The 55,274-nt window shown below is 63.0% G+C and carries 53 protein-coding genes and 4 tRNA genes; 15 read left to right on the plus strand and 42 right to left on the minus strand.

Annotated features, from left to right (window positions below; all coding sequences use genetic code 11):
* Together QMX85_RS13435 and QMX85_RS13440 are read left to right on the plus strand one after the other, a co-directional pair.
* The coding region (locus QMX85_RS13435) for an aldehyde dehydrogenase family protein (protein WP_282341636.1) at nt 1–308 on the plus strand (308 nt) is incomplete at its 5' end.
* An 88-nt stretch (nt 309–396) separates the two neighbouring features.
* Nucleotides 397–2,223: an NAD(P)/FAD-dependent oxidoreductase gene (locus QMX85_RS13440; protein ID WP_282341638.1), complete on the plus strand. Its 1,827-nt coding sequence runs from the start codon at nt 397–399 to the stop codon at nt 2,221–2,223.
* 106 nt (nt 2,224–2,329) lie between these two features.
* On the opposite strand, the gene nuoN is transcribed toward QMX85_RS13440, so the two are convergent.
* The 23 genes from nuoN to QMX85_RS13555 all read right to left on the minus strand — a co-directional run bounded on the left by nuoN (nt 2,330) and on the right by QMX85_RS13555 (nt 28,788).
* On the minus strand, nt 2,330–3,790 hold the full coding sequence (gene nuoN / locus QMX85_RS13445) for an NADH-quinone oxidoreductase subunit NuoN (RefSeq protein ID WP_282341640.1): 1,461 nt from the start codon (nt 3,788–3,790) through the stop codon (nt 2,330–2,332).
* A 20-nt stretch (nt 3,791–3,810) separates the two neighbouring features.
* Nucleotides 3,811–5,343, minus strand: coding sequence for an NADH-quinone oxidoreductase subunit M (nuoM, locus tag QMX85_RS13450; protein ID WP_282341641.1), 1,533 nt, complete (start codon nt 5,341–5,343; stop codon nt 3,811–3,813).
* Nucleotides 5,344–5,368: 25 nt separating this feature from the next.
* On the minus strand, nt 5,369–7,213 hold the full coding sequence (gene nuoL / locus QMX85_RS13455) for an NADH-quinone oxidoreductase subunit L (RefSeq protein WP_282341643.1): 1,845 nt from the start codon (nt 7,211–7,213) through the stop codon (nt 5,369–5,371).
* Nucleotides 7,210–7,518, minus strand: a complete 309-nt coding sequence (gene nuoK, locus QMX85_RS13460; RefSeq protein WP_273230589.1) for an NADH-quinone oxidoreductase subunit NuoK — start codon at nt 7,516–7,518, stop codon at nt 7,210–7,212. The genes nuoL and nuoK overlap by 4 nt, the downstream gene beginning before the upstream one ends.
* Nucleotides 7,519–7,522: 4 nt before the next feature.
* The gene (gene nuoJ / locus QMX85_RS13465) at nt 7,523–8,023 is read right to left on the minus strand and encodes an NADH-quinone oxidoreductase subunit J (protein ID WP_282341645.1); all 501 of its coding nucleotides are present in this window, start codon (nt 8,021–8,023) and stop codon (nt 7,523–7,525) included.
* Nucleotides 8,024–8,117: 94 nt separating this feature from the next.
* Nucleotides 8,118–8,663 (minus strand): NADH-quinone oxidoreductase subunit NuoI, encoded by a 546-nt coding sequence (gene nuoI / locus QMX85_RS13470; protein ID WP_282341646.1) that lies wholly within the window; start codon nt 8,661–8,663, stop codon nt 8,118–8,120.
* A gap of 10 nt (nt 8,664–8,673) precedes the next feature.
* The gene (gene nuoH, locus QMX85_RS13475; protein ID WP_282341648.1) at nt 8,674–9,669 is read right to left on the minus strand and encodes an NADH-quinone oxidoreductase subunit NuoH; all 996 of its coding nucleotides are present in this window, start codon (nt 9,667–9,669) and stop codon (nt 8,674–8,676) included.
* Nucleotides 9,666–12,377, minus strand: a complete 2,712-nt coding sequence (gene nuoG / locus QMX85_RS13480; protein WP_282341650.1) for an NADH-quinone oxidoreductase subunit NuoG — start codon at nt 12,375–12,377, stop codon at nt 9,666–9,668. Before nuoG ends, nuoH begins: the two co-directional genes overlap by 4 nt.
* Before the next feature lie 132 nt (nt 12,378–12,509).
* The gene (nuoF, locus tag QMX85_RS13485) at nt 12,510–13,862 is read right to left on the minus strand and encodes an NADH-quinone oxidoreductase subunit NuoF (RefSeq protein ID WP_273230594.1); all 1,353 of its coding nucleotides are present in this window, start codon (nt 13,860–13,862) and stop codon (nt 12,510–12,512) included.
* A complete protein-coding gene (gene nuoE, locus QMX85_RS13490; protein ID WP_282341652.1) occupies nt 13,859–14,359 on the minus strand; it encodes an NADH-quinone oxidoreductase subunit NuoE in 501 nt (166 codons plus the stop codon). Before nuoE ends, nuoF begins: the two co-directional genes overlap by 4 nt.
* A 1-nt stretch (nt 14,360) precedes the next feature.
* The gene (nuoC, locus tag QMX85_RS13495) at nt 14,361–16,142 is read right to left on the minus strand and encodes an NADH-quinone oxidoreductase subunit C/D (RefSeq protein WP_282341653.1); all 1,782 of its coding nucleotides are present in this window, start codon (nt 16,140–16,142) and stop codon (nt 14,361–14,363) included.
* Between the two features lie 62 nt (nt 16,143–16,204).
* Entirely contained in the window at nt 16,205–16,879 is a 675-nt protein-coding gene (locus tag QMX85_RS13500; RefSeq protein WP_090230946.1) for an NADH-quinone oxidoreductase subunit B, read from the minus strand.
* A 10-nt stretch (nt 16,880–16,889) separates the two neighbouring features.
* Nucleotides 16,890–17,303: an NADH-quinone oxidoreductase subunit A gene (locus QMX85_RS13505; RefSeq protein ID WP_090230945.1), complete on the minus strand. Its 414-nt coding sequence runs from the start codon at nt 17,301–17,303 to the stop codon at nt 16,890–16,892.
* Between the two features lie 299 nt (nt 17,304–17,602).
* Nucleotides 17,603–19,198 carry an isocitrate lyase gene (locus QMX85_RS13510; RefSeq protein ID WP_282341657.1) on the minus strand — a complete coding sequence of 532 codons (1,596 nt, stop codon included), beginning with the start codon at nt 19,196–19,198 and terminating at the stop codon, nt 17,603–17,605.
* A 473-nt stretch (nt 19,199–19,671) separates the two neighbouring features.
* Nucleotides 19,672–20,481, minus strand: a complete 810-nt coding sequence (locus QMX85_RS13515) for a secretin N-terminal domain-containing protein (RefSeq protein WP_282341658.1) — start codon at nt 20,479–20,481, stop codon at nt 19,672–19,674.
* Complete coding sequence (locus QMX85_RS13520; RefSeq protein ID WP_282341660.1) at nt 20,478–21,104, minus strand: histone acetyltransferase HPA2; 627 nt, start codon at nt 21,102–21,104, stop codon at nt 20,478–20,480. Before QMX85_RS13520 ends, QMX85_RS13515 begins: the two co-directional genes overlap by 4 nt.
* A gap of 8 nt (nt 21,105–21,112) precedes the next feature.
* Complete coding sequence (locus QMX85_RS13525; protein ID WP_282341662.1) at nt 21,113–21,538, minus strand: GNAT family N-acetyltransferase; 426 nt, start codon at nt 21,536–21,538, stop codon at nt 21,113–21,115.
* Nucleotides 21,531–22,697: a cupin domain-containing protein gene (locus QMX85_RS13530; protein ID WP_282341665.1), complete on the minus strand. Its 1,167-nt coding sequence runs from the start codon at nt 22,695–22,697 to the stop codon at nt 21,531–21,533. The genes QMX85_RS13525 and QMX85_RS13530 overlap by 8 nt, the downstream gene beginning before the upstream one ends.
* A 60-nt stretch (nt 22,698–22,757) precedes the next feature.
* Nucleotides 22,758–24,128, minus strand: coding sequence for an adenylosuccinate lyase (gene purB, locus QMX85_RS13535; protein WP_282341667.1), 1,371 nt, complete (start codon nt 24,126–24,128; stop codon nt 22,758–22,760).
* 84 nt (nt 24,129–24,212) lie between these two features.
* Nucleotides 24,213–24,833, minus strand: coding sequence for a high frequency lysogenization protein HflD (gene hflD, locus QMX85_RS13540; protein WP_090230938.1), 621 nt, complete (start codon nt 24,831–24,833; stop codon nt 24,213–24,215).
* Nucleotides 24,830–25,948: a tRNA 2-thiouridine(34) synthase MnmA gene (mnmA, locus tag QMX85_RS13545; protein WP_282341668.1), complete on the minus strand. Its 1,119-nt coding sequence runs from the start codon at nt 25,946–25,948 to the stop codon at nt 24,830–24,832. The genes hflD and mnmA overlap by 4 nt, the downstream gene beginning before the upstream one ends.
* A 61-nt stretch (nt 25,949–26,009) precedes the next feature.
* The gene (locus QMX85_RS13550; protein WP_273230615.1) at nt 26,010–26,456 is read right to left on the minus strand and encodes an NUDIX hydrolase; all 447 of its coding nucleotides are present in this window, start codon (nt 26,454–26,456) and stop codon (nt 26,010–26,012) included.
* A gap of 100 nt (nt 26,457–26,556) precedes the next feature.
* On the minus strand, nt 26,557–28,788 hold the full coding sequence (locus QMX85_RS13555) for an NADP-dependent isocitrate dehydrogenase (RefSeq protein ID WP_282341673.1): 2,232 nt from the start codon (nt 28,786–28,788) through the stop codon (nt 26,557–26,559).
* Between the two features lie 353 nt (nt 28,789–29,141).
* On the opposite strand from QMX85_RS13555, the gene icd reads away from it, so the two are divergent.
* On the plus strand, nt 29,142–30,398 hold the full coding sequence (gene icd / locus QMX85_RS13560) for an NADP-dependent isocitrate dehydrogenase (RefSeq protein WP_282341675.1): 1,257 nt from the start codon (nt 29,142–29,144) through the stop codon (nt 30,396–30,398).
* Between the two features lie 61 nt (nt 30,399–30,459).
* Here the strand turns inward: icd and cspD are convergent, their stop codons facing one another.
* The gene (gene cspD, locus QMX85_RS13565; protein WP_282341676.1) at nt 30,460–30,723 is read right to left on the minus strand and encodes a cold shock domain-containing protein CspD; all 264 of its coding nucleotides are present in this window, start codon (nt 30,721–30,723) and stop codon (nt 30,460–30,462) included.
* Nucleotides 30,724–30,938: 215 nt separating this feature from the next.
* Here cspD and clpS point away from each other — a divergent pair, with 215 nt between their 5' ends.
* Together clpS and clpA are read left to right on the plus strand one after the other, a co-directional pair.
* Nucleotides 30,939–31,301, plus strand: coding sequence for an ATP-dependent Clp protease adapter ClpS (gene clpS, locus QMX85_RS13570; RefSeq protein ID WP_090231082.1), 363 nt, complete (start codon nt 30,939–30,941; stop codon nt 31,299–31,301).
* Between the two features lie 30 nt (nt 31,302–31,331).
* Nucleotides 31,332–33,602, plus strand: coding sequence for an ATP-dependent Clp protease ATP-binding subunit ClpA (clpA, locus tag QMX85_RS13575; RefSeq protein ID WP_282341679.1), 2,271 nt, complete (start codon nt 31,332–31,334; stop codon nt 33,600–33,602).
* A 71-nt stretch (nt 33,603–33,673) separates the two neighbouring features.
* Here clpA and infA read toward each other — a convergent pair whose 3' ends face one another.
* From infA to trxB, 4 genes are all read right to left on the minus strand, one after another.
* Entirely contained in the window at nt 33,674–33,892 is a 219-nt protein-coding gene (gene infA, locus QMX85_RS13580) for a translation initiation factor IF-1 (RefSeq protein WP_002553999.1), read from the minus strand.
* 100 nt (nt 33,893–33,992) lie between these two features.
* Nucleotides 33,993–34,700 (minus strand): arginyltransferase, encoded by a 708-nt coding sequence (locus QMX85_RS13585; RefSeq protein WP_090230932.1) that lies wholly within the window; start codon nt 34,698–34,700, stop codon nt 33,993–33,995.
* A gap of 53 nt (nt 34,701–34,753) precedes the next feature.
* Nucleotides 34,754–35,434 (minus strand): leucyl/phenylalanyl-tRNA--protein transferase, encoded by a 681-nt coding sequence (gene aat, locus QMX85_RS13590; protein ID WP_282341681.1) that lies wholly within the window; start codon nt 35,432–35,434, stop codon nt 34,754–34,756.
* A gap of 43 nt (nt 35,435–35,477) precedes the next feature.
* Nucleotides 35,478–36,428, minus strand: a complete 951-nt coding sequence (gene trxB, locus QMX85_RS13595) for a thioredoxin-disulfide reductase (RefSeq protein WP_282341685.1) — start codon at nt 36,426–36,428, stop codon at nt 35,478–35,480.
* A 230-nt stretch (nt 36,429–36,658) separates the two neighbouring features.
* Here trxB and ftsK point away from each other — a divergent pair, with 230 nt between their 5' ends.
* The 6 genes from ftsK (at nt 36,659) to cysG (ending at nt 44,208) form a co-directional block, all read left to right on the plus strand.
* Nucleotides 36,659–39,061: a DNA translocase FtsK gene (ftsK, locus tag QMX85_RS13600; RefSeq protein ID WP_282341686.1), complete on the plus strand. Its 2,403-nt coding sequence runs from the start codon at nt 36,659–36,661 to the stop codon at nt 39,059–39,061.
* 15 nt (nt 39,062–39,076) lie between these two features.
* Entirely contained in the window at nt 39,077–39,703 is a 627-nt protein-coding gene (lolA, locus tag QMX85_RS13605; RefSeq protein ID WP_282341689.1) for an outer membrane lipoprotein chaperone LolA, read from the plus strand.
* 18 nt (nt 39,704–39,721) lie between these two features.
* Entirely contained in the window at nt 39,722–41,047 is a 1,326-nt protein-coding gene (locus QMX85_RS13610) for a replication-associated recombination protein A (protein WP_282341691.1), read from the plus strand.
* Nucleotides 41,044–41,418 carry a fluoride efflux transporter CrcB gene (crcB, locus tag QMX85_RS13615; protein ID WP_282341693.1) on the plus strand — a complete coding sequence of 125 codons (375 nt, stop codon included), beginning with the start codon at nt 41,044–41,046 and terminating at the stop codon, nt 41,416–41,418. The genes QMX85_RS13610 and crcB overlap by 4 nt, the downstream gene beginning before the upstream one ends.
* Nucleotides 41,419–41,475: 57 nt before the next feature.
* On the plus strand, nt 41,476–42,756 hold the full coding sequence (gene serS, locus QMX85_RS13620) for a serine--tRNA ligase (protein ID WP_282341695.1): 1,281 nt from the start codon (nt 41,476–41,478) through the stop codon (nt 42,754–42,756).
* A gap of 69 nt (nt 42,757–42,825) precedes the next feature.
* Nucleotides 42,826–44,208 carry a siroheme synthase CysG gene (gene cysG, locus QMX85_RS13625; RefSeq protein ID WP_282341697.1) on the plus strand — a complete coding sequence of 461 codons (1,383 nt, stop codon included), beginning with the start codon at nt 42,826–42,828 and terminating at the stop codon, nt 44,206–44,208.
* A 13-nt stretch (nt 44,209–44,221) separates the two neighbouring features.
* Here the strand turns inward: cysG and QMX85_RS13630 are convergent, their stop codons facing one another.
* The 6 genes from QMX85_RS13630 to tusD all read right to left on the minus strand — a co-directional run bounded on the left by QMX85_RS13630 (nt 44,222) and on the right by tusD (nt 47,680).
* Nucleotides 44,222–45,220, minus strand: coding sequence for a glutathione S-transferase family protein (locus QMX85_RS13630; RefSeq protein WP_282341699.1), 999 nt, complete (start codon nt 45,218–45,220; stop codon nt 44,222–44,224).
* An 88-nt stretch (nt 45,221–45,308) separates the two neighbouring features.
* Nucleotides 45,309–46,292, minus strand: a complete 984-nt coding sequence (locus tag QMX85_RS13635) for a glycosyl transferase family protein (protein WP_282341721.1) — start codon at nt 46,290–46,292, stop codon at nt 45,309–45,311.
* Between the two features lie 8 nt (nt 46,293–46,300).
* On the minus strand, nt 46,301–46,636 hold the full coding sequence (locus QMX85_RS13640) for a TusE/DsrC/DsvC family sulfur relay protein (RefSeq protein WP_282341701.1): 336 nt from the start codon (nt 46,634–46,636) through the stop codon (nt 46,301–46,303).
* Nucleotides 46,633–46,932, minus strand: coding sequence for a sulfurtransferase complex subunit TusB (tusB, locus tag QMX85_RS13645; RefSeq protein WP_282341703.1), 300 nt, complete (start codon nt 46,930–46,932; stop codon nt 46,633–46,635). The genes QMX85_RS13640 and tusB overlap by 4 nt, the downstream gene beginning before the upstream one ends.
* Entirely contained in the window at nt 46,932–47,291 is a 360-nt protein-coding gene (gene tusC, locus QMX85_RS13650; protein ID WP_282341704.1) for a sulfurtransferase complex subunit TusC, read from the minus strand. Before tusC ends, tusB begins: the two co-directional genes overlap by 1 nt.
* Nucleotides 47,291–47,680: a sulfurtransferase complex subunit TusD gene (gene tusD / locus QMX85_RS13655; RefSeq protein WP_282341706.1), complete on the minus strand. Its 390-nt coding sequence runs from the start codon at nt 47,678–47,680 to the stop codon at nt 47,291–47,293. The genes tusC and tusD overlap by 1 nt, the downstream gene beginning before the upstream one ends.
* A 246-nt stretch (nt 47,681–47,926) precedes the next feature.
* Here tusD and QMX85_RS13660 point away from each other — a divergent pair, with 246 nt between their 5' ends.
* Both QMX85_RS13660 and QMX85_RS13665 read left to right on the plus strand, forming a co-directional pair.
* Nucleotides 47,927–48,301: a response regulator gene (locus QMX85_RS13660; RefSeq protein WP_282341708.1), complete on the plus strand. Its 375-nt coding sequence runs from the start codon at nt 47,927–47,929 to the stop codon at nt 48,299–48,301.
* 28 nt (nt 48,302–48,329) lie between these two features.
* Nucleotides 48,330–48,521, plus strand: a complete 192-nt coding sequence (locus QMX85_RS13665; protein ID WP_282341710.1) for a hypothetical protein — start codon at nt 48,330–48,332, stop codon at nt 48,519–48,521.
* 35 nt (nt 48,522–48,556) lie between these two features.
* Here QMX85_RS13665 and QMX85_RS13670 read toward each other — a convergent pair whose 3' ends face one another.
* The 8 genes from QMX85_RS13670 to QMX85_RS13705 all read right to left on the minus strand — a co-directional run bounded on the left by QMX85_RS13670 (nt 48,557) and on the right by QMX85_RS13705 (nt 53,827).
* Nucleotides 48,557–49,741: a GAF domain-containing sensor histidine kinase gene (locus tag QMX85_RS13670; protein ID WP_282341712.1), complete on the minus strand. Its 1,185-nt coding sequence runs from the start codon at nt 49,739–49,741 to the stop codon at nt 48,557–48,559.
* 296 nt (nt 49,742–50,037) lie between these two features.
* Nucleotides 50,038–50,124 (minus strand) — tRNA-Leu (locus QMX85_RS13675).
* A 157-nt stretch (nt 50,125–50,281) separates the two neighbouring features.
* A tRNA-Cys gene (locus tag QMX85_RS13680) sits at nt 50,282–50,355 on the minus strand.
* A 45-nt stretch (nt 50,356–50,400) separates the two neighbouring features.
* A tRNA-Gly gene (locus tag QMX85_RS13685) sits at nt 50,401–50,476 on the minus strand.
* A 65-nt stretch (nt 50,477–50,541) separates the two neighbouring features.
* Nucleotides 50,542–51,102: a CDP-diacylglycerol--glycerol-3-phosphate 3-phosphatidyltransferase gene (gene pgsA, locus QMX85_RS13690; RefSeq protein WP_282341713.1), complete on the minus strand. Its 561-nt coding sequence runs from the start codon at nt 51,100–51,102 to the stop codon at nt 50,542–50,544.
* A gap of 33 nt (nt 51,103–51,135) precedes the next feature.
* A complete protein-coding gene (gene uvrC, locus QMX85_RS13695) occupies nt 51,136–52,962 on the minus strand; it encodes an excinuclease ABC subunit UvrC (RefSeq protein ID WP_282341722.1) in 1,827 nt (608 codons plus the stop codon).
* A 2-nt stretch (nt 52,963–52,964) separates the two neighbouring features.
* A complete protein-coding gene (gene uvrY, locus QMX85_RS13700; RefSeq protein WP_090230834.1) occupies nt 52,965–53,609 on the minus strand; it encodes a UvrY/SirA/GacA family response regulator transcription factor in 645 nt (214 codons plus the stop codon).
* A gap of 130 nt (nt 53,610–53,739) precedes the next feature.
* Nucleotides 53,740–53,827 (minus strand) — tRNA-Ser (locus QMX85_RS13705).
* 129 nt (nt 53,828–53,956) lie between these two features.
* On the opposite strand from QMX85_RS13705, the gene QMX85_RS13710 reads away from it, so the two are divergent.
* Both QMX85_RS13710 and QMX85_RS13715 read left to right on the plus strand, forming a co-directional pair.
* A complete protein-coding gene (locus tag QMX85_RS13710) occupies nt 53,957–54,628 on the plus strand; it encodes a Bax inhibitor-1/YccA family protein (RefSeq protein WP_282341717.1) in 672 nt (223 codons plus the stop codon).
* 235 nt (nt 54,629–54,863) lie between these two features.
* The gene (locus QMX85_RS13715) at nt 54,864–55,130 is read left to right on the plus strand and encodes a DUF3509 domain-containing protein (protein WP_282341719.1); all 267 of its coding nucleotides are present in this window, start codon (nt 54,864–54,866) and stop codon (nt 55,128–55,130) included.
* Nucleotides 55,131–55,274 lie beyond the last annotated feature (144 nt).

Below are 55,274 nucleotides of genomic sequence, written 5' to 3' on the forward strand. Positions count from 1 at the left end.
GTCCGGTGGTGAGCATCACCACCTTCAAGGACGAAGCCGAAGCCCTGGCGATCGCCAACGACACCGAGTTCGGCCTGGGCGCCGGGCTGTGGACGCGCGACATCAACCGCGCCTACCGCATGGGCCGTGCGATCAAGGCCGGTCGCGTGTGGACCAACTGCTACCACCTGTACCCGGCGCACGCCGCGTTCGGCGGCTACAAGAAGTCCGGCGTCGGCCGCGAGACGCACAAGATGATGCTCGATCACTACCAGCAGACCAAGAACCTGCTGGTCAGCTACGACACCAACCCGCTGGGCTTCTTCTGAGCCGCACCGCGCTTTCCCTCAACGTGGCCCCGCCTATTCCGGGGACGGAGCTGCGCATGACAAGAATGCCCCGGAGGAGAGACCTCGCATGAATGTACCTGTCGATCCCATCACCCTGCAGACACCCACCAGCGAGTTGGCCGCCTGGATCGAAACACTGGCGGCGCGCCTGGCCGCACGCGACATCGACGGTGCGCTGGAGCTTTTCGCCGACGATTGTCACTGGCGCGACCTCGTGCTGTTCTCCTGGAACCTGGTGACCCTGGAGGGCAAGGCCGCGATTCGCGAAATGCTCGAGGAATGCCTGACGCGCACCGCTCCGGACCACTGGCGCCTCGAAGGCGAAGCGAGCCAGGCCGATGGTGTGCTGGAAGGCTGGATATCGCTGGAAACCGAGGTGGCGCGCGGCAAGGGCTATGTGCGTCTGAAGGACGGTCGCTGCTGGACGCTGCTCACCGCAATGCGCGAACTGAAGGGTTTCGAGGAGCCGAGCGGGCGCCGCCGGCCGCTCGGCGCGCAGCACGGTCATGGCCATGCCGATGGCCGCAACTGGGCGGAACGGCGACGCGACGAGGAGGCCAGTCTGGGTATCACCGAGCAGCCGTATTGCCTGATCATCGGCGGCGGCCAGGGCGGGCTCGGCCTGGCCGCGCGACTCAAGCGTCTGGGTGTGCCAACGCTTATCGTCGACAAGGCCGAGCGCCCCGGCGATCAGTGGCGCGGGCGTTACAAGTCGCTATGCCTGCACGACCCGGTCTGGTACGACCATCTGCCGTATCTGCCGTTTCCCGAGCATTGGCCCGTGTTCACGCCAAAGGACCAGATCGGCGACTGGCTGGAGATGTACAGCAAGGTCATGGAACTCAACTACTGGACGAAAACCGAGTGCGTGAAGGCGAATTACGACGAGGACGTAGGCCGCTGGACGGTGGAGGTGCGCCGTGACGGGGCGCCCATCACCCTGCAGCCGACCCAGCTGATCCTGGCCACCGGGATGTCCGGCGTGCCGAACATCCCGCGGTATCCAGGCGCCGAGCGTTTCGCGGGGCAGCAGCACCATTCCAGTCGGCACCCGGGGGGTGATGCCTGGCGTGGCAAGAAGGCCGTGGTGATCGGCGCCAACAACTCGGCACACGACATTTGCGCCGACCTGGTAGAGAACGGCGCCGAGGTGACCATGGTGCAGCGCTCCTCGACGCACATCGTGCGTTCGGAATCGCTGATGGAGTTGGTGTTCGGGCCGCTGTATTCGGAGGATGCGCTGGAGCAGGGCCTGACCACCGACAAGGCCGACATGCTGTTCGCTTCCATCCCGTACAAGGTGATGCCGGAATTTCACCGCAAGGTCTTCGAGCAGGTACGCGAGCGCGACAAGGCGTTTTACGAGCGCCTGGCCGCTGCCGGCTTCATGCTCGACTTCGGCGACGACGACTCCGGACTATTCATGAAGTACGTCCGCCGTGGCTCGGGCTACTACATCGACGTGGGCGCCTGCGAACTGATCGCCAATGGAACCATCAAGCTGAAGAGCGCGCCGGGCCTGGGTGTCGAACGTATCGAGGAGGATGCCGTGCTGCTCAACGACGGCACGCGCCTGCCGGCGGACCTAATCGTCTACGCCACCGGCTACGGCTCGATGAACGGCTGGGCCGCGCAGCTGATTTCTCAGGAAGTTGCCGACCGGGTCGGGCGCTGCTGGGGCCTGGGCTCGGGCACTGGCAAGGACCCCGGCCCTTACGAGGGTGAACTACGCAACATGTGGAAGCCAACCCAGCAGGAAAATCTCTGGTTTCACGGTGGCAACCTGCACCAATCACGCCACTATTCCCTGTACCTCGCCCTGCAACTCAAGGCGCGTTACGAGGGGCTGGATACCGAGGTGTTCAAGCGCGCGGAGGTCCATCACCTAGGATGAGTCGGGTTGCCGATAAGCAGAGGGCCGCATTTGCGGCCCTTTTTATCGATTGCAGATTGCAGAAACGAAAAGAGCCGCTGATGCGGCTCTTTCTTTGGCTTTCAGGTCAGAGCCCGGCGCCCTGGACCAGCTCCAGCAGCGGCTGCGGATAAACGCCGAGGACGAATGCCAATGCCGCGATCAACACCAGCATGATGCCGCCGGCGCGCTGGCCCCAGTTGAACGGGGCATCGTGGCGACGCAGGTTCGGCTGGATCATGAACAGCGTGACCATCACCCGCAGGTAGTAGTAGACGCCGATGCCGCTGCCGACAACCAGCGCCGCCAGTTGCCACCAGAGCTTGGCTTCGACACCCACGGCGATGACGTAGAACTTGCCGATGAAACCGGCAGTGAGCGGGATACCCGCCAGCGACAGCATCATCACGGTCATCACGGCGGTCAGGTACGGACGACGCCAGAACAGGCCGCGGTATTCGTACAGGGCGTCGGCATCGCGACCCTGGAACGGGCTCGACATCAGCGTGATCACCCCGAAAGCGCCGATACTGGTGACGGTGTAGGTCGCCAGGTACACGCCGATGGCTTCGACGGCGACGCCCTTGCTGGCGATCAGCGCCACCAGCAGATAGCCGAAGTGAGCGATGGACGAGTAGCCGAGCAGACGCTTGAGGTTCGATTGCAGCAGGGCCAGGAGGTTGCCGATGAGGATCGAGGCGATGGCGATCATCGTCAGTCCGTCGTTCAGCCAGCCGCCCGCGGTTGCCGGAGATATCTGGTAGAGGCGCAGCAGCACGGCGAACACCGCGACCTTGCTGGCAGTCGCCAGATAGGCCGCGACCGGGGCAGGGGCGCCTTCATAGACGTCCGGCGTCCACAGGTGGAACGGGACCAGCGACAGCTTGAAGGCCAGCCCGATTAGCATCATGCCGACGCCGATCTGCACCAACGGAAGCTGTGCAGCGCCTGCTGCCAGCGACTGGCCGATGCCCTGGAAGCTCAGGCTGCCGGATTGCGCGTACAGCAGCGCCATGCCGAACAGCAGGAACGCCGACCCAGCGGCGGACAGCACCATGTACTTGATGCCGGCTTCCAGCGAACGCTTGTTGAAAAAGGCGTAGGCGACCATGCCGTAGACCGGCACCGAGAGCAGCTCCAGACCGATGAACAGTCCGGCGAGGTGCTGCGTACTGACCAGTACCAGACCGCCAGCGGCGGACAGCAGCATCAGCAGGTACAGCTCTTCGCGGTTGCCCGGATAGCCGGGGCCGGTCTTCTCGCCGAGATAGGCATGCGCGAGCGTCGTGCAGGCCAGCGCGGAGATCAGGATCAGGGCCATGTAGAAGCAGGCGAACGCGTCGACCTGAATCAGCCCGGTGACCTGCAGCGGCGCTACGCGCAGCGCCGGGATAATCGACAGCAGCGCGAGGTTGAGGCCGACCACCGACAGGACGAAGGTGAGGCTGTGATTGCGCTTCCAGGCAATGGCGAGCATCACCACGACGATGGTGGCGCAAGTAACCAGCAGCGGTAGCAGGGCGATGAAGTGTTGCGAAGTGAGTTCCAAGGCGTGACTTTCCATAACGGCTACCGGGCCAAAACGAGTTGGGAAAGGGCGGCACCCAGCCATTGCTGGACGCCCTGCATGCTGGCGGACGAGACATCCAGCACCGGTTGCGGGTAAACGCCGAGCAGGACCAGCAGTACGGCCAGGCCGAGCACCATGCCCAGCTCACGGCCGTTCATGCCGGCCAGCACGCTGTCCGCCCTGGAGGGGCCGAAGTAGGCGCGGTGGATCATGATCAGCGAGTAGACCGAGGCGAACACCAGGCCGAACGTGGCGATGACCACGATGATCGGCTGGCTGGCGAAGGCGCCGACCAGGATCAGGAACTCGCCGACGAAGTTGCCCGTTCCCGGAAGACCCAGCGACGCCGAGGCGAAGAACAGGCTGAGCGCCGGCAGGTAGGGAACCCTGGCCCAGAGCCCACCCATCTGACGCATGTCACGGGTATGCAGGCGCTCGTAGAGCTGGCCGCAGAGGATGAACAGCGCCGCCGCGGACAGTCCGTGGGCAAGCATCTGCACGACGACGCCCTGCAGGGCTTGCTGGCTGCCGGAGTAGATGCCGATCAGCACGAAGCCCATGTGCGACACGCTGGAATAGGCGACCAGGCGTTTGATGTCGGTCTGCGCGAACGACAGGATGGCGCCGTAGAAGATGCCGATGAGACCCAGGGTCATCGCGATCGGCGCGAATTCGGCCGAGGCGTTGGGGAACAGCGGCAGGGCGAAGCGCAGCAGACCGTAGGCCGCCGTCTTCAGCAGGATACCAGCGAGGTCGACGGAGCCGGCCGTGGGGGCCTGGGCGTGGGCATCCGGCAGCCAGGAGTGCAGCGGCACGACGGGCAACTTAACCGCGAAGGCGATGAAGAAGCCGAGCATCAGGATGTACTCGGTACCCGGTGCCAGGTCGGCCTTGAGCAGTTGGCTGTAGTCGAAGGTGATCACGCCGGTGTTGTCATAGTTGACCAGCACCAGGCCGAGAATTGCCACCAGCATGATCAGGCCGCTGGCCTGGGTGAAGATGAAGAACTTGGTCGCGGCGTTGATCCGCGACATCTTCCCATCGGTCGCGCTATGACCCCAGAGCGCGATGAGGAAATACATCGGCACCAGCATCATTTCCCAGAAGAAGAAGAACAGGAACAGGTCGAGCGCGAGGAACACGCCGACCACGCCGCCGAGAATCCACATCAGGTTCAGGTGGAAGAAGCCGACGTGACGCTGGATCTCGTTCCACGAGCAAAGCACGGAAAGAATGCCGAGCAGGCCGGTGAGCAGGATCATCAGCAGCGACAGGCCGTCCAGCGCCAGGTGCAGGTTGATGCCGAAGCGCTGGATCCAGACGTGCTTGAACTCCATGGTCCATGTCGGATCAGCGCCCGGAGCGGGAGCCAACTGGAAGTTTCCGGTGTGCCACAGCCAGAGGCTCAGGACGAGCTCCAGGGACATGGTGAGCATGGCGATCCAGCGCGGCAGCGTATTGCTGTAACGCTCGGCTACCAGACACAGGAAGCCGCCGATGAAGGGAATCAGGATTAGCCAAGGCAGAATCATGACGGGTTCGATTCCTTGCGCAATTTCAGAGCAGAACGACGCCGAGCAACAGCACGGCTCCGCCAACGATGGAGAGGGCATACCAGCGCAGCTGGCCGTTTTCGGTGCGGCTCATCAGTCCGTTGCCACCGCGCGCCAGGCGCGGGACAAGGCCGATGCCTGAGTCGATCGGGTCGCGCGCGAGCAGGCGGGCCAGCAGCAGGTACGGTTGCACGAAGAGCTTGTCGTAAAGCCAGTCGAAACCCCAGGCGGCATACCACCAGGCGCCAAGGAAGCGGCCGGGTGCGCTGGCGGCGATTACACCGACCAGACGCCGTTTACCCAGGAACAGCAGTGCGGCGAGCAGGATCCCGGCGATGGCGATGGCTCCGGAGGCGATTTCCAGACTGTGCTTGGCGTCGCCGCCGGCATGGCCGGCGCTTTCCGGAAGCACACCAGCCAGCGGCGGCGTGATCAATGCGCCGATGAAGGTGGACAGCACAATCAGCGTGCCCAGCGGCAGCCAGTGGGAAACGCCATGGCCGGCGTGCGCCTCGGTCTTCGCTTCGCCATGGAAGGCGATGAAGATCAGCCGGAAGGTATAGATCGAAGTGAGGAAAGCGCCGGCAAGGCCTGCATAGAGCAGCCATTGGTGGCCGCTGGCGAAGGCTTCCCAGAGAATCTCGTCCTTCGAGTAGAAGCCCGCGGTCACCAGCGGCAGGGCGGCCAGCGCCGAACCGCCAACAATGAAGCTGGCATAGGCCAGCGGCAGCTTCTTCCACAGCCCGCCCATGTTGAAGATGTTCTGCTCGTGGTGGCAGGCAACGATCACCGCACCGGAAGCGAGGAACAGCAGGGCCTTGAAGAACGCGTGGGTCATCAGGTGGAAGATCGCCGCATCCCAGGCACCGACGCCCAGCGCGAGGAACATGTAGCCCAGCTGGCTCATGGTCGAGTAGGCGAGGATGCGTTTGATATCGGTCTGCACCAGGGCGGCGAAACCGGCCAGCACCAGGGTCACGGCGCCGACGACACCGACCAGATGGAGAACTTCCGGTGCCAGCAGGAACAGGCCATTGGTACGTGCGATCAGATAGACGCCGGCGGTGACCATGGTCGCCGCGTGGATCAGTGCCGAAACCGGAGTCGGGCCGGCCATCGCATCGGCCAGCCAGGTCTGCAGCGGCAGCTGAGCGGACTTGCCGACCGCCCCCCCGAGCAGCGCCAGAGTCGCCATGACGATCCACGGATCACCGACGGAGAACTTCTGCGGCGCCAGCACCAGCAGCTCCTGAATGTTCAGGGTGCCCAGCTGGACCACCAGAATGAACAGGCCGAAGGCGAGGAACACGTCACCGATGCGGGTGACGATGAACGCCTTGAGCGCCGCGTTGCCGTTCTTGCGTTCGCTGTAATAGAAGCCGATCAGCAGGTAGCTGCACAGGCCCACGCCTTCCCAGCCGAAATAGAGGAACAGCAGGTTATCGCCGAGAACCAGGAACAGCATGCTGGCGATGAACAGGTTGGTATAGGCGAAGAAGCGGGAATAGCCGGTCTCGCCGCGCATGTACCAGGACGCGAACAGGTGGATCAGGAAGCCGACGCCGGTCACCACGCCGAGCATGGTCACCGACAGGCCATCCAGGTGCAGGGCGAAGTTCGGCGCGAAGCCGTCGACGCTCATCCACTGCCAGAGCAACTGGTTAAACACTCCATCGGCGGGCGGGTTGGTGTGGAACTGCAGGATGACCCAGGCGCTGGTGAGCGCCGAGAGGCCGACGGAACCCACGCCGATCAGTGCCGACAGGTTCTCCGAGAAGCGACCGCGGGAGAACGACAGCAGAAGGAAGCCGATCAGCGGGAAGACGAAGGTGAGGAATAGTAGGTTCATCCGCGCATCTCGCTGGCAGCGTCGACATCGAGGGTATGGAAGCGGCGATAGAGCTGCAGCAGGATCGCCAGGCCAATGGAGGCTTCGGCGGCTGCCAGGGTGATCACCAGGATGAACATCACCTGGCCATCGGCCTGTTGCCAGCGGCTACCCGCGACGATGAATGCCAGTGCGGCGGCGTTCATCATGATCTCCAGGCTCATCAGCACGAACAGAATATTGCGCCGCACCATCAGGCCGGTGAGACCGAGGCAGAACAGAATGCCGGCGACGGCCAGGCCGTGTTCGAGGGGAATGGCTTGCATGGCGTTACTCCTTCGCCTCCTGGCGGCCGAGGTGGTAGGCGGCGACCAACGCGGCCAGGAGCAGCATCGAGGCCAGCTCCACCACCAGCAGGTAGGGGCCGAACAGGCTGATACCAACGGCTTTCGCATCGACGGTGGCGAGCCCCAGCGGCGCATTGCTCGGCTGCTTGAACAGCGCCCAGAGCAGTTGCAGCAGCAGTACGCCGGCGAGCAGCGACGGGCCGACCCACATGCCGGGCTTCAGCCAGATACGCTCCTGGGCCTCACCCGCCGGGCCGAGATTGAGCATCATCACCACGAAGACGAACAGCACCATGATGGCGCCGGCATAGACGATGATTTCCAGCGCGCCGGCGAACGGCGCGCCGAGGGCGAAGAAGCACAGCGCCACGGCGAGCAGCGACACCACCAGATACAGCAGCGCGTGCACCGGGTTGCTGTTGGTGATCACCCGCAGCGTCGCCACGACGGCGGCTCCCGCGGACAGGTAGAAAGCGAATTCCATGTTCAAAAACTCCTCGGCACGACCGCCCACGGCGTCCGGCCAGACAGGCCTGCGGACGACGTGAGGGAAGGGGACGCGATGACGGAAAGACGCTTCATGGCAGCAGACCTTTCACGTTGATCGGCTCGGCTTCGTTCTGCGCGGCGCCTTTCGGCTTGCCGGCGATGGCCATCCCGGCGACACGGTAGAAGTTGTAGTCCGGATACTTGCCGGGGCCGGAAATCAACAAGTCTTCCTTCTCGTACACCAGGTCCTGGCGCTTGTACTCGCCCATCTCGAAATCGGGCGTGAGCTGGATCGCGGTGGTCGGGCAGGCCTCTTCGCACAGGCCACAGAAAATGCAGCGCGAGAAGTTGATGCGGAAGAACTCCGGATACCAGCGGCCGTCCTCGGTCTCGGTCTTCTGCAGGGAAATGCAGCCGACCGGGCAGGCCACCGCACACAGGTTGCAGGCCACGCAGCGCTCCTCGCCATCGGGATCGCGGGTCAGCACGATTCGGCCGCGGTAGCGCGGTGGGAGGTAAACGGCTTCTTCGGGGTATTGCAGGGTGTCACGCTTGCGGAAGGTGTGGCCGAAGACCATCACCAGGCTGCGCAACTGGGTCCAGGTGCCATGCAGCACGTCGAGGATATATCTCACATTCTTCTCCTTACTGGGCCGCGGCCAGCACCAAAGCGCCGGTCACCAGCAGGTTGAACAGGGTCAGCGGCAGGCAGAACTTCCAGCCGAAGGCCATCACCTGGTCATAGCGTGGCCGGGGAATGGCCGCGCGCAGCAGGATGAAAAGCATGATGAAGAAGCCGGTTTTCAGGGCGAAGTAGAAGAACGACAGCCACGGCAGCGTCTCCAGGAACGGCCCGTGCCAGCCGCCGAAGAACAGCGTCACCAGCAGCGCCGAAACCAGCACGATGCCGATGTATTCGCCGACGAAGAACATGCCCCATTTCATCCCGGCATATTCGATGTGGTAGCCGTCAGCCAGTTCCTGCTCGGCTTCCGGCTGATCGAACGGGTGACGGTGGGTGACCGCGACGCCGGCGATGAAGAAGGTACAGAAGCCGAAGAACTGCGGAATGATGAACCACAGGTGCTGGTGCTGGTATTCGACGATGTCACGCATGTTGAACGAGCCGACCTGGGCGACGATGCCCATCAGCGCGAGGCCCATGAAGACTTCGTAGGAAACCGTCTGCGCCGAGGCGCGCAGGCTGCCGAGCAGGGCGAACTTGTTGTTGCTCGACCAGCCGGCGAAGAGCACCGCATACACGGTGAGGCCGGCCATGGCGAAGAAGAACAGCAAACCGATGTTCAGGTCGGCGACGCCCCAGGTCGGCGTGACCGGAACCACCGCAAAGGCCAGCAGAAGCGCGCTCATCGCCACCACGGGAGCCAGGGTGAAGATGAACTTGTCGGCGAAAGGCGGCGTCCAGTCCTCCTTGAAGAACATCTTGACCATATCGGCACCGAGCTGGAAGGCGCCGAACGGGCCCACGCGGTTGGGGCCGTAACGGTCCTGCCAGAGGCCGAGCAGGCGGCGTTCGACGAAGCTCAGGAGCGCCCCGCTGACCACCACGGCCAGCAGGATGACGATGGCCTTGAGCACGGCGATGAGGGTGTCGACCACTTCGGGAGTCAGCCAGCTCATTGCGCGGCCTCCTGCAGGAGGGTGACTTCTGCCCCGGCGGCGAAGGGCGGAATGCCCGGCAAGCCAGTCGGCAGGCCGACGACACCGATCGCCAGCTCCTCGCGAACCTGCAGAGGCAGGCGCAGGGCGTGGCCGTTGACGCTCAGACTGAGCAGCGCGCCGTCATTGACGCCCAGGCGGTCGGCTTCGGCCTTCGCCAAGGCGACGTAAGGCTGGGGAATGCGCGCCTGGATCGGTGCGGAGCGCGAGGAGTTTTCCTCGCTGCCGAACAGGTGATGCAGCGGAACCGCCTGCCAGGTGCCCGGCGCCGGATTGAATGCCGAGCCGACGCTGAACCACGGCAGACTTTCACCCTTGGCCTCGATCAGGCGCACGCCTGGGTCCCCTGCACGCAGGTGACCACCGACTTCGTCCTGGAACTTGTTCCAGGCTTGCGGCGAGTTCCAGCCCGGCGACCAGGCGAAGGGGATCTGCTGACGGTTTTCCGCGCTGCCCGAGTAGCCTTCCATGGAGAAGGCGAAGGCCGAGTCGACATCCTGCGGGGCACGCGGCTCGCTGACGTTGATGTTGGCGCGCATGGCAGTACGGCCGCTGTAGCGGTGCGGTTCGCGCGCCAGCTTGAGCCCCTTGATACGGAACGAGGCGCTCGGTGCGGCGTCGACGATGCCGGCCAGTTGCACGTTGCTGCCGGCACAGGCGGCGGTGACTTCGTCCAGCTGAGTCCAGTCGACGGCCTTGCCCTGCAGCGTGCTGTGCAGCGCATGCAACCAGCGCCAGCCTTCGCGGATCAGCACGTTGGAATCGTAGTAGGCGGGATCGTAGACCTGGAAGAAGCGCTGGGCGCGACCTTCCTGGCTGACCAGGGTGCCGTCGCCTTCGGCGAAACTGGCGACCGGCAGGACCAGATCGGCCTTCACCAGCGTGTCGGTCGCCTGGTGGTCGGCGACGATGACGACCTCGGCTGCCGCCAGCGCGGCGTCGACCTTGGCGGCCTCGGCGCGGCGGTACAGGTCGTTCTCCAGAACCAGTACGGCGTTCGCCTGGCCACCCGTCAGGGCGTCGAGCGCCACATCCAGCGACTCGCCGCCGAGCAGGGCCAGGCCCATGCTGTTGGCTTCCGGAACGACCAGGCTGATGGAGGCGTTCTTGCCGCGATTCTTCAGGGCATTGGCGAGGTTGCCGGCGGCTTCGATCAGTGCCTTGCTGCCCAGGGAGGCGCCGGAGACGATCAGCGGACGCTTGGCGGCGAGCAGGGCGTCGGCGATGCGTTGCACCAGTTCGCCGGCCTCGCTGTCGAGACCTTCCACCGCCGGCGCGCTGGCATCCAGCGCGTGGGCGACGGCGAAGCCCAGGCGAGCGAGGTCGTCCGGCGCGGCATGTACGCATTCCTCGGCCACGTCATCGAGACGGGTGGCGGAGACGCTGGCGATGAACAGCGGGTTGAGCGCGTGCTGTGCGACGTTCTGCACCGCCGCCATGTGCCAATCCTGGATTTTCATCGAGGCGGCGATTTCCGTGGCCTTGCCTTTCACCGACTGGCGCAGCGCCAGAGCAACGCGGGCGGCGGTTTGGGTCAGGTCTTCGCCGAGAACGAACACGGCGTCGTGTTCCTCGATCTCGCGCATCGACGGAACCGGCAGCGGGCCGTTCTGCAGGATGTCGCGAATCAGGCGGATGTTTTCCAGTTCGCCGGCGGCGATGCCGGAATAGAAGTTCTCCGCGCCGACCAGTTCGCGCAGGGCGAAGTTGCCTTCCAGGCTGGCGCGTGGCGAACCGATGCCGATCACGCGTTTGCCCTTGAGCAGTTCGGCGGCCTTGTCCAGTGCGGCGTCGATGCCCAGGGTGGCGCCGCTTTCCAGCAACGGCTGGCGGGGGCGATCGTCGCGGTTGACGTAGCCATAGCCGAAGCGTCCGCGGTCGCAGAGGAAATACTGGTTCACCGAGCCGTTGAAACGGTTCTCGATGCGGCGGATCTCGCCGTAGCGCTCGCCCGGGCTGGTGTTGCAGCCACTCGAGCAGCCGTGGCAGATGCTCGGCGAGAATTGCATGTCCCACTTGCGGTTGTAGCGCTCGGAGTGGGTCTTGTCGGTGAACACGCCGGTCGGGCAGACCTCGACCAGGTTGCCGGAGAACTCGCTTTCCAGAACGCCGTCTTCGACGCGGCCGAAGTACACGTTGTCATGCGCGCCATAGACGCCCAGGTCGGTGCCGCCGGCGTAGTCCTTGTAGTAACGCACGCAGCGGTAGCAGGCGATGCAGCGGTTCATCTCGTGACCGATGAACGGGCCGAGTTCCTGATTCTGGTGGGTGCGCTTGCTGAAGCGATAACGGCGCTGGTTGTGGCCGGTCATCACCGTCATGTCCTGCAGGTGACAGTGACCGCCTTCCTCGCAGACCGGGCAGTCGTGCGGGTGGTTGGTCATCAGCCACTCGACGACGCTGGCGCGAAACGCCTTGGATTCATCGTCGTCGATGGAGATCCAGGTGTTGTCGGTGGCGGGTGTCATGCACGACATGACGATGCGTCCGCGCTTGTCGTTTTCGTCGCTGTACTGCTTCACCGCGCACTGGCGGCAGGCACCGACGCTACCGAGCGCGGGATGCCAGCAGAAATAGGGGATATCGAGGCCAAGGGACAGACAGGCCTGCAAGAGGTTGTCCGCTCCATCGACTTCGAAGTCTTTGCCGTCTACGTGGATAGTGGCCATGGCTAGGTTTTCTTCTTTACCCACCGAAGCGGGTTTGGCTAATGGAATTCTTTGCTGCCGTGCAGGGCGGCTGGGGAAATGGCGACTGCCAACGTCCTGTCCACCGCTGCACGACACTCATCATCGGTTTCGTTACTGCAGCGTCTCCACCGCCGAAGGTTTCGGCTCCTGCGGTGCGCGCACCACGCCGGCTTCGAACTCCTCGCGGAAATACTTGATCGCGCTGCCCAGCGGCTCCACGGCTCCTGGCGCATGCGCGCAGAAGGTCTTGCCGGGGCCGAGGAAATTGACCAGGCCGAGCAGCGTGGCGATGTCTTCCGAGGTGCCCTGCTTGCGTTCCAGGGCACGCAGGATCTTCACGCTCCACGGTAGCCCGTCACGGCACGGGGTACACCAGCCGCAGGATTCGCGGGCGAAGAACTCTTCCATGTTGCGCAGCAGGGAGACCATGTTGATGCTGTCATCGATGGCCAGCGCCAGGCCGGTACCCATACGGGTGCCAACCTTGCCGATGCCGGCGGCGTACATCTGCGCATCCAGGTGCTCGGGCAGCAGGAAGCCGGTGCCGGCGCCGCCGGGCTGCCAGGCTTTCAGCGTGTAGCCGTCGCGCATACCGCCGGCGTAATCCTCGAACAGTTCCCGTGCGGTGATGCCGAACGGCAGCTCCCACAGGCCGGGGTTCTTCACCTTGCCGGAGAAACCCATCAGCTTGGTTCCCATGTCCTCACTGCCTTCGCGGGCCAGGGATTTGTACCAGTCGACGCCGTTGCCGATGATCGACGGCACGTTGCACAGCGTCTCGACGTTGTTCACGCAGGTTGGTTTGCCCCAGACGCCAACGGCGGCGGGGAAGGGCGGCTTGGAACGCGGGTTGGCACGTCGGCCTTCGAGCGAGTTGATCAGCGCGGTTTCTTCGCCGCAGATGTAGCGGCCGGCGCCGGTGTGGACGAACAGTTCGAAGTCGAAGCCGCTGCCGAGGATGTTCTTGCCCAGCAGACCGGCAGCCTTGGCTTCATCGATGGCGCGATTCAGGTTGGCGGCCGCGTCGACGTACTCGCCGCGCAGGAAGATATAGCCACGGTAGGCCTTGAGCGCGCGCGCACTGATCAGCATGCCTTCCACCAGCAGGTGCGGCAGCTGCTCCATGAGCATGCGGTCTTTCCAGGTGTTGGGTTCCATCTCATCCGCGTTGCACAGCAGGTAGCGGATGTTCATGGATTCATCGGCAGGCATCAGCCCCCACTTCACGCCGGTGGGGAAGCCGGCGCCGCCGCGACCCTTGAGGCCGGAGTCCTTGACCGTTTGCACGATGTCGGCCTGGGCCATTTCGGCAAGGGCCTTGCGGGCGGCGCTGTAGCCATCCTTGCGCTGGTATTCGTCGAGCCAGACGGGCTCGCCGTCATCGCGCAGGCGCCAGGTCAGTGGATGGGTTTCCGCGCTGCGGGCGATCAGGTTGGCCGGACCGAACGAGGTGAGCTTCTTCATGGGTAGCTCTCCAGCAGGGTGCCGACGCCGTCGGCCTGCACGCCGCCGAAGGTGTCGTCGTCGATCATCAGAGCGGGAGCCTTGTCGCAGTTGCCCAGGCAGCAGACGGGCAACAGCGTGAAGCGACCGTCCGGCGTGGTTTCACCCAGGCCGATGCCCAATTGGCGGGAAATGCTCTGCACCACGCTCTCATGGCCACCGACGAAGCAGGTCATGCTGTCGCAGACGCGGATCACGTGACGTCCGACCGGCTGGCGGAAGATCTGGCTATAGAAGGTGGCGACGCCTTCGACATCGCTACCGGGAATGCCGAGGATTTCGGCGATCGCCGGAATCGCGCCGTCAGGTACCCAGCCGCGCTGCTTCTGGACGATCTTCAGCGCTTCGATGGACGCGGCGCGCGAGTCTTCGTAATGGTGCAGTTCATGCTCGATGGCAGAACGTTCGGCTTCGCTGAGCACGAAGCGGTCAGACTGGATGAGAGTCGTGGTAGTCATATCAGCGGTCCACGTCGGCCATGACGAAATCGATGCTGCCCAGATACGCGATCAGGTCAGCCACCATGCTCCCGCGGATCACCGAAGGAATCTGCTGCAGGTGGGCGAAGCTCGGCGTCCGGATGCGCGTACGGTAGCTCATGGTGCTACCGTCGCTCGTCAGGTAGTAACTGTTGATGCCCTTGGTCGCCTCGATCATCTGGAAGGCTTCGTTGGCCGGCATGACCGGGCCCCAGGAAACCTGCAGGAAGTGGGTGATCAGGGTTTCGATGTGCTGCAGCGTGCGCTCTTTAGGCGGCGGCGTGGTCAGCGGGTGGTCGGCCTTGTACGGGCCTTCCGGCATGTTCTTCAGGCACTGCTGGATGATGCGCAGGCTTTCGCGCATTTCGCCCATCTTGACCATGCAACGGTCGTAGGCATCGCCATTTGCGGCCAGCGGCACTTCGAACTCGAAGTTTTCGTAACCCGAGTAGGGGCGCGCCTTGCGCAGGTCGAAATCGCAGCCCGTGGCACGCAGGCCGGCACCGGTGACGCCCCACTCGAGGGCTTCCTTGGTATTGTAGGCAGCGACACCGATGGTGCGCCCCCTCAGGATGCTGTTGCGAAGCGCGGCTTTCTCGTACTCGTCGAGGCGCTTGGGCATCCAGTCGAGGAACTCCTGGACCAGCTTATCCCAGCCGCGCGGCAGATCGTGGGCGACCCCGCCGATGCGATACCAGGCCGGGTGCAGGCGGAACCCGGTGATCGCTTCCACCACCTTGTAGGCGCGCTGGCGGTCGGTAAAGGTGAAGAACACCGGAGTCATCGCGCCCACGTCCTGGATGTAGGTGCCCAGGTACAGCAGGTGGTTAAGGATGCGGAAGAACTCGGCCATCATGATGCGGATGACGTCGACCCGTTGCGGCACCCTGATTCCGGCGAGCTTCTCCACCGAGAGCACATAGGGGAGGTTGTTCATCACCCCGCCCAGGTAGTCGATGCGGTCGGTGTAGGGAATGAAACTGTGCCACGACTGGCGCTCGGCCATCTTTTCCGCGCCGCGGTGGTGATATCCGATTTCCGGCACGCAGTCGATGATCTCTTCGCCGTCCAGCTGCAGGATGATACGAAACGCACCGTGCGCCGAAGGGTGGTTCGGGCCGAGGTTGAGGAACATGTAATCCTCGTTCTCGCCGTGAGTCTTCATGCCCCAGTCCTCGGGCTTGAAGCGCAGCGCTTCCTGCTCCAGATCCTGCTTGGCAACGGACAGGCTGTAGGGGTCGAACTCGGTGGCGCGCGCCGGATAGTCCTTGCGCAGCGGGTGGCCTTGCCAGGTGGGCGGCATCAGCAGGCGGGTCAGATGCGGGTGGCCGCGGAAGGTGATCCCGTAGAGATCCCATACTTCGCGCTCGTACCAGTTGGCGTTCGGCCAGATACCGGTGGCGGTAGGCAGGCTGAGATCGCTCTCCGACAGCGCGACCTTGATCATGATGTCGCTGTTACGTTCCAGCGACATCAGGTGATAGAACACGCTGAAGTCGGCGCCCGGCAGGCCACGACGGTGAGTCCGCAGGCGTTCGTCCATGCCGTGGAGGTCGTACAACATCACGTACGGCTTGCTCGCCTGGCGGAGGAAAGTCAGCACTTCGATCAGCCGTTCGCGCGCCACCCAGAGAACCGGCATGCCGGTGCGGGTGGATTGCACGGTGAAAGTATCGGCGCCGAAGCGCGCATTCAGTTCGACGACGATATCTTGGTCGTCAGCCTTATAAGGCGGGATGTACAGAACGCTGTCTGCAGTCATGGTCTCGATCGCTATCGGTCAACGTCAGGTATGAAGGTGCGCTTTCTCGGGAAAGCGCGGGTTCACACGTCGTCGGGGCTGCGCAGGTTGGTGACCTGGATACGCTGTTCGCGGCGCTGTTCCTTCTGCGAAGGCATCTCGGCGCGATAAACGCCTTGATCGCCAACGACCCAGGACAACGGGCGGCGCTCCTTGCCGATGGATTCCTGCAACAACATCAGACCTTGCAGGAATGCTTCGGGGCGGGGCGGGCAGCCGGGTATGTAGACGTCCACAGGCAGGAACTTGTCCACCCCCTGAACGACCGAGTAGATATCGTACATACCGCCGGAATTGGCGCAGGAACCCATGGAGATGACCCACTTGGGCTCGAGCATCTGCTCATAGAGACGCTGGATGACGGGCGCCATCTTGATGAAGCAGGTACCGGCGATGACCATGAAGTCGGCCTGGCGCGGTGATGCACGAATTACTTCAGCACCGAACCGGGCGATGTCATGGGGGGCAGTGAAGGCAGTGGTCATCTCCACATAGCAGCAGGACAAACCGAAGTTGTACGGCCACAGGGAGTTCTTGCGACCCCAGTTGACCGCGCCATTCAGCACGTCCTCGAGCTTTCCCATGTAGATATTGCGATGAACCTGGTCTTCGACAGGGTCGGTTACGGTCTCCCGCTGGCCGATTGGATACTGGTCATTGACCGCATCCGGATCGATCCGAGTAAGTTTGTATTGCATCGCCAAAGCCTCATTGTTTTAGCTTCGCCTGCCGCTTGCGACGGCTTTCGGGAGCCCAATCGAGCGCACCGATCCGCCAAAGGTAGACAAGACCTGCCAACAGAATTGCTATGAAAACGGTAGCTTCTATGAGACCGGCCCAGCCGCTTTCGCGAACGGACACCGACCAAGCGAAGAGAAAGAGGGCTTCAACGTCGAAGATCACGAAGAGCATCGCGACCAGATAGAATTTTGCAGACAGGCGCAGGCGCGCATTGCCGGTGGGAACTACGCCCGCTTCGAAGGGCTCGTTCTTGCTGTGACCGAAAGCTTTGCTGCCTAGGAGGCTGGAGACACCGAGCATGAAGGCACAAAGGCCGAAGACGCCCAGGAAGAAAATGGCAAATGCCCAGTTGTGAGGCATCGTAGAAACTGCATCAGGCATGCCGGACTCCTCGTTGGGACGGCTTTTGAATTATTTGCACAGGTTCAGTCTTCCGACTTGGAGCGCGATTTTATGCGTTTGTCCGGGCTCAAGTAAATTTTTCTCGGAATTAAATATCGAACAATCCGTTCTGTTGCTGCTTCTTGATAGGAATTCTTATTAAAGGAAACGCTAGACCGGACGCCTCGTATGGGCTTGGCGCTGTAGGGCATTATGCCGCAGCGCTATAAAAATGGGACAAAAAAAACGCCCCGGATTGAAGCCCGGGGCGTCTTTATTTCCTGCGGATCAACCGATCGTCAGTGGAACTGATTCATCGTGTTGTCCTTGCCGCCTGCCTTGAGCGCGGCTTCGCCGGCAAAGTACTCCTTGTGGGCGTCGCCCATGTCGGAACCGGCCATGTTCTGGTGCTTCACGCAGGCGATACCCTGGCGGATTTCCTGACGTTGAACGCCTTTGACGTAGGCCAGCATGCCCTGGTCCGCGAAGTACCCTTTCGCCAGATTGTCGGTGGACAGCGCAGCGGTGTGGTAGGTCGGCAGGGTGATCAGGTGGTGGAAGATACCGGCTTCAGCAGCGGCGTCGCGCTGGAAGGTGCGGATCTTCTCGTCGGCGATCTTGGCCAGCTCGGTTTCGTCGTACTCGACGCTCATCAGCTTGGCGCGATCGTACGCCGAAACATCCTTGCCTTCGGTGACGAAGGTGTCGAACACCTGCTGGCGGAAGTTCAGCGTCCAGTTGAACGACGGGCTGTTGTTGTAGACCAGCTTGGCGTTCGGGATCACTTCACGGATGCGATTGACCATCGCGGCGATCTGGCCCACGTGCGGCTTCTCGGTTTCGATCCACAGCAGGTCGGCGCCGTTCTGCAGCGAGGTGATGCAGTCCAGCACGCAACGGTCTTCGCCGGTGCCTTTGCGGAACTGGAAGAGGTTGCTCGGCAGGCGCTTGGGACGCAGCAGCTTGCCTTCGCGCTTGATTACGACATCGCCATTGCCCAGCTCGCTGGCGCTGATTTCTTCGCAGTCGAGGAACGAGTTGTACAGGTCGCCAAGGTCGCCCGGCTCGTTGGTCACGGCGATCTGCTTGGTCAGGCCGGCACCCAGCGAGTCGGTGCGCGCTACGATCACGCCGTCGTCGACGCCCAGTTCGAGGAAGGCGTAGCGAACCGCGTTGATCTTGGCAAGGAAGTCGGCATGGGGAACGGTCACTTTACCGTCCTGGTGGCCACACTGCTTCTCGTCCGAGACCTGGTTTTCGATCTGGATGCAGCAGGCGCCCGCTTCGATCATCTTCTTGGCCAGCAGATAGGTGGCTTCCGGGTTGCCGAAGCCGGCGTCGATGTCAGCGATGATGGGTACTACGTGGGTCTCGTAGTTGTCGATCTGCGACTGGATTTCGCTGGCCTTGGCGTTGTCATCGGCAGCGCGGGCGGCATCCAGGGCAGTGAACAGCAGGTCGAGCTCACGGGCGTCGGCCTGGCGCAGGAAGGTGTACAGCTCTTCGATCAGCGCAGCTACCGAGGTTTTCTCGTGCATGGACTGGTCGGGCAGCGGGCCGAACTCGGAACGCAGCGCGGCAACCATCCAGCCGGACAGGTAGAGATAACGCTTGTTGGTGGTCTTGAGGTGCTTCTTGATCGAAATCAGCTTCTGCTGACCGATGAAGCCGTGCCAGCAGCCCAGCGACTGGGTGTAGACGGAGGAGTCTGCGTCGTACTCTTCCATGTCCTTGCGCATGATCGCGGCGGTGTACTTGGCGATGTCCAGACCGGTCTTGAAGCGGTTCTGGATGCGCATGCGGGCGACGAATTCGGGGTTGATGGCGCTCCAGCTGCTGCCTGCCTTTTCTTTGAGAGCGGCGACGGCCTTGATGTCGTTTTGATAAGCGGACATGGTCGATCCTTTCGAAGTAGAGAATGGGTAAGCGCTGGGCGCTGCCACTCGAAACCTGTGTGCTGAAGTCAATGGGTTCGGGTGCTCGGGCTACTGCGTCGAGGGATCGACTAGGCGAGGTTGGTGCTGAGGAGGGGAACGAGCGGGGCGGGCGGCGTTCTGGCGGGCTTGTCCGAACCGATCGGGCGGTTCGCCGACAGAAGCATTCTGTCCATCTCGTTGTTAACGCTAAGCGCTTCCCCGTCCCTCAGGACGACTTCGTTCCAGTCGCAACCTCGTCAAACTGCCTTGTGGGCGGCGCAGACACGGAACGGCTCGACTGGTTGGTCTGAGCACGCTCCGGGAGACCTCTTTCGAGGCCCCTGGCTAGCGGGAGCGAGGCCATCATGCCCCTGGCAAAAACGTTCGTCAAACGATTTTGTAGTGTTTTTTCAAAGCTACTACAAAAGTCTGATGAGGCTGAAGATGACTGATCAGTCGAGCGCCTCGACCTTCACCCGAAGGGTCATGTCGTCCTGCCCCTGGGTCGAATAACGCTGCACGAAACCACGCTGGTCGGCCTGGCTGCCCTGAGTCACGCCACCCAGCGGCAGCCATTCGCCGAGCCGTCCGCTGATGCGGGTGTCGGTGCTCTGGATATCGATGCCGCCGGGTTGGCGCTGCGAGAGGCGATCCCGGTTGCTGCTGATGTTCAGGTGCACGGTATCGCCCGTCAGGCTGGCGGTAACGTAGAAACCCTGGGTGACGTTGCGGTACTGGGTGTCCTGATACACCTGTCCGTAGGGGCCGGTACTCGTCGTTGTGAGGGGCACGCTTTGACCAATCTGGATCAGCGCCGGATAGCCTTCGGTTGCCTGCACCTGTTGCACTTCGTCGCCGCGGCTTTCCGTACTGTGGCGGATGATCCGCACCTGGTCTCGGCCATTCACTTCGCCACGCCCGCTCTCGACGGAAACACCACCGGCGCTGGCCGAACCATCCACCCGGTAACCCCGGTCATCGCGCGAGCTGGCTTCCTGGGTGTCGACGGTGATCAACAGCCGACGCGGCTGGGTATCCAGTTGACCGAGCAACCCGCGCAGTTCCTGAATCTTCTCCGGCGGCGCGTTGACCACCAACTGGTTGCCGTAAGCACTCACCTTGCCTTCCTGACCGAGCACCGAGCGCGCGGTGGGCAGCACATCCTCGGCGGTGCGGAAGTTCAGCTGGATGATCTCGGTGGCGGCCTGCGCGGGCACGGCAGCGGCGAGCAGCAGGGCGACGAGGAGGGTGCGAGGCGTCATAGCAGAAAACTCCGCAGATCGGGATCGAGTGTGCTGGTGTTCCATGCCTGGTCGAACTGCGCCTGGCGCAGCCGAACCTGGGCGACATCGCGATAACGGACGTGACCTGCGTACTGATCGAGCTCGGGACGCAGCAGCAGCCCGCAGTCGTCGGCGATAAGGTATGCGCACTCTTCGTTGGGGTAGTCGGGATGCAGCTTGCGTATCTGGCAGTTGCTCGACAGGCGCCGGCTGAGGTTCAACAGGCGATGGCCTTCCTTCACGGCGCGGCCGGAGTCACGCAGGAGGATGCGCAAGTGGTTCCGCGGATGAGCCAGCAGGAAGCGTGTGCAGGCTTCTTGGATGCTGCTGTGGTTGTACAGCCAGGGCTCGAGGTCACTGCTGTACAGGCACAGGGAGCGGCGCGCCTGCTGCAGAAGCGCGGTGGCATGGCAACGGGCCTCGTCTGCCGTGCGGAACGCCTGGAGTTCGGTGGTCTGGTTGAGTGTGAAGGGCGCCGCGTCCCAGCGCTCTGCCTCGGGGTGGTCGGGAAGAGGATTGTGCACATCGAAACGACCCGGCGACTGGAACTCGATAGCGGGCAGGTCGCTCGGCTCATCAGGCAATTCCGGGGCATCGTTCATGCGAATCCTCAGTGGCTGCGACGCACCATGTCGACGTGGGGAATGCCGGCCTCGAGGTATTCGCTGCTGACGATCTCGAAGCCCAGGCGCTCGTAGAACGGCGCGGCATGTACCTGCGCACTGAGCGTCTGCTCGGCCAGCCCGAGGCGCTCGGCCTCGGTCAGTACGGCGCGCATCAGCGCATCACCGACCTTCAGCCCGCGCCAGTCGCGCAACACCGACACCCGGCCGATGTGGCCGTTGGACAGCAGCCGCGCGGTGCCGATCGGGTAGTCGCCCTCGAAGGCGAGGAAGTGCACGGCGCTCGCGTCGTCCGAATCCCATTCCAGCTCCGGCGGTACCGCCTGTTCGGCGATGAACACGCTTTCGCGGATACGTCTTAGCTCGGCATTTTCCTTCTGCCAGTCGGCGACACGAACGTGGATGCTACTCATCGGCAAACTCCAGACTTCCCTGTTTGACCAACTCCCACAGGAGATTACGCCCGTCGTCGTCGGCAAGCCATTGCTGAAGGTTTTCCTGGTGCAGCGCGTCGCAGGCGCAGACCAGCTTCAGCAGCTCCAGCAGACGCTCGGGCAACAGACGGCTCTGTCCGCTGGCGAACAGTAGCAGGCCGATATCGACCTGACTCCAGGCCATGCGCGCACTGGGGTTGCGGATCAGCACCGCGCCATCCTCGAGATCCTGGAGAAAATCGCGCTCGGAGAGCTCTTCGCCGGCAACGAGTTCCGGATAACGCGGCTCGGTCATGAACTGGCCGAACCAGGTGAGCAGGAGGCGTTCGTCGCCCATGTGCTCGTCCAGCAGCGATTTGAGGCGCTGCAGGGCGTCCATCTGGATCTGGTGCGGGTCGCTGACTGGCGCGATGTCGGCGTCGCTGTAACGGTCTTCGTCCGGGAGGAACTGGGCGAGGAAATCGGTGAAGTGGGTCAGCACTTCGGCAGCGCTGGGGGCGCGGAAACCCACGGAATAGGTCATGCACTCATCCACCGCGGTGCCGAAATGCGCCAGCCGCGGGGGCAGGTAGAGCATGTCGCCGGGCTCCAGGACCCAGTCGTCGGTCTCGTCGAAGCCGGCCAGGATGCGCAGGTCGGCATGGTCGAGCATCGGGCTGTCGCTGTCGCACATCTGCCCGATCTTCCAGCGACGCTGACCATGAGCCTGCAGCAGGAACACGTCGTAGTTGTCGAAATGCGGTCCCACGCCGCCGCCGGGCGCGGCATAGCTGATCATCACATCGTCGATGCGCCAGCTCGGCAGGAAGTGGAAGTGCTCGCGCAGCTCGGCGACTTCCGGAACGAACTGGTCGACGGCCTGCACCAGCAGCGTCCAGTCACGCTCGGGCAAATTCTGGAAGGCGTCCTCGGCGAACGGGCCGCGGCGCAATTCCCAGGGGCGCTCGCCGTCCTCGATGACCATCCGCGACTCGACCTGCTCCTCCAAAGCCAGACCGGCCAGCTCGTCCGGGGACAGCGGGCTTTCGAAGTTGGGAATGGCCTGACGGATCAGCAGCGGCTTCTTTTGCCAGTAGTCACGGAGGAACTCACGCGCGCTGATGCCGCCGAGGATTTGCAGGGGAAGATCGGAAGTCATGCGTTTGCCTATGCAAATAAAAACGCCCGGCACTGCCGGGCGTGCAGAAAGTGAAGCGGGTCAGATGCGCTTGGCCTGGGCCACGGCATTGCCGATGTAGTTGGCTGGCGTGAGCTTGCGCAGCTCGGCCTTGGCGTCTTCCGGCATCTCCAGCCCATCGATGAAAGTCTGCAGCGCCTCGGGGCTGATGCCCTTGCCGCGGGTCAGCTCCTTGAGTTTCTCGTAGGGATTCTCGATGGCGTAGCGGCGCATGACGGTCTGGATCGGCTCGGCGAGGACTTCCCAGCAGGCATCCAGGTCTTCGGCGATGCGTTGCGCATTGAGCTCCAGCTTGCTGATGCCCTTCAGGCTCGCCTCGTACGCGATGACGCTATGGGCGAAGCCGACACCGAGGTTGCGCAGCACGGTGGAGTCGGTCAGGTCGCGCTGCCAGCGGGACACCGGGAGCTTGCTGGCCAGGTGCTGGAGCAGCGCGTTGGCGATGCCGAGGTTGCCTTCGGAGTTCTCGAAGTCGATCGGGTTGACCTTGTGCGGCATGGTCGAGGAACCGATCTCGCCGGCGATGGTGCGCTGCTTGAAGTAACCCAGGGAGATGTAGCCCCAGATGTCGCGATCGAAGTCGATGAGGATGGTATTGAAGCGCGCGGTGGCGTCGAACAGCTCGGCGATGTAGTCGTGCGGCTCGATCTGCGTCGTGTACGGGTTCCACTGCAGGCCGAGATCCTGCTCGATGAACTCGCGGGCGTTGGCTTCCCAGTCGATGGACGGATAGGCCGACAGGTGCGCGTTGTAGTTGCCCACCGCGCCGTTGATCTTGCCCAGCAGCGGCACGCCGGCGACTTGGGTGATCTGGCGCTCCAGGCGATAGACCACGTTGGCCAACTCCTTGCCGAGAGTGGTCGGCGATGCCGGCTGGCCGTGGGTGCGCGAGAGCATCGGCACGTCGGCGAACTTCACCGCCAGCTCGCGGATCGACTCGGCGACCTGGCGCATCAGCGGCAGCAGCACGGTGTCACGGCCTTCGCGGAGCATCAGGGCGTGGGACAGGTTGTTGATGTCCTCGCTGGTGCAGGCGAAGTGGATGAATTCGCTGACCTTGGCCAGTTCCGGCAGCTTCGCCGCCTGCTCCTTGAGCAGGTATTCCACGGCCTTGACGTCGTGATTGGTGGTGCGTTCGATTTCCTTGATGCGCTCGGCGTGTTCGAGCTGGAAATCCTCGGCCAGCCGATCGAGCAGCGCGTTGGCTTCGGCCGAGAATGGCGCGACTTCGGCAACGCCGGAGTGGGCGGCCAGGCGTTGCAGCCAGCGGACCTCGACCTGTACGCGGAAACGGATCAGGCCGTATTCACTGAAGATCGGGCGCAGAGCGCTGGTTTTGCCGGCGTAGCGGCCATCGACGGGGGAAACCGCGGTGAGCGAGGAAAGCTGCATGGGGCGTTCTCGGACGGTCGGGGCAGGAAATGGGGCGCGTATCATACACGAATCGGCCGACCTGCCGACCGCGTGCCCCGACGGTCAGTTGCGCAGCAGCGGGTAGAGCTCGGCCAGCAGCTTGCGGCGGCTGAACACCAGTTGCCAGCGATGTCCGCCCAGCTGGCGCCACAGACGTGCGGAGCGAATACCGGCAAGGAGCAGGGCACGGATCTTCGAGGCGTTGCTGCTTTGCTGCAGGAAGCGCATGTCGCCATGTACCTGGATGCGCTGGCGGAAGGTGCTCAGGGTGTCCTGATAGAGCCCGCCGCAGGCGGCAATGACGTTGTCGTGAACGAGTCCGAAGTGTTGTACCTGCAGCTGGATCTGGTCCAGGCGGGTGCCGATGGTCTCGAGCATGTCGTCGCGCTTGGCCAGCTTGCGCTCGAGGCCAAGCAGCGCAAGCGCATAGCGCAGCGGCTCCCGCTGCAGGCTGTTGGGGTCGCGTTCCAGGGCGCTGGCCAGGGCGCGATAACCGTCGCGCAGGTTGAGGTCGTCGCCGCCGTAGACATCCAGTGTGTTTTGCGGATCGCGTACCAGCAGGCTGCCGAGCAGGCAGCCAAGGGCGCCTTCGTTTACCTGGCCGGTCCTGGCGATCCGGTCGGCAAGCGCAGCGGCGCTGAACACCGCTCCCAGGGCGACCAGCTGTTCCTGTATCGGCGTCATGCGAATTCCTTGGTGGTGCAGGGTTCGGCGACTTCGATGACGCCGCCGCCGAGGCAGATTTCGCCGTCGTAGAACACCACCGACTGACCCGGCGTCACGGCGCGCTGGGGCTCTTCGAAAACGGCGCGATAGCCGTCGGGCGTACGCTCCAGCGTGCAGGCCTGATCCGACTGGCGATAGCGGACCTTTGCGGTCAACGGCCGTGGCGTGGCGCCGACCTCGACCGGATTGACCCAGAAGATCTCGCTGGCGAGGAGGGCGCCGGAAAACAGCAGCGGATGGTCGTTGCCCTGGCCGACGATCAGTACATTGCGCTCCAGATCCTTGCCCAGCACGTACCACGGCTCGTCGCTGGCATCCTTCAAACCGCCGATACCCAGACCCTGGCGCTGGCCGATGGTGTGGTACATGAGCCCGGCGTGCCGGCCGATGACCTCGCCGCGGGTGTTCTGGATTTCGCCCGGTTGCGCCGGCAGATACTGCTTGAGGAAGTCGGAGAAGCGCCGCTCGCCGATGAAGCAGATGCCGGTGGAGTCCTTCTTCTTCGCGGTCGCCAGCCCGTGCATTTCAGCGATCGCGCGCACTTCGGCCTTCTCCAGCTCGCCAACCGGGAACAGCGTGCGGGCGATCTGCTCGCCGCCGACGGCGTGGAGGAAGTAGCTCTGGTCCTTGTTCGGGTCGAGGCCCTTGAGCAACTGGGTCTGCCCATCCACATCGCGGCGGCGCACGTAATGGCCGGTGGCGATCAGGTCGGCGCCAAGCATCAGTGCATAGTCGAGGAAGGCTTTGAACTTGATTTCGCGGTTGCAGAGGATGTCCGGGTTCGGCGTACGCCCGGCCTTGTACTCGGCGAGGAAGTGCTCGAAGACGTTGTCCCAGTATTCGGCGGCGAAGTTCGCGGTGTGCAACTTAATGCCGATCCGGTCGCACACCGCCTGGGCGTCGGCGAGGTCTTCGCGCGCGGTGCAGTATTCGGTGCCGTCGTCCTCCTCCCAGTTCTTCATGAACAGACCTTCCACCTGGTAGCCCTGCTTGAGCAGGAGAAGGGCGGAAACCGAGGAGTCCACGCCGCCGGACATGCCGACGATGACGCGTGTATGGGCTGGATCGTGCATAGGTTCGGGGTTGACGGCCACAAAAAGGAATAATTCTAACAGGCGAACTGCCGCAGGGCGATCAGCCGGCCGTGCGGATCAGCGCCAGCGGAAAGCGCTCGCCGCGGAGGTAGTCGTCGATGCAGCGCACTACCAGCTCGCTGCGCCAGCGCTCGGGCACGGCGGCGAGTTCGTCGCGGGTCATCCAGCGCGGACCGATGATGCCGTGGTCCAGCGGCGAATCGGGCAGGTGCCGCAGCGGCCGCGCGGCGAAGCAGACGCGCTGGTAGGTCACGCCGTTGCTCGGCGCGGTATACAGATAAATGCCGGTAACGGCGGTCAGCTCGACCTCCCAGCCGGTTTCCTCAAGGGTCTCGCGCAAGGCGGCCTGGAGCAGGCTTTCGTTGGCTTCGAGATGGCCCGCCGGCTGGTTGAGGACGGCTTTTTCGCCCGCGAACTCTTCCACCAGCAGGAAGCGCCCCTGGTCTTCGACGACGGTGGCGACGGTTATGTGCGGATTCCAGTCCATAAGGATGACCTCTGTAGGGTGGAGGGACGACCATGATCGCCCGGAAACAGAACCCCCGGCACATGGCCGGGGGTCTGTTGAAACGCAACAACCTTAGCGGTCAACCCTGGATCAGGGCGTCGATCGCGGCGTTGAAGGTTTTGCTCGGGCGCATGACCTGGCTGGTCAGTTCCGGGTTGGAGCGGTAGTAGCCGCCGATGTCCACCGGCGATCCCTGGACCGCATTCAGCTCGGCGACGATGGTCGCTTCCTGCTCGGCCAGGGTGCTGGCGAGCTTGCTGAAACGCTCGCGCAGCGCGGCGTCTTCGCTCTGGGTGGCCAGGGCTTCGGCCCAGTAAAGCGCCAGGTAGAAGTGGCTGCCACGGTTGTCCAGCTCGCCGGTCTTGCGCGAAGGCGACTTGTTGTTGTCGAGCAGCTTGCCCGTCGCGGCATCAAGGGTGGTGCCCAGCAACTTGGCTTTCCGGTTGTCGGTCTTGATCCCGGTTTCCTCAAGGGACACGGCCAGGGCCAGGAACTCGCCTAGCGAATCCCAGCGCAGGTGGTTTTCCTCGATCAACTGCTGCACGTGCTTGGGGGCCGAACCGCCGGCGCCGGTCTCGTACATGCCACCGCCGGCCATCAGCGGAACGATGGAGAGCATCTTCGCCGAAGTGCCCAGCTCCATGATCGGGAACAGGTCGGTCAGGTAGTCGCGCAGGACGTTGCCGGTCACCGAGATGGTGTCCTTGCCACGAATCATTCGCTCCATGCTGAAGCGGATCGCTTCGTTGTAATCCATGACGCGGATGTCGAGACCGTTCAGGTCGTGCTCTTGCAGGTACGCGTCGACCTTCAGCTTCAGCTGGCGGTCATGCGCGCGCTCCGGGTCGAGCCAGAAGATCGCCGGGGTGCCGGACTGGCGGGCGCGGGTAACGGCCAGCTTCACCCAGTCGCGGATCGGGGCATCCTTTGTCTGGCAGGCGCGCCAGATGTCGCCGGCTTCGACTTCGTGCTGGATCTTCACGGTGCCGTCGGCCAGCACGACGCGCATGATGCCGTCGGCCTTCATCTCGAAGGTCTTGTCGTGGGAACCGTATTCCTCGGCCTTCTGCGCCATCAGGCCTACGTTCGGTACCGAGCCCATGGTGGTCGGATCGAATGCGCCGTTGGTTTTGCAGAAGTTGATCATCTCCTGGTAGATGCGCGCGTAGGTGCTTTCCGGCATCACTGCCTTGGTGTCCTTCTGCTTGCCGTCGCGGCCCCACATCTGGCCGGAGTTGCGGATCATCGCCGGCATCGAGGCGTCGACAATGACGTCGCTCGGGATATGCAGGTTGGTGATGCCCTTGACCGAGTCGACCATCGCCATTTCCGGGCGATGGCTGTACACCTCGTGGATGTCGTGGAGGATTTCTTCCTGCTGCGAGGCAGGCAGCGACTTGATCTTGTCGTAGACGCTGGAGAGACCGTTGTTCGGGTTGACGCCCAGCTCTTCGAAGAGCGCGCCGTGCTTCTCGAAGACGTCCTTGTAATACACGCTCACGGCATGGCCGAAGACGATGGGGTGGGACACCTTCATCATGGTCGCCTTGACGTGCAGGGACCACATGACGCCGGTTTCCTTGCAGTCCTGCAGTGTCTTCTCGAAGAAGGCGCGCAGCTTGTTGCAGCTCATGAACATGCCGTCGAAGACTTCGCCTTCCTTCAGGCTCAGCTGCTTCTTGAGCTCGACCTTGCCATCCTTGCCGACGAATTCGATGCGCACGTCACCGGCCTGGGGCATGGTGAAGGACTGCTCGCTGGAGAAGAAATCACCGCCGCGCATGTAGTCGGCGTGGGACTGCGAAGCCATGCTCCACTTGCCCATCGAGTGCGGATGCTTACGGGCGTACGCCTTGACCGCGGCCGGGGCGCGGCGATCCGAGTTGCCTTCACGCAGCACCGGGTTCACGGCGCTGCCGAGCACTTTGCTGTAACGCGCACGGACTTCTTTTTCCGCGTCGGTCTGTGGGTCTTCGGGGAAATCCGGAACGGCGAAACCCTGTGCCTGCAGCTCGGCGATCGCGCCTTTGAGTTGCGGCACGGAGGCGCTGATGTTCGGCAGCTTGATGATGTTGGCGTCCGGCGAAGTGGCAAGAACCGCCAGCTGGGCCAGTTCGTCTTCGACCGGTTGGCTGCTGTCGAGCTGGTCAGCGAAGCTTGCGATGATGCGTCCAGCCAGAGAGATATCGCGGGTTTCGACGTCTATATCGGCGGAGGCCGCGAAGGCCTTGACGATGGGCAGAAGCGAATAGGTTGCGAGGGCGGGGGCTTCGTCGGTGAAGGTGTAGGTAATCTTCGAGCGGGTGGACATTGGCGAGAACTCTCTCTTTGCTGGGCGTGCACAGATCTCGAGGCGCGCCGGATAGACGCTTTCGCTCAGGTCGGAGTCGAAATTCGAGAATTTGCCGCAGGTGATGTTGATGGCACCAGTAGAGCGTTGTGCGGTCGGATCTGGTTTGCGATTCGACCGTTGCGAGGGCGGACATCCTGTTGCAGATGTCTCGGCTCTCGATGACTCTTTAGTCACGCGGCGCAGTATACCATCGTGTTCTTCGTCGGGCGCTTGCCGGTGCCCGATGATTAGACTAAGGAATACAGCTCGGCTCGACGCAGGTGGACTACGCTGAACACCTGCCTGAGGTTAACCACAACGTGGAGTACAGCATGGGATATCAAAAGATTCAGGTGCCTGCCGATGGTGTGAAAATCACCGTAAACGCCGATAACACCCTGAATGTGCCGAACAATCCGATCATTCCCTTCATCGAGGGTGATGGCATCGGTATCGATATCAGCCCGGTGATGATTAAGGTCGTCGACGCCGCCGTCGAGAAAGCCTACGGCGGCGAGCGCAAGATTTCCTGGATGGAAGTCTATGCCGGCGAGAAAGCCACCCAGGTCTACGATCAGGACACCTGGCTACCGAAGGAGACCCTCGAGGCCGTTCGCGATTTCGTCGTCTCGATCAAGGGTCCGCTGACTACCCCGGTCGGCGGCGGCATTCGCTCGCTTAATGTCGCACTGCGCCAGGAACTCGACCTCTACGTCTGCCTGCGCCCGGTGCGCTGGTTCGAGGGCGTGCCGAGCCCGGTGAAGAAGCCGGGCGACGTCGACATGACGATCTTTCGCGAGAACTCCGAAGACATCTATGCCGGTATCGAGTGGAAAGCCGGATCGCCCGAGGCGACCAAGGTCATCAAGTTCCTCAAGGAAGAGATGGGCGTCACCAAGATCCGGTTCGACCAGGATTGCGGCATCGGCATAAAGCCGGTATCGAAGGAGGGAACCCAGCGCCTGGTGCGCAAGGCGTTGCAGTACGTGGTGGACAACGACCGCGAGTCGCTGACCCTCGTCCACAAGGGCAACATCATGAAGTTCACCGAAGGTGCCTTTAAGGACTGGGGCTACGAGATCGCCAAGAACGAATTCGGCGCGGAGCTTCTCGATGGCGGCCCATGGATGCAGTTCAAGAACCCGCGGACCGGCAAGAACATCGTCGTCAAGGACGCCATCGCCGACGCCATGCTCCAGCAGATTCTGCTGCGACCGGCGGAATATGACGTGATCGCCACCCTGAACCTGAACGGCGACTACCTCTCCGATGCGCTCGCGGCGGAAGTGGGTGGCATCGGCATCGCGCCGGGCGCCAACCTGTCGGACACCATCGCCATGTTTGAGGCTACCCACGGGACTGCACCCAAATACGCCGGTCAGGACAAGGTCAATCCGGGGTCGGTGATTCTGTCTGCCGAAATGATGCTCCGCCACTTGGGATGGGTCGAGGCGGCGGATCTCATCATCAAGGGTACCAATGGAGCGATCTCGGCCAAGACAGTGACCTACGACTTCGAGCGCCTAATGGACGGCGCAACTCTGCTGTCCTGCTCCGAGTTCGGCGACGCATTGATCGCCCATATGTAAAGTGAGGGACAAAAGAAAAGGCCGATCAGAGATCGGCCTTTTTTTGCACGCTATCTAAGGGTCAGGCCTCAGCGGCCTGACTCTGCAGATTTACCGACGGCGTCAGGTTTTCGGCATTGCTCAACACAGGGCTAATGTTCACCGCGTGTAGCCCCTTGGGCCCTTGAATGATGTCGAAACTCACAGGCTGTCCTGCCTTAAGGGTTTTATAACCGTCCATCTGAATGGCCGAGTAATGAGCGAACAGGTCCTCATCTCGGCCGTCGGCCAGAACGAATCCATAGCCTTTGGCGTTGTTGAACCACTTGACCTTACCGCTGAGCATGCTGACATCCCTCTGCAAAGGACTCCATCTCTGGAGTATCATCCACGACGACTCCACGCAAAAAAGCACTCGCGTGGGCTCCCAATACCCAACTGGGCATTCATTGTTTGTAACACCGTTTCGCCGTTAGTCAAGGCTATGCGGCGGACGGTTGAGAAGCCTGTCATATTTGCCCTGCAGCCCAGCTCCAACCATGTGCGAGCCTTTATTTCCGTATGTTTGCAAGCAGCCAGATTCGACTAACATTCAATCAGGATGGTCCGGACAAGTGGGAGGACGAAGCGTCCGGGCTCGCTGTGCAGGAAGCCAAACCAAAATTGCAGGCACCTCCGCTGTATAAAGTGGTCATGTATAACGATGACTACACGCCGATGGATTTCGTCGTCGAAGTGCTAGAGGTGTTTTTCAATCTTAACCGAGAACTGTCGACCAAAATCATGCTGGCCGTCCATACAGAAGGGCGTGCAGTATGCGGAGTGTTCACCCGGGATATTGCAGAAACGAAGGCTGAACAGGTCAATCAGTACGCGAGGGAAAGCCATCATCCGCTACTCTGTGAAATCGAGAAGGACGGTTAGACGCCGGCCACTTGGGTATGAGGTGAAGCTATGTTGAACCGCGAACTCGAAGTCACCCTCAATCTGGCCTTCAAGGAAGCCCGTTCCAAGCGTCATGAATTCATGACCGTGGAACACCTGCTCCTGGCCCTGTTGGATAACGAAGCTGCAGCCACCGTATTGCGTGCCTGCGGCGCCAGCCTCGACAAGCTCCGGCACGAATTGCAGGAGTTCATCGACTCAACCACCCCGCTCATTCCGCAGCATGACGAAGAACGCGAAACCCAGCCCACGCTCGGGTTTCAGCGGGTTCTGCAGCGCGCCGTTTTCCATGTGCAAAGTTCTGGCAAGCGCGAAGTAACCGGCGCGAATGTGCTGGTCGCCATCTTCAGCGAGCAGGAGAGCCAGGCGGTTTTTCTGCTCAAGCAGCAGAGCGTTGCCCGCATCGACGTCGTCAACTTCATCGCTCATGGCATTTCCAAGGTGCCTGGTCAGGGTGATCAGGGCGATGGCGAGCAGGAAATCAACGATGAGGAAGGCGGTGAGGCCGTCTCCACCAATCATCCGTTGGAAGCTTACGCCAGCAATTTGAATGAGCTCGCTCGTCAGGGCCGCATCGACCCTCTGGTCGGGCGCGAAAGCGAAGTCGAGCGCGTTGCTCAGATCCTGGCCCGTCGGCGCAAGAACAACCCGCTGCTGGTTGGCGAGGCAGGTGTCGGCAAAACGGCGATCGCCGAAGGCCTGGCCAAACGCATTGTTGATGGCCAGGTACCTGACCTTCTCGCCGATAGCATCGTTTTCTCCCTCGATCTGGGCGCACTGCTCGCGGGGACCAAGTACCGCGGCGACTTCGAGAAACGCTTCAAGGCGCTGCTCAACGAGTTGCGCAAGCGGCCTCATGCGATCCTCTTCATCGATGAGATCCACACCATCATCGGTGCCGGTGCGGCTTCGGGCGGCGTGATGGATGCGTCCAACCTGCTCAAGCCGCTGCTGTCTTCCGGCGAGATCCGGTGCATCGGCTCGACGACCTTCCAGGAATTCCGCGGCATCTTCGAGAAAGATCGCGCACTCGCTCGGCGCTTCCAGAAGGTCGATGTGGTCGAACCTTCCGTGGAGGACACCGTCGGCATCCTGCGCGGCCTGAAAGCTCGTTTTGAACAGCATCACCACATCGAGTATAGCGATGAGGCGCTGCGCGCCGCCGCCGAACTGGCGTCTCGCTACATCAACGACAGACACATGCCCGACAAGGCCATCGACGTGATTGACGAGGCGGGCGCCTATCAGCGTCTCCAGCCCGAAGAGCGGCGTGTGGCGCGCATCGACGTGGCACAGGTGGAAGACATCGTGGCGAAGATCGCCCGTATACCTCCCAAACACGTGTCCAGCGACGACAAGGAGCTGCTGCGTAACCTGGAGCGCGACCTCAAGCTCACGGTGTTCGGCCAGGATGCAGCCATAGACTCGCTGTCGACGGCAATCAAGCTGTCTCGTGCGGGATTGAAGGCGCCGGACAAGCCGGTGGGTTCGTTTCTCTTCGCCGGCCCGACCGGTGTCGGCAAGACTGAAGCGGCGCGGCAATTGGCGAAAGCCATGGGTATCGAGCTGGTACGCTTCGACATGTCGGAGTACATGGAACGCCACACTGTTTCCCGGCTGATCGGTGCGCCTCCGGGCTACGTCGGCTTCGACCAGGGCGGCCTGCTAACGGAAGCCATCACCAAGCAGCCGCATTGCGTGTTGTTGCTCGATGAGATCGAGAAAGCGCATCCGGAAGTCTTCAACCTGCTGCTGCAGGTGATGGACCACGGCACGCTGACCGACAATAACGGGCGCAAGGCGGATTTCCGTAACGTGATCCTGATCATGACCACCAACGCCGGTGCGGAAACCGCGTCGCGCGCCTCGATCGGCTTCACCCATCAGGATCACTCTTCAGATGCCATGGAAGTCATCAAGAAGAGCTTCACTCCCGAGTTCCGCAACCGCTTGGACACCATCATCCAGTTCGGCCGCCTGAGCACCGAAGTGATCAAGAGCATCGTCGACAAGTTCCTCACCGAACTGCAGGCGCAGCTCGAGGACAAGCGCGTGCAACTGGAAGTCAGCGATGCCGCTCGCGGTTGGCTGGCGGAGCGTGGCTACGATGCGCAGATGGGGGCTCGGCCGATGGCGCGCCTGATTCAGGACAAGATCAAGCGTCCTCTGGCCGAAGAGATCCTGTTCGGTGAACTGGCAGAGCATGGCGGAATCGTGCACATCGATGTCGAGGCCGGCGAATTGGCCTTCGAGTTCGAAACCACGGTGGAAGTGGCCTAGCCGCTTCCTTCCATACCGCGCAGTAACGAAAACGCCCGGCTAGACCGGGCGTTTTTCATGACGCGAAAACTTCAGCGGGCGCGGTAGGTGATGCGGCCTTTGCTCAAGTCGTAGGGCGTCAGTTCAACACGAACCTTGTCGCCGGTGAGAATGCGGATGTAGTTCTTGCGCATCTTTCCGGAGATGTGCGCGGTAACGACGTGCCCGTTTTCCAACTCCACTCGGAACATGGTGTTGGGTAGGGTGTCGACGACAGTGCCTTCCATTTCGAAGCTGTCTTCTTTCGACATTCAGTAAAGCCCTCGGTGTTCTATAGGTGGCCGGACGCAAACGGCGCCTGGCAAAAGCGGCGTGCATTGTGCCCGAAAATGTGTCTTGTCGCCAAGCGATTCAGGTCAGAGCGACCCAGCGCTGGTTGACGAACAGCTCTATCGGCCGGTACTGGGTCTTGTAATTCATCTTCCGACAATTCTTGATCCAGTAGCCGAGGTAGACCGCGTGGAGGCCAAGACGTGCGGTCTCGCCGATCTGCCAGAGGATGGCGTAGCGGCCGAGACTGCGGCGTTCTTCATCGGGGTCGTAGAAGGTGTAAACCGCGGAAAGACCGTTCGGCAGCAGGTCGGTGACCGCGATCGCCATCAGCCGGTCGCCAAGACGGAACTCGTAGAAGCGCGCGAAATTCAGGTCGCGGACGAGAAAGGTGCTGAATTGATCGCGGCTCGGCGGATACATATCGCCATCGGCGTGGCGCTGTTCGATGTAGCGCGCGTAGAGCGCGTAATACTCTTCGCTGAACTTGGGCCGTACCGGCATGACGCACAGGTCGGCATTGCGCTTGAGGATGCGTTTCTGCTGGCGATTGGGTTGGAACTGGTCGGCTGGAATACGTGCCGGGACACAGGCCGAGCAGCGCTGGCAGTGAGGTCTGTAGAGGTGATCGCCACTGCGGCGAAAACCCATCTCCGACAGCCCGGCATACACCTGCGCATCCATGAGCTGGCTGGGATCGAGGAACAGGGTGGTGGCCTGCTCGCCGGGCAGATAGCTGCATGGATGAGGCTGGGTGGCGTAGAACTTCAGGCGAGCCAGCTCTGTCATCGTAGGCACTCGGGTGGACCTGACGCCAGTGTAAGCCAGGCTGCCGGTGACGCCTAGACGAGCCAGTCGGCGGTCGTCGGTTGATCCAGGTGGCGTTCGAGCCACCCGGCGAACTCGGCGCGGGAAATCGAGCGTGCGCCGAAACTCTGCAGGTGCTGGGTGGGCATCTGGCAATCGATCAGGACGAAACCCCACTGCCGCAAACGCTCGACCAGCGTAACGAAGCCGACCTTGGAGGCATTGTCGGCGCGACTGAACATCGACTCGCCAAAGAACAGTTGCCCCATCGCCAGCCCATAGAGCCCGCCCACCAGCTCATCGTCCAGCCAGACCTCTACCGAATGGGCGAAGCCCAACTCGTGCAGGCGCAGGTAGGCCTGCTGCATCGGCTGGGTGATCCAAGTGCCGTCGCTGTAGGCGCGAGGCCCGGCGCAGCCCTGCAAGACTTGCAGGAATGAGCGGTCGAAGGTGACGCGGAAGCGTTGTTGGCGAAGAACCTTCGCCAGGCTGCGGGAAACGTGAAGCGCTTCGGGCGGTAGAACGGTGCGCGGGTCGGGCGACCACCAGAGTATGGGCTGTCCATCCTGGAACCACGGGAAGCAGCCATGCCGATAGGCCCGGATCAGGCGTTCGGCGCTGAGATCCCCGCCCGCGGCGAGCAGGCCATTGGGCTCGCGCATGGCTTTGCTTAGCGGGGGGAATTCCAGCGAATCGCGGGAGAGCCAGGTCAGCATAGCGGGGGAGGGCGACGGGCAGGCCTTAGGCCCGCCCGAAGGCTCAGATATCGTCGAGGAATTTTTCGGCGTCCAGCGCGGCCATGCAGCCGGCGCCTGCCGAAGTGATCGCCTGGCGATAGACGTGGTCGGCCACGTCGCCGGCGGCGAACACACCCTCGATGCTGGTGGCCGTGGCGTTGCCTTCACCGCCGCCGCGCACGATCAGGTAGCCGTCACGCATTTCCAACTGGCCCCGGAACAGGTCGGTGTTGGGTTTGTGGCCGATGGCGATGAAGACGCCGGCCAGCGGCAGTTCCTTGGTCGTTCCGCTCAGGGTGTCTTTCAGGCGCACGCCGGTCACGCCGCTGGCATCGCCCAGGACCTCGTCCAGCGCGTGGTTCCAATGAATGCGGACGTTGCCGTTGGCGGCTTTGTCGAACAGCTTGTCCTGCAGGATCTTCTCCGAGCGCAGCTTGTCGCGACGGTGGACCAGATGGACCTCCTTGGCGATGTTCGACAGATACAGCGCTTCCTCGACGGCGGTGTTGCCGCCGCCCACCACACAGACCACCTGGTTGCGGTAGAAGAAGCCGTCGCAGGTGGCACAAGCGGACACGCCGCGCCCGGCGAAGGCCTCTTCGGAAGGCAGGCCGAGGTACTGGGCAGAGGCGCCGGTGGAAATGATCAGGGCATCGCAGGTGTAGGTGGCGTTGTCGCCCTTCAGGGTGAACGGCCGCTGCTGCAACTCGGCGGTATGGATATGGTCGTAGACGATCTCGGTATCGAAGCGCTCGGCGTGTTTCTGCATGCGCTCCATCAGCGCCGGGCCGGTCAGCCCCTCGACATCGCCGGGCCAGTTGTCGACTTCGGTGGTGGTGGTGAGCTGTCCACCGGGCTGGATTCCGGTGATCACCAACGGCTTCAGATTGGCCCGGGCGGCGTACACCGCGGCGGTGTAGCCCGCGGGGCCGGAGCCCAGAACGATCAGCCGCGAATGCTTGACTTCACCCATAAAAAGACTCCATAAGCCTTTGTCACAAAAGAGAATGCATGCTCCAATTGGGCCGCACGCAAGGGAATGCCAATTATGCTACACCGAAGAATGGGCGAGCGGGGAGCAGCGGTTTTCCGACACCGCGCCCGGGCGGTCGACATGGGCAGCGCCTTGGCAAAGCCGTACAATGGACCGCATTTTCGCCGTCATCGTTAGTTGGCGCGCCCCGAGCGCAGGAAAGACGTGTTTTGAAGAATTCCAGTTCTACCCTCCAAACCCCTCCCTGGCGACAGCAACTGAACTACCGCCTGAAGGAGGGCGCGCTGATCGCCCTGGGTGCGCTTTGCCTGTACCTGTGGATGGCGTTGCTCACTTACGACCAGAACGACCCGGGCTGGTCGCACACCAGCCGCGTGGAGCAGGTGCAGAACGCTGCCGGCCGTGCCGGCGCCTGGTTCGCCGACATCCTGTTCATGGCCCTCGGCTATTTCGCCTACCTGTTCCCCTTGTTGTTGGCGGTGAAGACCTGGCAGGTGTTCCGTAACCGCCACCAGCCCTGGCAGTGGAACGGCTGGCTGTTTTCTTGGCGCCTGATCGGCCTGGTGTTCCTGATCCTCTCCGGCGCAGCGCTGGCCTATATCCACTTCCACTCCACCAACAGCATGCCGGCGTCGGCGGGCGGTGCGCTGGGCGAGAGCCTCGGCCAACTGGCCGTCGCCGCGCTGAACGTGCAGGGCAGCACGTTGCTGTTCCTGGCGCTGTTCCTCTTTGGCCTCACCGTATTCGCCGACCTGTCCTGGTTCCGCGTGATGGACATCACCGGCAAGATCACCCTCGATTTGCTGGAGCTGATCCAGAGCGGCATGAACCGCTGGTGGAGCGCCCGCAACAACCGCAAGCAACTGGTCGCCCAGTTGCGCGAGGTGGACGACCGGGTGAGTACCGTGGCCGCGCCACTGGTGCCCGATCGCCGCGAGCAGGCCAAGGTCAAGGAGCGTCTGATCGAGCGCGAAGAAGCGTTGACCAAGCACATGAGCGAGCGCGAGAAGCGCCAGCCCCCGGTTATCACGCCTCCGGCGCCAGCGAAAGCCGCCGAGCCGAGCAAGCGGGTGCTGAAGGAAAAGCAGGCTCCGTTGTTCGTCGACAGCGCGATCGAGGGTTCGCTGCCGCCCATCTCGATCCTCGACCGCGCCGAGAAGAAGCAGAAGAGTTTTTCCCCGGAATCCCTCGAGGCCATGTCGCGGCTGCTGGAAATCAAGCTCAAGGAATTTGGCGTCGAAGTGATCGTCGAGTCCGTGCATCCGGGCCCGGTGATCACCCGCTTCGAGATTCAGCCCGGCATCGGCGTCAAGGTCAGCCGCATTTCCAACCTGGCCAAGGACCTCGCGCGCTCGCTGGCGGTGATCAGCGTGCGGGTGGTCGAGGTAATTCCGGGCAAGACCACGGTCGGCATCGAGATTCCCAACGAGGATCGTCAAATCGTGCGCTTCTCCGAGGTGCTCGAGTCCAGCGAATACGATGACGCCAAGTCGCCGGTCACCCTGGCGCTGGGCCACGACATCGGCGGCAAGCCGATCATCACCGACCTGGCGAAGATGCCGCACCTGCTGGTTGCGGGTACCACCGGCTCCGGTAAGTCGGTGGGCGTCAACGCGATGATCCTGTCGATCCTGTTCAAGTCCGGTCCGAAGGACGCACGACTGATCATGATCGACCCGAAGATGCTCGAACTGTCGATCTACGAAGGCATTCCGCACCTGCTGTGTCCGGTGGTCACCGACATGAAGGAGGCGGCCAACGCGCTGCGCTGGAGCGTTGCCGAGATGGAGCGGCGCTACAAGCTGATGTCGAAGATGGGCGTGCGCAACCTGGCAGGCTTCAACCGCAAGGTGAAGGAGGCCGAGGAGGCGGGTACGCCGCTCGCCGACCCGCTGTACAAGCGCGAGAACATGCACGACGAGGCGCCGCTGCTCGAGCACCTGCCGACAATCGTGGTGGTGGTCGACGAATTCGCCGACATGATGATGATCGTCGGCAAGAAGGTCGAAGAACTGATCGCGCGTATCGCACAGAAGGCGCGGGCTGCAGGCATCCATCTGATCCTCGCCACCCAGCGCCCCTCGGTGGACGTGATCACCGGCCTGATCAAGGCCAACATCCCGACGCGCATGGCGTTCCAGGTGTCGAGCAAGATCGATTCGCGGACTATCATCGACCAGGGCGGTGCGGAGCAATTGCTCGGCCACGGCGACATGCTCTACATGCCGCCGGGCACCAGCCTGCCGATTCGTGTGCACGGCGCCTTCGTATCCGACGAAGAAGTCCACCGCGTGGTCGAGGCCTGGAAGCTGCGTGGCGCGCCGGATTACAACCAGGACATCCTGGCCGGCGTCGAGGAGGCCGGCAGCGGCTTCGAAGGCGGAAGCGGCGAGGGTGGCGAGGACAGCGAGGACGATCCGCTCTACGACGAGGCGGTCAACTTCGTGCTGGAAAGCCGCCGCGCGTCGATTTCCGCCGTGCAGCGCAAGCTGAAGATCGGCTACAACCGCGCCGCGCGGATGATCGAATCGATGGAAATGGCCGGCGTAGTGACCTCGATGAACACCAATGGCTCGCGCGAAGTGATCGCGCCGGGGCCGACCCGCGACTGACTGATGAGGATTTCCATGCGCCTGTTTCACGTGCTGTTGCTGTCCCTGCTGGGTTTCGCCGCTATGCCGGCCCACGCCGACCAGGATGCGTCGGTGAAGCGCCTGACCGAACTGCTCCAGCAGGCGCAGACCCTGACCTCGCGCTTCACCCAGCTGACCCTCGACGCCTCCGGCGCCAACCTGCAGGAAACCGCCGGCGAGCTGGCGTTGAAACGTCCGGGGCTGTTCCGCTGGCACACCGATGCGCCGCAGGAGCAACTGCTGGTGTCGAATGGCGAGAAGGTCTGGCTGTACGATCCCGACCTGCAGCAGGTCACCGTACAGAAGCTCGACCAGCGCCTGACCCACACGCCCGCGCTACTGCTGTCCGGCGACGTGTCGCAGATCAGCGAGAACTTCGAGATCAGCCACAAGGAAGCCGGCGGCGTGGTCGATTTCGTGCTCAAGCCCAAGGCCAAGGACACGCTGTTCGACAACCTGCGCGTGTCCTTCCGCAACGGCACCATCAACGACATGCAGCTGATCGACAGCGTTGGCCAGCGCACCAACATCCTGTTCCTCGGCGTGAAAATGAATCAGCCGATCGACGCCGGGCAATTCGACTTCAAGATTCCCGAAGGCGCCGACGTCATTCAGGAATAAGAGGCTCGCGCGTTTCCCATGGACCTGTTCCGTTCTGACCCGGTAGCCCAGCCGCTGGCTGCGCGTTTACGCGCCGCCACGCTGGACGAGTACGTCGGTCAGGAGCACCTTCTGGCGCGCGGCAAGCCGCTGCGCGAGGCGCTGGAGCAGGGCGCGCTGCACTCGATGATCTTCTGGGGCCCGCCCGGTGTCGGCAAGACCACCCTGGCGCGACTGCTGGCGCAGGTATCGGAAGCGCATTTCGAGACGATTTCGGCGGTGCTTTCCGGGGTCAAGGAAATTCGCCAGGCGGTCGAGATGGCGAAGCAGCAGGCCGCGCAGTACGGTCGCCGGACCATCCTCTTCGTCGACGAAGTGCACCGTTTCAACAAGAGCCAGCAGGACGCCTTTCTCCCGTATGTGGAGGACGGCACGCTGATCTTCATCGGCGCGACCACGGAAAACCCCTCGTTCGAGCTCAACAACGCGCTGCTGTCGCGGGCGCGGGTCTACGTGCTCAAGAGTCTCGACGAAGCGGCGATGCGCAAGCTGGTGGAGCGTGCTCTGGGTGAGGACAAGGGGCTCGGACAGCGCCACCTGAGCCTGCCCGAGAAAAGCTTCCAGATTCTCCTGGCCGCGGCCGACGGCGATGGTCGCCGGCTGCTCAACTTGCTGGAAAACGCCTCTGACCTCGCCGAGGACGACGGCGAGATCGGCGTGAGCCTGCTGCAGAGCCTGCTTGGCGACAGCCGGCGACGCTTCGACAAGGGCGGAGAAGCCTTCTACGACCAGATTTCCGCGCTGCACAAGTCGGTGCGCGGCTCCAACCCGGACGCGGCGCTGTACTGGTTCGCCCGGATGATCGACGGCGGTTGCGATCCGCTGTACCTGGCGCGGCGGGTCGTGCGCATGGCGAGCGAAGAGGTCGGCAATGCCGACCCGCGCGCGCTGACGCTGTGCCTCGACGCCTGGAACGTCCAGGAGCGCCTTGGCAGCCCCGAAGGCGAGCTGGCGATCGCCCAGGCGATCGTCTATCTGGCTTGCGCGCCGAAGAGCAACGCGGTCTACACGGGTTTCAACGCCGCCATGCGCGATGTCGCCGAGAACGGCTCGCACGAGGTACCGCTGCACTTGCGCAATGCGCCGACCAAGCTGATGAAGCAGCTCGGATACGGGGAGGAATACCGCTACGCCCACGACGAGCCGGACGCCTACGCGGCGGGTGAGGACTATTTCCCCGAAGACATGCAGCCGCGCCAGTATTACCAGCCGGTGCCGCGGGGCCTGGAAAGCAAGATCCGCGACAAGCTCGATCACCTCGCGGCACTGGACCAGGCCAGCCCCAGACAACGGAGAAAGCCATGATCCGCCTGATCATCGCCGTTGCCCTGGGCGGGGCGCTGGGCTCGGTCGCCCGTTTCCTGACCTCTGCCTGGATGACCAGCCACTGGCCGCGCCATTACATTCTTGGCACCTTCGCGGTGAACATCGTCGGCTGCCTCGCCATCGGCTACCTTTACGGGCTGTTCCTGGTCCGCACTGACCTGCCCCTCGAACTGCGCGTGGGCCTCACCGTCGGCGTACTTGGCGGCCTGACCACCTTTTCCTCGTTCAGCATGGAAGTGGTACGGTTGTTCGAGGGCGGCCAGACGGGCCTCGCCATCGGCTACCTGGGCTGCAGCATCCTCGGCGGTTTATTAGCGGTCTGGGCCGGTTTATCCTTCGCACGCCTTTGAATTCCCGTCGCCGGCGACCGCCGGCGTCCTCCTTTAGGTTCCAGCTGAGATTTGCACATGCTCGATTCCAAGTTGATACGCGGCCAACTACACGAGGTCGCCGCACGCCTGGCCACTCGTGGCTATACGTTGGACGTCACGCGTATCGAAGCGCTCGAAGCCCAGCGCAAGAGTGTCCAGACCCGCACCGAACAACTGCAGGCCGAGCGCAATGCCCGCTCCAAGAGCATCGGCCAGGCCAAGCAGCGCGGTGAGGACATCGCGCCGCTGTTGGCCGAGGTCGATCGCATGGGCAGCGAGCTGGACGAGGGCAAGCGCGAGCTGGACGGCATCCAGCTGGAACTGGACAACCTGCTGCTGGGCATTCCCAACCTGCCGCATGAATCCGTGCCGGTCGGCGCGGACGAGGAGGGCAACGTCGAAGTGCGCCGCTGGGGTACGCCGAAGATCTTCGATTTCCCGGTGCAGGACCACGTGAGCCTCGGCGAACGGCATGGCTGGCTCGATTTCGAGACGGCCGCCAAACTTTCCGGCGCGCGTTTCGCCCTGCTGCGCGGGCCGATCGCCCGCCTGCACCGCGCCCTGGCGCAATTCATGATCAACCTGCACACCGCCGAGCACGGTTACGAGGAGGCCTACACGCCTTACCTGGTGCAAGCCTCGGCACTACAGGGCACCGGCCAGTTGCCGAAGTTCGAGGAAGACCTGTTCCGCATCGCCCGTGAGGACCAGGCCGACCTGTACCTGATCCCGACGGCCGAAGTCTCGCTGACCAACATCGTCGCCGGACAGATCATCGATCCGAAGCTGCTGCCGCTGAAATTCGTCGCCCACACGCCGTGCTTCCGCAGCGAGGCCGGCGCGTCGGGTCGCGATACCCGCGGGATGATCCGCCAGCATCAGTTCGACAAGGTCGAGATGGTGCAGATCGTCGATCCCGCCACCTCCTACGAGGCGCTGGAGAACCTGACGGCCAATGCCGAGCGCGTCCTGCAACTCCTCGAGCTGCCGTACCGCGTGCTCGCACTGTGCACCGGCGACATGGGCTTCGGCGCGACCAAGACCTACGACCTGGAAGTCTGGGTGCCGAGCCAGGACAAATTCCGCGAGATTTCCTCCTGCTCGAACTGCGGCGACTTCCAGGCCCGTCGCATGCAGGCGCGCTATCGCAATCCGGAAACCGGCAAGCCCGAGCTGCTGCACACGCTCAACGGCTCCGGCCTTGCCGTCGGGCGTACGCTGGTGGCGGTGCTGGAGAACTACCAGCAGGCCGACGGTTCGATCCGCGTGCCCGAAGTGCTCAAGCCCTACATGGGCGGTATCGACCTCATCGGTTGATGATTCCGTCGCCGGATACCGCGTATCCGGCGACGTTCCTGACTCGTCGCGTCTTCCTCGCAGGCCGCCATGGACTATCTCCCGCTTTTCCATAACCTCCAGGGCCGTCGCGTGCTGCTCGTCGGCGGTGGCGAGGTGGCGCTGCGCAAGTCGCGCCTGATCGCCGATGCCGGCGCTGAGTTGCGCGTCGTCGCACCGGAGATCTGCCCCGAGCTGCTGGCCCTGGCCGGTGAGGGCGCGCATCGACGCGGCTATGCGAGCGGCGATCTGCGGGGCGCCTGCCTGGTCATCGCCGCCACTGACGACGAGCCCCTGAACGCAAGGATATCCAGCGAAGCCAAGGCGCTGGGGATTCCGGTCAACGTAGTGGACGCCCCGGCGTTGTGCAGCGTGATATTCCCCGCCATCGTCGACCGCTCGCCGCTGATCGTCGCGGTGTCCAGCGGCGGCGACGCCCCGGTGCTGGCGCGGCTGATCCGCGCCCGGATCGAGACCTGGATTCCAGCGCGCTACGGCGAGCTCGCCGGCCTGGCCAAACGGTTCCGCTCGCGGGTGAAGGCGCTGTTTCCCAATGTCCGCGAACGCCGGGTGTTCTGGGAAGACGTGTTCCAGGGGCCGATCGCCGAACGCATGCTGGCCGGGCAGGGCGATGAAGCCCAGCGTCTGCTGGAAAACCAGTTGGCCGGCGGGCCCAAGCCGGCCGGCGGCGAGGTGTACCTGGTCGGCGCCGGCCCGGGCGATCCCGACCTGCTGACCTTCCGCGCCCTGCGGCTGATGCAGCAGGCCGACGTGGTGCTCTACGACCGGCTCGTCGCCCCGGCGATCGTCGAGCTTTGCCGCCGTGATGCCGAGCGCATCTATGTCGGCAAGCGACGCGCCGAGCATGCGGTGACCCAGGAACGCATCAACCAGATGCTCATCGAGCTGGCGCAAGAGGGTAAACGGGTGCTTCGCCTCAAGGGTGGCGACCCGTTCATCTTCGGTCGTGGCGGCGAGGAAATCGAAGGCCTGGCGGCGCGCGGCATTCCGTTCCAGGTGGTGCCCGGCATCACCGCCGCCAGCGGCTGTGCGGCCTACGCCGGGATTCCGCTTACCCACCGCGACTACGCCCAGTCGGTGCGATTCGTCACCGGACACCTGAAGGACGACAGCTACAACCTGCCCTGGGCCGATCTGACCTCGCCCGGACAGACGCTGGTGTTCTACATGGGCCTCGTCGGGCTACCGGTGATCTGCGAGCGCCTGATCGCGCACGGGTGCGCATCGAGTACGCCGGCAGCGCTGGTACAGCAGGGCACCACCGCCGCACAGCGGGTGTTCACCGGTACGCTCGCGGACCTGCCGGCAGTGGTCGCCGCCCATGAGGTCCATGCGCCGACGCTGATCATCGTCGGCGAGGTGGTCCGGCTGCATGAAAAGCTGGCCTGGTTCGAAGGTGCCGCCGACGCCTGAGGCGCCGGCCGATTCACGCCTGCCAGACGCCCTTGCCCGGCAACCGCTCGCGGTCGTGCGGGCGCAGGAAGTCCAGCGCGGGGCCGTCTGGAATGATGCCGGTCGGGTTGATGGTCTTGTGACTGGCGTAGTAGTGCCCCTTGATGTGGGTGAAGTCGACGGTTTCGGCGATCCCTGCCCACTGGTAAAGCTCGCGCAGCCAGTTGGACAAGTTCGGGTAATCCTCGATGCGCTGGCGGTTGCACTTGAAGTGACCGTGGTAGACGGCGTCGAAGCGAATCATCGTGGTGAACAACCGCAGGTCGGCCTCGGTGAGGTATTCACCGGCCAGGTAGCGGCGTTCGCCCAGCAAGGTATCGAGGTGGTCGAGTTCACCGAACAACTCGGCGAAGGCTTCCGAATAGGCTTTCTGGGTGGTGGCGAACCCGGCGCGATAGACACCGTTGTTGATCGCCGGATAGATCCGCTCGTTGAGCGCGTCGATTTCCGCCTGCAGCGCCTGGGGATAGAAATCCAGCGTGTTGCCGGTCAGGCCGTCGAAGGCGCTGTTGAACATGCGGATGATCTCAGAGGATTCGTTGCTGACGATCTCCGCGCGATGCTTGTCCCATAGCAGGGGTACGGTCACCCGGCCGCTGTACTTCGGGTCGTCGCGTGTGTAGCGCTGATGCAGGAAGTCCAGGCCGTCCAGCGGGTCGCCGGTGGAGCCGTAGGCGCGATCGAAGGTCCAACCCTGCTCGGCCATCAACCATCCGACGACAGAGACGTCGATCAGTCCGCCGAGGTCCTTGAGCCTGCGCATGATCAGCGTGCGGTGAGCCCAGGGGCAGGCCAGCGAAACGTAGAGGTGATAGCGCCCGGCTTCGGCCGCGAAACCCGGTTTGCCGCTCGGGCCGGCTTCGCCGTCTGCGGTGATCCAGTTGCGGCGCTGGGCCATCTCGCGTTTGAAACGGCCGTCCTCGCCGTTCTCGTACCACTGGTCATGCCAGCGCCCGTCGATCAAAAGCCCCATCGTCACATCCTCGCCAATTTCAGATTGGAGAGGAGTCTACCGGCATAGGTTCGATCGAATGTCGCAAGTTACTGCCCATACGAATCGGCTAAATCGATGGATTGCGGGTTTCCCAGCAGATTTTTGCTTGGGCGAAGGCCTCGTCGCGCGTGCGACCGAGGGCGCGCAAGCCGAGGGCTATGGTCGCCAGCACCGCTAATTGGCCATAACTGTCTTCCACTTCACCCAGCCAGAAGGCCTTCAGATGGGCGGGGTCCAGGCGCTCCGGCTTGACGTGGCGGAGTGCCGACAGCGCCGGCCAATCCTCATCCCAGTTTTCACCGTTCGCGGTACCGAAGAGGTGCGAGGCGGCGTCGGGGTTGATTTCGATCTCGCCCCCGTCGCCTTTGACCACGATGGAGGTGTCGCCCAGCAGGTGGCTGGCTTCGCGGTGAACCGCTTGGTATCCGGGATGAAAGATACTCTGCAAGCCGCATCTGGCGCCCAGCGGGTTGAGCACACGGGCCAGCGAGTGGATCGGCGACCGCAGCCCGAGGATGTTGCGCAGGTCGATCATCCGCTGCAGCTCCGGCATCCAGGCGCCCAGCGGAATGAAGGCGATGGACTCGCGGTCGAGGCTTTGCGCGACTTCGTCCCAGTTGGCGCAGCAGGGCAGGTCCAGCAATTCCAGCAGTTGCTCGCTGTACAGGCGCCCGGCGGTGTGCGCGCCAGCGCCATGGATGAGGATGCGCACGCCGTGTCCGGCGAGACACTTGGCAGCCAGCAGGAACCAGGGCAGGTGGCGCTTCTTGCCGGCGTAGGTCGGCCAGTCCAGGTCGAGGGGAATGGCTGGCGGCGAAAGGCGCGCACGTACCGCCTCGGCGAAGCCGGCAAGCTCTTCGGCGCTTTCTTCCTTGTGCCGCAGCAGCATGAGGAAGGCACCGAGCTGGGTGTCCTCCACCTTGCCATCGAGCAGGAAGCCCATGGCCTCGCGCGCTTCCTCGCGGGTGAGCCCTCGGGCGCCGCGCTTGCCTTTGCCAAGGATGCGCACGTAATGGGCGAAAGGGTGTTCGGCGGGCGTCACCAGATTCATAGCCTGACTCATAGACAGTTGCTCGGTTTCGGCAACCCGGCGAGCTTGGCCGCGAGTTTCGCCGGGGTACCCTGGAAGAGATGGTTGAGGTGCAGGCTGTTGCCTTTTTCAGGGCCCAGCTTGAGCGCCACGTATTTGATCAGCGGGCGGGTGGCCGGCGACAGCTGGAATTCGGCATAGAAGGCGCGCAACAGGTCGAGGATTTCCCAGTGCGTGGGCTGCAGCGCCAGCCCTTCGCGCTCGGCGAGGGCAGCAGCAACCGCCGGCGACCAGTCATCCAGGCGAACCAGATAGCCATCCTTGTCCAGGGCGATGCTCTGTCCTTCGATGTCGATGCTGCTCATAGCCAGCCATTCACCTTGTCGAAGTGGCCGCACAGCTCGACGAACCCCGGATAGTCGACGACCGTGCAGTGCGCCGGCGCGCTGAGCCCGCGCGCGTGCAGGTCTTCGTCGAGGGCGAACAGTGGGAAGCCTTTCGGCAAGGCGGCCAGCTCGCGCGCGGGCTGGCTGTCGCCGCGCAGCGCATACGTGGCGTCTCCGGTGAGCAGTACACCGTCGCGGCTGCCGAGCAGACGCAGGCAGCTGTCGAATCGGTCATCGCCGAAGGGTGAATGGGAAAGCAGATGCAGGGTGGTCATCAGAGCGTCACCAGCAGGTCGAAACGATCGAGCAGCGTGCGCAACGCCGCATCGTCCAGCGGCGTCACCGGCAGGTCGAGCGCCTCGGCGGTGACGCCGCGTGCGTCGAGGCTGCGCTGATCGACGTACAGTTCGTCGACACCGAACATCGGCAACGCCCGCAGGTTGGCGCTCAGGTCCTTCTGCTGAATGGCGGCGGCCTGCTGCGCGGTGGCCAGCTGAAATACGCCGTCGTCGAGAAACAGCAGCGCGACCGGCAGATCGAATGCGCCGCCGGCGAGGGCGATATCCAGGGCCTCACGGGCGCCGCTGCCACTCCAGGACGACTGCCTGCAGATCAGCAACATCGACTTGGCCATTACGGACCTCCGAAACAAACGAGGCGATCGGCAAGCTGCGCCGCTTCGTGCAACTGTCCCAATCCGGACAGCTCCCAAGGCGCGGCGACGCTAGCGCTGCGCTGGTAACGCTGCGCTTCGCCCTCATCCAGAACGCCACGGCGCAGGGCCGCGGCGATGCAGACCACAGCATCCAGCGCATGCCGCTCGACCAGTTCCCGCCAGGCGGCCGGCAGGTCGAGCTCGTCCTGCGGGGTAACCGGATTGGTGGACGCGTTGTGCACGCCGTCCTGATAGAAGAACAGCCGCACGATCTGATGCCCGCCCGCCAGTGCCGCCTCGGCAAAACGCAGGGCCCGGCGTGACGAGGGCGCGTGGGGTGGAGCGAACAGGGCGATGGCGAATTTCATGGCACGAACGCGTTTACGAACAGGCCGCCATGATAGGGTGCTTTGCCGATCCGTGCAGCGCCCATCGGCATCGGGAAACCAGACCCGCCCGGCCCGTCGAGAGCCGAGGCATGAAGTTCCTATGAAGCTGCATGCTGTTCGTCCGGTAATTGCCTGTTACTACGGGACTCTTTCTGGAAATGGCGGTCAGTGACTCTATGAGAAGCCGGGCGCCATTGCCCGACGCATCCTTTCGCAGGTGTTGTTTTGCACAAGTCAGTCCTGATCGTAGACGACGAGCCCGATATTCTCTCCATGCTACTGGAGCACCTGGCCGATTGTGGTTATGACGCCTACGGCGCTTGCAACACCGCGCAGGCCATGGATGTGCTCCAGGCGCACGACGACATCAACCTGCTCATCTCGGATTTCCGCCTGAACGATGGCACCAATGGCATGATGGTGGCGGAGGCAGCACTGAAAAAGCTTCCGATGATCAAGGTGCTGTTCATCAGTGGTCATCCCTACGAAGTCTGGTCGGCGAAGAACTTCAAGAGCCTGAATGCCCAACTGGTCAGCAAACCCTTCAGGCTTGAGCAGCTGGACGCATCGATTCACCAGCTCGTCGGTTCGGTGGCCTGATCGATTCATCGATTTTCTGGAGGTGACCATGATCCTTTATGTACCGCAGCCTCAGGTGACACTGCCACCGGTATGGCGCGCCGATGAGTCTCCGCTGAACGACCTGGACGAGACCGAAAGCGAGATCGACGAAGATCAGCCGTTGCCGGACGAGGTTCTGGAAAACCTTACCGAAGAGGCCGATGTACCCGCGGCGATCCCCGATCCGGGGCCGATGTAGCAAGCCCGAGAAGCCCCGCATTCGCGGGGCTTCTGTCATGTGCTCTGCAGCGGCTGATCGAAGGTGAAGGTAGTGCCGGCCTCGCGGCTGGACGTCACCGTCAGGCTGCCGCCATGGGCACGCGCGACTTCGCTGGCGATGTACAGCCCGAGGCCAAGACCGGCTCGCGGCATATCGCTGAGCGGCCGGGAGTAGGGCAGGAACAGCCGCTCGAGCACGCTGGCCGGAATCGGCTCGCCCTGGTTGCTCACCGAGATGCTGAAGCCACCTGCGTTGCGCCCGATATTCACCTCGACCGTTCCATCCTGCGCGCCATGGGCGATGGCGTTGGCGACCAGATTGGAAAGCAGTTGGCCGATCCGCTCGGGGTCGCAGCGAAACCCTTCCAGTCGCTGGATGTGCGCATTGATGACCCGTTCCGAATGAATCCGCTGAATCTCGGAAACCACGTGACGAAGGCTGTCCGCCAGGTTCGGGCACTCTCGCAGCTTCACCGGGATTCCGTCACCCAAGCGTCCGCGGGCAAAATCGAGGACGTCCTCGACCAACTGCGACGCGCGCTGGTTGCTGCTCACGATGTGTTTCACCAGCCGCTCGGTGCGTTCATCCAGCGGTTTGCGCATCAGCATTTCCGCACAGGCGCTGATCGCGAACAGCGGGTTGCGCAGGTCGTGCCCCAGCACCGCGATGAACTGCTCGCGCAGCTCGGCGTTCTTTCGCTCCAGCAGCAGCGCGGCTTCCGTGCGCTGGAAGCCTTCCTCGGCCTCCAGCTGGATCGCCAGCAACCGTGCGAAGGACGCCATCATCGCGACGATGTGGGGCTCGGAGAGCTTGGCTGGAAGGGGATCGAGCGCGCAGAGGGTGCCGAAGAAGCTGCCGTCGGCGCGAAACACCGGATAGGAGATGTAGCTCTCGAACTTGTACAGGCGCGGGGTGTGATGGGTGCAGTAGCGCTCGTCCATGCTCGCGTGATCGATGATCACCGGCTCGCGGGAGCCACGTACCTCGTCGCACAGGGTGGTGGCGATTTCCAGCTTGTCGTTGACCTCCAGCCCGAAGCCCAGCAGGTCCAGCACCGCGCACGCCGTCCAATCGCTCTCGGTGACCCGCGCCACGGCGACGAAACGCAGCCCCGTACTCTCCGCGATGACCTGCAGGATCGCCGGCACCGCGCTGATCCGCTCAATGGCGGATACGTCTGAAGCTATCGAGTGTTCCATGCCGATATCCACTGCAGGCGAAGAGCGCCGTTTTCCAAACAGATGAAGCCATCCCCACCGTTGAGAGGGGCGATGCGAGTGGCGTGGGAAGGTTGGTTCGGTAAAGAAACCTAAAAAAAGAAAAGCCCGCACAGGGCGGGCCAAGAGCCATAACACACAGCAACACAAAGGAGTCATTTGCGTTGGAAGGAAAGACTACGCCGGTGAAGGTGAAAGATTCGTGAAGAAAACCAGCTGTCGAGTAGCTGGTTCGGAAGGTACTTGGACTGCGTCAGCGGCGTCGACGCCGGAGAGAATGGTGCCCGAAGCCGGGGTCGAACCGGCACGGGGTTACCCCCGAGGGATTTTAAGTCCCTTGCGTCTACCGATTTCGCCATTCGGGCGGTAGCGCTACAGCGTGATCGCCTGGCGGCGACGCGCGGAATATATACAGCGAGGCACGTGCAGGCAAGGTTGCCCAGGCATTTTCCGTCGTGCCGAAATAGCGGGGTGCAGAAATGAAAAAGCCCCGTAGATGCTTGATCTACGGGGCTTTCATAATGGAGGCCGATGTCGGAATCGAACCGGCGTACACGGATTTGCAATCCGCTGCATAACCACTCTGCCAACCGGCCTCAAAAACGAAGACGCCGCAAACTGCGGCGTCAACGTCAACAAACTGGAGCGGGAAACGAGACTCGAACTCGCGACCCCGACCTTGGCAAGGTCGTGCTCTACCAACTGAGCTATTCCCGCGTCTTGGTGACGGGCGCCATTCTAGCGATTCGGAACGCCCCGTCAACCCCTTGATTCAAAAAAGTTTATTTCTTTTCAGGGTTGATGCTCAGATGCGGCCATGCGGCGATCAGGTATTGCAGCATCGACCACAGCGTCAGCACCGCGGAGATGATCAGCAGGACGAAACCGAGCAGCACCCAGTTGCTCATTACCGGCGGGTTGGCCAGCAGGATGATCAGCGCGGCCATCTGCGCGGCAGTCTTCCATTTCCCCCAGTTGGACACCGCGACATGGGCGCGGGCACCAAGCTCGGCCATCCATTCGCGCAGGGCGGACACCACGATCTCGCGACCGATAATGATCGCAGCCGGCAGCGTCAGCCACAGCGTGGCGTGCTCTTCGACCAGCAGCACGAGGGCGACGGCGACCATCAGCTTGTCCGCCACCGGATCGAGAAAGGCGCCGAACGGCGTGCTCTGTTCCAGGCGGCGAGCGAGATAGCCATCGAACCAGTCGGTGACCGCGGCAATGGCGAATACGCCGCTGGACGCCCAGTAGCTCCAGGAGAACGGCAGATAGAAGAAGAGGATGAAGACCGGGATCAGAAGAACGCGCAACACGGTGAGCAAATTTGGGATATTCATCGGCGCGAACTGGCTGCTAAGTGAAGCGGTATTCTACTCGCTGTGCAGGGCTGCATAAATCGACTCGGCGAGCTTTTTGCTGACGCCGGGTGCTTTGGCGATTTCCTCGGCACTGGCGCGGGCCAGCTCCTGCAGGCCGCCGAAGTGCTTGAGCAACTCCCTTCGACGCTTCGGCCCGACGCCCGCGACGTCCTCCAGCGTGGAGGTGCGACGGGTCTTGCCGCGGCGCGCGCGGTGTCCGGTGATGGCGAATCGGTGCGCTTCGTCGCGGATCTGCTGGATCAGGTGCAGGGCAGGGGAATCGCCTGGCAACGTGAATTCGTGGGCAGCATCGTTCAGGTACAGCGTTTCCAGGCCTGGCTTGCGCGTTACGCCCTTCGCCACGCCGAGCAGGATCAGATCTGGTACCGCCAGCTCCTGAAGCACCTCCTGGGCCATCGTCAGCTGACCCTTGCCGCCGTCGACCAGCAGCACGTCTGGCAGCTTGCCTTCACCTTCCTTCAACTTGCTGAAGCGCCGGGTCAGTGCCTGGTGCATGGCGGCGTAATCGTCGCCCGCGGTGACGCCTTCGATGTTGTAGCGGCGATAGTCGGACTTCAACGGACCTTCCGGGCCGAACACCACGCAGGACGCCACCGTCGCCTCGCCGCTGGAATGGCTAATGTCGTAGCACTCCAGGCGTTGCGGCGGTTCGTCGAGGCCGAGCGCTTCGGCCAGGGCGTCGAAGCGCGCGCTGAGGTGTTGCCGGTTCGCCAGTCGCGCCGCCAGCGCCTGCTCGGCGTTGGTCACCGCCAGCGCCTGCCAGCGCGCACGCGTGCCGCGCACCCGGTGGCTGATGTCGAGTTCGCGCCCACGCAGTTCGTGGATCGCCGAGAGCAGCGTCGGGTAGTCGTCGTGCAGCACGTTGACGATCAGTTCGCTGGGCAGATCGCGTTCGCTGTTGGTCAGGTAGTACTGGGCAAGGAATGCATAGAGCACTTCGCCGGTGTCTTCCTCGATGGCGACCTGCGGGAAGAAGTTCTTGCTGCCGAGCACCCGCCCGCCGCGCACGCTGATCAGGTGCACGCAGGCGCCGCCGGGGTTGACCATGGCCGCAACCACGTCGACGTCGCCGGTGCCGCCCTCCATGCTCTGCTGGTCCTGCACGCGACGCAGGATGGCGGCCTTGTCACGCAGCTCGGCGGCCCGCTCGAAGTCCAACCGCATCGCCGCCTGCTCCATGTTCGCCGACAGCTCGGCCGACAGGGCGTTGCTGCGCCCTTCGAGGAACATCACCGAATGGCGCACGTCCTCTGCATATTCCTCGGGCTCGACCAGGCCCACGCAAGGGCCTTTGCAGCGTTTGATCTGGTATTGCAGGCAGGGCCGCGTGCGATTGCGGTAGTAGCTATCTTCGCATTGCCGGACCAGGAACGCCTTCTGTAGCAGGCCGAGACTCTCGCGAATCGCTCCGGCGCTGGGGTAGGGGCCGAAATAGCGGCCTTTCTGCTTCTTCGCGCCGCGATGGATGCCCAGGCGAGGAAACGCGTCCTCGCTGGAAAGAAAGACGTACGGGTAGGATTTGTCGTCGCGCAGCAGGATGTTGTACGGCGGCCGCCATTCCTTGATCAGCGTCTGCTCCAGCAGCAGCGCCTCGGTTTCATTGGCGGTGATGGTGGTTTCGATCTGCGCGATGCGCGCCACCAGGGCGGCGGTCTTCGGCGCCAGGCCGACCTTGCGGAAGTAACTGGCCAGGCGCTTCTTGAGGTTCTTCGCCTTGCCGACGTAGAGCAGCTTGGCGTCCGAGTCGAACATGCGGTAAACGCCGGGGCGACCGCTGCAGTGGGCGAGGAAGGCGCTGGGGTCGAACGCGTGCGACATCGTCAATTGATGGTGTCGACCATGCCGTGGCGCACCGCCAGCAAGGCCAATTCCACATCGCTGGTGATCGAGAGCTTCTCGTAGATGCGATAACGGTAGGTGTTCACCGTCTTCGGCGACAGGCAGAGCTTGTCGGAGATGCTCTGCACCTTCTGGCAGTTGGCGATCATCAGCGCGATCTGGATCTCGCGTTCGGAGAGCAGGTCGAACGGCGAACCGTTGACCTGTGGCTGGAACGACTTGAGCGCGAGTTGCTGGGCAATCTGCGGGCTGATGTAGCGCTGCCCGGCGAAGACCAGGCGAATGGCCTGGACCATCTCCTCGAGCGCGGCGCCTTTGGTCAGGTAACCGGCGGCGCCGGCCTGCAGCAGCCGCGTGGGGAAGGGGTCCTCTTCGCAGATGGTCACCGCGATCACCTTGACGTCCGGCTGGCTGCGCAACAGCTTGCGTGTCGCTTCCAGACCGCCGATACCGGGCATCTTGATGTCCATGAGAACGATATCGGGCTTGAGTTCGCGCGCTTTCTTCAGCGCCAGCTCGCCGCTGTCGGCCTGACCGATGACTTGCAGACCTTCTATATCTGCGAGCATTCGGGTAATGCCCGTACGTACCAGATCGTGATCGTCGACCACCAGGACCCTAATCAAGCGACACCTCGTTGCACAACGCCGTTTTCACAGCATCGCGTCACCTTAACAAAAAGCCGAAGCGTCACCTAGCGCGGTGCAGGCAACGGGATGACCAGCGGACATAGGAGAGGGAGATGCGGCAGATGAATGGCGGAAGCGCAGAGATTCGAACTCTGGGACCTGTTACAGTCGGCGGTTTTCAAGACCGCTGCCTTAAACCACTCGGCCACACTTCCGCAGGTATTGCGGGCGGCAATAGTACCGGATCGCAACACGCTGTCAAACACTGTGCCTTGGCAGCGGGCGGGCCTTTGTTATGATCCGTTCATCCTTGCCGCAGGACCCATTTTTACAGGAGCGTTGCCATGCAAGATCGTGAATATTCCCTGAACAGTCAGGTGCAAGTCGAACAGGCCGAGGTCGGTCGAGTTCTGCGCAACACCTACGGGCTACTGGCCATGACCCTGGCATTCAGCGGCCTGGTCGCTTTCGTCGCGCAGCAGATGCGCGTGGGCTACCCGAACTTCCTCATCGTGCTGGCGGGTTTCTACGGTCTGTTCTTCCTGACCGTGAAACTCCGCGATTCCGCCTGGGGATTGCTGTCGACCTTCGCCCTGACCGGGTTCATGGGCTACACGCTCGGCCCGATCCTCAACCGCTACATGGGCATGAGCAACGGCGCTGAAGTGATCAGCTCGGCATTCGCCATGACCGCACTGGTGTTCTTCGGCCTGTCGGCGTACGTGCTCACCACCCGCAAGGACATGAGCTTCCTCGCCGGCTTCATCACGGCGGGTTTCTTCGTCCTGTTGGGCGCGGTGCTGGTCAGCCTGTTCTTCCAGATCAGCGGCCTGCAGCTCGCGATCAGCGCCGGCTTCGTGCTGTTCTCCTCGGCGGCGATCCTGTTTCAGACGAGTGCGATCATCCATGGTGGCGAGCGTAACTACATCATGGCGACCATCAGCCTCTATGTGTCGATCTACAACCTATTTATCAGCCTGTTGCAGATCTTCGGCATCTTCGGTCGCGACGACTGACCCTGGCCGCGATGAATGGAGCCCGCTTCGGCGGGCTTTTTCATGCCTGGAGAAAAGCGGTGCGTCAGACCCTGCAAAATGCATGAGTGTTTCGCGCCGGCATTGCAGAATAAATGAAGGTACCGCGAGCGTCGCTCTCAGCCCCCCTGATAAATAAAGGCTCTAAGGGTAAAAAGGATTTGGCATGAAGGCTGCTATAGAGATGCGAGTCCTGGCCCCCTTTCGGAGTAGAACAATGACCATCTCACTGCAGCCGATCATTTCCGCCTTTCCCGACTACACCGTAACCGCTACCCAGCGTCCGGATGGCAGCCAGTTGCTGTCGCTGGAGAAGGACGGCGTGCAGGTCACTCGGGTTATCCCTTCGCCCCAGTTGAGTGCTCCGGTTCGTGTGGAATGGCTCCTCAGCGCGATTCGCCGCGACATCACCCAAGCCGGTGGCGTGGTTGCCGAAATCGCCGCCATGCAATCCCAGCGTCAGGCGGTCGCCCAGCATCCCTGAAGGCTGGAATTGACTGGACAACGGCCCGACAGCGTCAATCGCTGTCGGGCCGTTGCGTTTCCGGGGTCGAAGGCGGGGAGGTGTTCGACCCGCCCGAGCGCTCCGTCAGCCAATGCAGGCGGCCCTGCAATGGCGCGGCGAAAT

The organism is Pseudomonas sp. PS02288, assembly GCF_029959715.1.
GTDB lineage: Bacteria > Pseudomonadota > Gammaproteobacteria > Pseudomonadales > Pseudomonadaceae > Pseudomonas_O > Pseudomonas_O kuykendallii.

What these genes read in the sequence shown, in the direction of transcription:
- QMX85_RS13440 (WP_282341638.1), top strand. Translation starts at nt 397, where the DNA reads ATGAATGTACCTGTCGATCCCATCACCCTGCAGACACCCACCAGCGAG.
- QMX85_RS13510 (WP_282341657.1), bottom strand. Translation starts at nt 19,198, where the DNA reads ATGTCCGCTTATCAAAACGACATCAAGGCCGTCGCCGCTCTCAAAGAA.
- crcB (WP_282341693.1), top strand. Translation starts at nt 41,044, where the DNA reads ATGATCCGCCTGATCATCGCCGTTGCCCTGGGCGGGGCGCTGGGCTCG.
- tusC (WP_282341704.1), bottom strand. Translation starts at nt 47,291, where the DNA reads ATGGCCAAGTCGATGTTGCTGATCTGCAGGCAGTCGTCCTGGAGTGGC.
- QMX85_RS13710 (WP_282341717.1), top strand. Translation starts at nt 53,957, where the DNA reads ATGCAAGATCGTGAATATTCCCTGAACAGTCAGGTGCAAGTCGAACAG.
- QMX85_RS13635 (WP_282341721.1), bottom strand. Translation starts at nt 46,292, where the DNA reads ATGAATCTGGTGACGCCCGCCGAACACCCTTTCGCCCATTACGTGCGC.
- QMX85_RS13550 (WP_273230615.1), bottom strand. Translation starts at nt 26,456, where the DNA reads ATGGACTGGAATCCGCACATAACCGTCGCCACCGTCGTCGAAGACCAG.
- nuoF (WP_273230594.1), bottom strand. Translation starts at nt 13,862, where the DNA reads ATGAAGAAGCTCACCTCGTTCGGTCCGGCCAACCTGATCGCCCGCAGC.
- QMX85_RS13640 (WP_282341701.1), bottom strand. Translation starts at nt 46,636, where the DNA reads ATGAGCAGCATCGACATCGAAGGACAGAGCATCGCCCTGGACAAGGAT.
- tusD (WP_282341706.1), bottom strand. Translation starts at nt 47,680, where the DNA reads ATGAAATTCGCCATCGCCCTGTTCGCTCCACCCCACGCGCCCTCGTCA.
- icd (WP_282341675.1), top strand. Translation starts at nt 29,142, where the DNA reads ATGGGATATCAAAAGATTCAGGTGCCTGCCGATGGTGTGAAAATCACC.
- QMX85_RS13630 (WP_282341699.1), bottom strand. Translation starts at nt 45,220, where the DNA reads ATGGGGCTTTTGATCGACGGGCGCTGGCATGACCAGTGGTACGAGAAC.
- QMX85_RS13515 (WP_282341658.1), bottom strand. Translation starts at nt 20,481, where the DNA reads ATGACGCCTCGCACCCTCCTCGTCGCCCTGCTGCTCGCCGCTGCCGTG.
- nuoE (WP_282341652.1), bottom strand. Translation starts at nt 14,359, where the DNA reads ATGACTACCACGACTCTCATCCAGTCTGACCGCTTCGTGCTCAGCGAA.
- QMX85_RS13530 (WP_282341665.1), bottom strand. Translation starts at nt 22,697, where the DNA reads ATGACTTCCGATCTTCCCCTGCAAATCCTCGGCGGCATCAGCGCGCGT.
- QMX85_RS13555 (WP_282341673.1), bottom strand. Translation starts at nt 28,788, where the DNA reads ATGTCCACCCGCTCGAAGATTACCTACACCTTCACCGACGAAGCCCCC.
- QMX85_RS13525 (WP_282341662.1), bottom strand. Translation starts at nt 21,538, where the DNA reads ATGAGTAGCATCCACGTTCGTGTCGCCGACTGGCAGAAGGAAAATGCC.
- tusB (WP_282341703.1), bottom strand. Translation starts at nt 46,932, where the DNA reads ATGACCACCCTGCATCTGCTTTCCCATTCACCCTTCGGCGATGACCGA.
- mnmA (WP_282341668.1), bottom strand. Translation starts at nt 25,948, where the DNA reads ATGCACGATCCAGCCCATACACGCGTCATCGTCGGCATGTCCGGCGGC.
- cysG (WP_282341697.1), top strand. Translation starts at nt 42,826, where the DNA reads ATGGACTATCTCCCGCTTTTCCATAACCTCCAGGGCCGTCGCGTGCTG.
- QMX85_RS13670 (WP_282341712.1), bottom strand. Translation starts at nt 49,741, where the DNA reads ATGGAACACTCGATAGCTTCAGACGTATCCGCCATTGAGCGGATCAGC.
- nuoH (WP_282341648.1), bottom strand. Translation starts at nt 9,669, where the DNA reads ATGAGCTGGCTGACTCCCGAAGTGGTCGACACCCTCATCGCCGTGCTC.
- aat (WP_282341681.1), bottom strand. Translation starts at nt 35,434, where the DNA reads ATGCTGACCTGGCTCTCCCGCGATTCGCTGGAATTCCCCCCGCTAAGC.
- nuoG (WP_282341650.1), bottom strand. Translation starts at nt 12,377, where the DNA reads ATGGCCACTATCCACGTAGACGGCAAAGACTTCGAAGTCGATGGAGCG.
- QMX85_RS13585 (WP_090230932.1), bottom strand. Translation starts at nt 34,700, where the DNA reads ATGACAGAGCTGGCTCGCCTGAAGTTCTACGCCACCCAGCCTCATCCA.
- QMX85_RS13500 (WP_090230946.1), bottom strand. Translation starts at nt 16,879, where the DNA reads ATGCAATACAAACTTACTCGGATCGATCCGGATGCGGTCAATGACCAG.
- uvrC (WP_282341722.1), bottom strand. Translation starts at nt 52,962, where the DNA reads ATGTCGCACGCGTTCGACCCCAGCGCCTTCCTCGCCCACTGCAGCGGT.
- pgsA (WP_282341713.1), bottom strand. Translation starts at nt 51,102, where the DNA reads ATGAATATCCCAAATTTGCTCACCGTGTTGCGCGTTCTTCTGATCCCG.
- trxB (WP_282341685.1), bottom strand. Translation starts at nt 36,428, where the DNA reads ATGGGTGAAGTCAAGCATTCGCGGCTGATCGTTCTGGGCTCCGGCCCC.
- QMX85_RS13520 (WP_282341660.1), bottom strand. Translation starts at nt 21,104, where the DNA reads ATGAACGATGCCCCGGAATTGCCTGATGAGCCGAGCGACCTGCCCGCT.
- cspD (WP_282341676.1), bottom strand. Translation starts at nt 30,723, where the DNA reads ATGCTCAGCGGTAAGGTCAAGTGGTTCAACAACGCCAAAGGCTATGGA.
- clpS (WP_090231082.1), top strand. Translation starts at nt 30,939, where the DNA reads ATGTTTGCAAGCAGCCAGATTCGACTAACATTCAATCAGGATGGTCCG.
- QMX85_RS13610 (WP_282341691.1), top strand. Translation starts at nt 39,722, where the DNA reads ATGGACCTGTTCCGTTCTGACCCGGTAGCCCAGCCGCTGGCTGCGCGT.
- hflD (WP_090230938.1), bottom strand. Translation starts at nt 24,833, where the DNA reads ATGACGCCGATACAGGAACAGCTGGTCGCCCTGGGAGCGGTGTTCAGC.
- lolA (WP_282341689.1), top strand. Translation starts at nt 39,077, where the DNA reads ATGCGCCTGTTTCACGTGCTGTTGCTGTCCCTGCTGGGTTTCGCCGCT.
- nuoK (WP_273230589.1), bottom strand. Translation starts at nt 7,518, where the DNA reads ATGCAAGCCATTCCCCTCGAACACGGCCTGGCCGTCGCCGGCATTCTG.
- nuoJ (WP_282341645.1), bottom strand. Translation starts at nt 8,023, where the DNA reads ATGGAATTCGCTTTCTACCTGTCCGCGGGAGCCGCCGTCGTGGCGACG.
- nuoL (WP_282341643.1), bottom strand. Translation starts at nt 7,213, where the DNA reads ATGAACCTACTATTCCTCACCTTCGTCTTCCCGCTGATCGGCTTCCTT.
- infA (WP_002553999.1), bottom strand. Translation starts at nt 33,892, where the DNA reads ATGTCGAAAGAAGACAGCTTCGAAATGGAAGGCACTGTCGTCGACACC.
- clpA (WP_282341679.1), top strand. Translation starts at nt 31,332, where the DNA reads ATGTTGAACCGCGAACTCGAAGTCACCCTCAATCTGGCCTTCAAGGAA.
- QMX85_RS13505 (WP_090230945.1), bottom strand. Translation starts at nt 17,303, where the DNA reads ATGCCTGATGCAGTTTCTACGATGCCTCACAACTGGGCATTTGCCATT.
- QMX85_RS13665 (WP_282341710.1), top strand. Translation starts at nt 48,330, where the DNA reads ATGATCCTTTATGTACCGCAGCCTCAGGTGACACTGCCACCGGTATGG.
- nuoC (WP_282341653.1), bottom strand. Translation starts at nt 16,142, where the DNA reads ATGACTGCAGACAGCGTTCTGTACATCCCGCCTTATAAGGCTGACGAC.
- nuoM (WP_282341641.1), bottom strand. Translation starts at nt 5,343, where the DNA reads ATGATTCTGCCTTGGCTAATCCTGATTCCCTTCATCGGCGGCTTCCTG.
- serS (WP_282341695.1), top strand. Translation starts at nt 41,476, where the DNA reads ATGCTCGATTCCAAGTTGATACGCGGCCAACTACACGAGGTCGCCGCA.
- QMX85_RS13715 (WP_282341719.1), top strand. Translation starts at nt 54,864, where the DNA reads ATGACCATCTCACTGCAGCCGATCATTTCCGCCTTTCCCGACTACACC.
- purB (WP_282341667.1), bottom strand. Translation starts at nt 24,128, where the DNA reads ATGCAGCTTTCCTCGCTCACCGCGGTTTCCCCCGTCGATGGCCGCTAC.